Source organism: Erwinia sp. AnSW2-5 (assembly GCF_045107195.1).
Lineage (GTDB): Bacteria > Pseudomonadota > Gammaproteobacteria > Enterobacterales > Enterobacteriaceae > Erwinia.
The window spans coordinates 115,344-171,871 of record NZ_JBJGXA010000018.1 but is presented as its reverse complement, the minus strand read 5'-3'; the positions used below and the strand labels follow the sequence as shown (position 1 = coordinate 171,871).

At 53.2% G+C, this 56,528-nt stretch carries 56 protein-coding genes (2 of these 56 cut by a window edge); 37 read left to right on the top strand and 19 right to left on the bottom strand.

Features of this window, described 5'->3' with window-relative positions; all coding sequences use genetic code 11:
- The 5 genes from ACFL9S_RS15045 to ACFL9S_RS15025 form a co-directional block, all read left to right on the top strand.
- On the top strand, positions 1–135 hold the 3' portion of the coding sequence (locus ACFL9S_RS15045; RefSeq protein WP_405262696.1) for a hypothetical protein. Its footprint begins 120 nt before the window's first position; 135 of the gene's 255 nt are visible here — the last part of the coding sequence; its start codon lies off the left edge, out of view; its stop codon occupies positions 133–135.
- An 851-nt stretch (positions 136–986) separates the two neighbouring features.
- Positions 987–2,132 (top strand): serine-type D-Ala-D-Ala carboxypeptidase DacD, encoded by a 1,146-nt coding sequence (gene dacD, locus ACFL9S_RS15040; RefSeq protein ID WP_405262733.1) that lies wholly within the window; start codon positions 987–989, stop codon positions 2,130–2,132.
- A 157-nt stretch (positions 2,133–2,289) separates the two neighbouring features.
- On the top strand, positions 2,290–2,760 hold the full coding sequence (gene sbmC, locus ACFL9S_RS15035; protein WP_405262695.1) for a DNA gyrase inhibitor SbmC: 471 nt from the start codon (positions 2,290–2,292) through the stop codon (positions 2,758–2,760).
- A gap of 214 nt (positions 2,761–2,974) precedes the next feature.
- Positions 2,975–4,033 carry an FUSC family protein gene (locus tag ACFL9S_RS15030; protein ID WP_405262694.1) on the top strand — a complete coding sequence of 353 codons (1,059 nt, stop codon included), beginning with the start codon at positions 2,975–2,977 and terminating at the stop codon, positions 4,031–4,033.
- A 161-nt stretch (positions 4,034–4,194) separates the two neighbouring features.
- The gene (locus tag ACFL9S_RS15025) at positions 4,195–4,512 is read left to right on the top strand and encodes a DUF496 family protein (RefSeq protein ID WP_405262693.1); all 318 of its coding nucleotides are present in this window, start codon (positions 4,195–4,197) and stop codon (positions 4,510–4,512) included.
- A gap of 57 nt (positions 4,513–4,569) precedes the next feature.
- Here ACFL9S_RS15025 and ACFL9S_RS15020 read toward each other — a convergent pair whose 3' ends face one another.
- Positions 4,570–5,643, bottom strand: coding sequence for a LacI family DNA-binding transcriptional regulator (locus ACFL9S_RS15020; protein ID WP_405262692.1), 1,074 nt, complete (start codon positions 5,641–5,643; stop codon positions 4,570–4,572).
- A gap of 175 nt (positions 5,644–5,818) precedes the next feature.
- On the opposite strand from ACFL9S_RS15020, the gene ACFL9S_RS15015 reads away from it, so the two are divergent.
- From ACFL9S_RS15015 to ACFL9S_RS15000, 4 genes are all read left to right on the top strand, one after another.
- Complete coding sequence (locus ACFL9S_RS15015) at positions 5,819–6,715, top strand: Kdo hydroxylase family protein (RefSeq protein WP_405262691.1); 897 nt, start codon at positions 5,819–5,821, stop codon at positions 6,713–6,715.
- A 136-nt stretch (positions 6,716–6,851) separates the two neighbouring features.
- Complete coding sequence (locus tag ACFL9S_RS15010) at positions 6,852–8,282, top strand: EmmdR/YeeO family multidrug/toxin efflux MATE transporter (RefSeq protein WP_405262690.1); 1,431 nt, start codon at positions 6,852–6,854, stop codon at positions 8,280–8,282.
- 128 nt (positions 8,283–8,410) lie between these two features.
- Complete coding sequence (locus tag ACFL9S_RS15005; RefSeq protein ID WP_405262689.1) at positions 8,411–9,199, top strand: siderophore-interacting protein; 789 nt, start codon at positions 8,411–8,413, stop codon at positions 9,197–9,199.
- A gap of 7 nt (positions 9,200–9,206) precedes the next feature.
- Positions 9,207–9,728, top strand: a complete 522-nt coding sequence (locus ACFL9S_RS15000; RefSeq protein ID WP_405262688.1) for a PadR family transcriptional regulator — start codon at positions 9,207–9,209, stop codon at positions 9,726–9,728.
- 96 nt (positions 9,729–9,824) lie between these two features.
- Here the strand turns inward: ACFL9S_RS15000 and ACFL9S_RS14995 are convergent, their stop codons facing one another.
- Positions 9,825–10,925, bottom strand: a complete 1,101-nt coding sequence (locus ACFL9S_RS14995; RefSeq protein ID WP_405262687.1) for an NADH:flavin oxidoreductase/NADH oxidase — start codon at positions 10,923–10,925, stop codon at positions 9,825–9,827.
- An 87-nt stretch (positions 10,926–11,012) separates the two neighbouring features.
- A complete protein-coding gene (locus ACFL9S_RS14990; protein WP_405262686.1) occupies positions 11,013–11,912 on the bottom strand; it encodes a LysR family transcriptional regulator in 900 nt (299 codons plus the stop codon).
- Between the two features lie 125 nt (positions 11,913–12,037).
- Between ACFL9S_RS14990 and ACFL9S_RS14985 the strand changes: the two genes are divergently transcribed.
- Positions 12,038–12,550, top strand: coding sequence for an SRPBCC domain-containing protein (locus tag ACFL9S_RS14985; protein ID WP_405262732.1), 513 nt, complete (start codon positions 12,038–12,040; stop codon positions 12,548–12,550).
- A 112-nt stretch (positions 12,551–12,662) separates the two neighbouring features.
- On the top strand, positions 12,663–13,601 hold the full coding sequence (locus ACFL9S_RS14980; RefSeq protein WP_405262685.1) for a 2-hydroxyacid dehydrogenase: 939 nt from the start codon (positions 12,663–12,665) through the stop codon (positions 13,599–13,601).
- Positions 13,602–13,872: 271 nt separating this feature from the next.
- On the opposite strand, the gene ACFL9S_RS14975 is transcribed toward ACFL9S_RS14980, so the two are convergent.
- The 4 genes from ACFL9S_RS14975 to ACFL9S_RS14960 all read right to left on the bottom strand — a co-directional run bounded on the left by ACFL9S_RS14975 (position 13,873) and on the right by ACFL9S_RS14960 (position 16,763).
- Positions 13,873–14,052, bottom strand: a complete 180-nt coding sequence (locus ACFL9S_RS14975; RefSeq protein WP_405262684.1) for a hypothetical protein — start codon at positions 14,050–14,052, stop codon at positions 13,873–13,875.
- Positions 14,053–14,078: 26 nt separating this feature from the next.
- On the bottom strand, positions 14,079–14,561 hold the full coding sequence (locus ACFL9S_RS14970) for an Hcp family type VI secretion system effector (RefSeq protein WP_405262683.1): 483 nt from the start codon (positions 14,559–14,561) through the stop codon (positions 14,079–14,081).
- A gap of 288 nt (positions 14,562–14,849) precedes the next feature.
- Positions 14,850–15,542 carry an RraA family protein gene (locus tag ACFL9S_RS14965; protein ID WP_405262682.1) on the bottom strand — a complete coding sequence of 231 codons (693 nt, stop codon included), beginning with the start codon at positions 15,540–15,542 and terminating at the stop codon, positions 14,850–14,852.
- A gap of 12 nt (positions 15,543–15,554) precedes the next feature.
- Complete coding sequence (locus tag ACFL9S_RS14960) at positions 15,555–16,763, bottom strand: aspartate transaminase (protein ID WP_405262681.1); 1,209 nt, start codon at positions 16,761–16,763, stop codon at positions 15,555–15,557.
- Positions 16,764–17,084: 321 nt separating this feature from the next.
- Between ACFL9S_RS14960 and nac the strand changes: the two genes are divergently transcribed.
- From nac to licT, 13 genes are all read left to right on the top strand, one after another.
- A complete protein-coding gene (gene nac, locus ACFL9S_RS14955; protein ID WP_405262680.1) occupies positions 17,085–18,008 on the top strand; it encodes a nitrogen assimilation transcriptional regulator NAC in 924 nt (307 codons plus the stop codon).
- Between the two features lie 300 nt (positions 18,009–18,308).
- Positions 18,309–18,980: a 5-oxoprolinase subunit PxpB gene (gene pxpB / locus ACFL9S_RS14950; RefSeq protein ID WP_405262679.1), complete on the top strand. Its 672-nt coding sequence runs from the start codon at positions 18,309–18,311 to the stop codon at positions 18,978–18,980.
- Positions 18,977–19,945, top strand: coding sequence for a biotin-dependent carboxyltransferase family protein (locus ACFL9S_RS14945; protein WP_405262678.1), 969 nt, complete (start codon positions 18,977–18,979; stop codon positions 19,943–19,945). The genes pxpB and ACFL9S_RS14945 overlap by 4 nt, the downstream gene beginning before the upstream one ends.
- A 19-nt stretch (positions 19,946–19,964) precedes the next feature.
- On the top strand, positions 19,965–20,423 hold the full coding sequence (locus ACFL9S_RS14940; protein WP_405262677.1) for an acetyl-CoA carboxylase biotin carboxyl carrier protein: 459 nt from the start codon (positions 19,965–19,967) through the stop codon (positions 20,421–20,423).
- Positions 20,404–21,177, top strand: coding sequence for a LamB/YcsF family protein (locus ACFL9S_RS14935; RefSeq protein ID WP_405262676.1), 774 nt, complete (start codon positions 20,404–20,406; stop codon positions 21,175–21,177). Before ACFL9S_RS14940 ends, ACFL9S_RS14935 begins: the two co-directional genes overlap by 20 nt.
- A gap of 105 nt (positions 21,178–21,282) precedes the next feature.
- Positions 21,283–22,035, top strand: a complete 753-nt coding sequence (locus tag ACFL9S_RS14930; RefSeq protein ID WP_405262675.1) for an SDR family oxidoreductase — start codon at positions 21,283–21,285, stop codon at positions 22,033–22,035.
- A gap of 31 nt (positions 22,036–22,066) precedes the next feature.
- Positions 22,067–22,768, top strand: coding sequence for an amino acid ABC transporter permease (locus ACFL9S_RS14925; RefSeq protein ID WP_405262674.1), 702 nt, complete (start codon positions 22,067–22,069; stop codon positions 22,766–22,768).
- Positions 22,769–22,774: 6 nt separating this feature from the next.
- Positions 22,775–23,533, top strand: a complete 759-nt coding sequence (locus tag ACFL9S_RS14920; protein WP_405262673.1) for an amino acid ABC transporter permease — start codon at positions 22,775–22,777, stop codon at positions 23,531–23,533.
- A 3-nt stretch (positions 23,534–23,536) separates the two neighbouring features.
- On the top strand, positions 23,537–24,274 hold the full coding sequence (locus tag ACFL9S_RS14915) for an amino acid ABC transporter ATP-binding protein (protein ID WP_405262672.1): 738 nt from the start codon (positions 23,537–23,539) through the stop codon (positions 24,272–24,274).
- Between the two features lie 32 nt (positions 24,275–24,306).
- The gene (locus tag ACFL9S_RS14910) at positions 24,307–25,149 is read left to right on the top strand and encodes an ABC transporter substrate-binding protein (RefSeq protein WP_405262731.1); all 843 of its coding nucleotides are present in this window, start codon (positions 24,307–24,309) and stop codon (positions 25,147–25,149) included.
- Between the two features lie 419 nt (positions 25,150–25,568).
- Positions 25,569–27,455 (top strand): beta-glucoside-specific PTS transporter subunit IIABC, encoded by a 1,887-nt coding sequence (locus ACFL9S_RS14905; protein WP_405262671.1) that lies wholly within the window; start codon positions 25,569–25,571, stop codon positions 27,453–27,455.
- Positions 27,455–28,867 (top strand): glycoside hydrolase family 1 protein, encoded by a 1,413-nt coding sequence (locus ACFL9S_RS14900; protein WP_405262670.1) that lies wholly within the window; start codon positions 27,455–27,457, stop codon positions 28,865–28,867. Before ACFL9S_RS14905 ends, ACFL9S_RS14900 begins: the two co-directional genes overlap by 1 nt.
- Before the next feature lie 55 nt (positions 28,868–28,922).
- The gene (gene licT / locus ACFL9S_RS14895; protein WP_405262730.1) at positions 28,923–29,780 is read left to right on the top strand and encodes a BglG family transcription antiterminator LicT; all 858 of its coding nucleotides are present in this window, start codon (positions 28,923–28,925) and stop codon (positions 29,778–29,780) included.
- A 180-nt stretch (positions 29,781–29,960) separates the two neighbouring features.
- Here the strand turns inward: licT and ACFL9S_RS14890 are convergent, their stop codons facing one another.
- Entirely contained in the window at positions 29,961–30,569 is a 609-nt protein-coding gene (locus ACFL9S_RS14890; RefSeq protein WP_405262669.1) for a glutathione S-transferase, read from the bottom strand.
- Between the two features lie 20 nt (positions 30,570–30,589).
- On the bottom strand, positions 30,590–32,095 hold the full coding sequence (locus ACFL9S_RS14885) for a hypothetical protein (RefSeq protein WP_405262668.1): 1,506 nt from the start codon (positions 32,093–32,095) through the stop codon (positions 30,590–30,592).
- 279 nt (positions 32,096–32,374) lie between these two features.
- On the opposite strand from ACFL9S_RS14885, the gene ACFL9S_RS14880 reads away from it, so the two are divergent.
- The gene (locus ACFL9S_RS14880; RefSeq protein ID WP_405262667.1) at positions 32,375–32,809 is read left to right on the top strand and encodes a putative T6SS immunity periplasmic lipoprotein; all 435 of its coding nucleotides are present in this window, start codon (positions 32,375–32,377) and stop codon (positions 32,807–32,809) included.
- Positions 32,810–33,288: 479 nt separating this feature from the next.
- Here ACFL9S_RS14880 and ACFL9S_RS14875 read toward each other — a convergent pair whose 3' ends face one another.
- Positions 33,289–34,122, bottom strand: coding sequence for a hypothetical protein (locus ACFL9S_RS14875; RefSeq protein WP_405262666.1), 834 nt, complete (start codon positions 34,120–34,122; stop codon positions 33,289–33,291).
- An 82-nt stretch (positions 34,123–34,204) separates the two neighbouring features.
- Positions 34,205–35,071 carry a LysR family transcriptional regulator gene (locus ACFL9S_RS14870; RefSeq protein ID WP_405262665.1) on the bottom strand — a complete coding sequence of 289 codons (867 nt, stop codon included), beginning with the start codon at positions 35,069–35,071 and terminating at the stop codon, positions 34,205–34,207.
- A 108-nt stretch (positions 35,072–35,179) separates the two neighbouring features.
- Between ACFL9S_RS14870 and ACFL9S_RS14865 the strand changes: the two genes are divergently transcribed.
- Complete coding sequence (locus ACFL9S_RS14865; protein WP_405262664.1) at positions 35,180–36,154, top strand: quinone oxidoreductase family protein; 975 nt, start codon at positions 35,180–35,182, stop codon at positions 36,152–36,154.
- A 114-nt stretch (positions 36,155–36,268) separates the two neighbouring features.
- Here the strand turns inward: ACFL9S_RS14865 and ACFL9S_RS14860 are convergent, their stop codons facing one another.
- A complete protein-coding gene (locus tag ACFL9S_RS14860; RefSeq protein ID WP_405262663.1) occupies positions 36,269–37,504 on the bottom strand; it encodes an MFS transporter in 1,236 nt (411 codons plus the stop codon).
- 108 nt (positions 37,505–37,612) lie between these two features.
- Between ACFL9S_RS14860 and ACFL9S_RS14855 the strand changes: the two genes are divergently transcribed.
- Positions 37,613–38,584: an AraC family transcriptional regulator gene (locus ACFL9S_RS14855; RefSeq protein WP_405262662.1), complete on the top strand. Its 972-nt coding sequence runs from the start codon at positions 37,613–37,615 to the stop codon at positions 38,582–38,584.
- 11 nt (positions 38,585–38,595) lie between these two features.
- Here the strand turns inward: ACFL9S_RS14855 and yajD are convergent, their stop codons facing one another.
- The 3 genes from yajD to ACFL9S_RS14840 form a co-directional block, all read right to left on the bottom strand.
- Complete coding sequence (gene yajD / locus ACFL9S_RS14850; RefSeq protein ID WP_405262661.1) at positions 38,596–38,943, bottom strand: HNH nuclease YajD; 348 nt, start codon at positions 38,941–38,943, stop codon at positions 38,596–38,598.
- A gap of 178 nt (positions 38,944–39,121) precedes the next feature.
- Positions 39,122–40,153: a methionine synthase gene (locus tag ACFL9S_RS14845; RefSeq protein WP_133841623.1), complete on the bottom strand. Its 1,032-nt coding sequence runs from the start codon at positions 40,151–40,153 to the stop codon at positions 39,122–39,124.
- Positions 40,154–40,177: 24 nt separating this feature from the next.
- Complete coding sequence (locus ACFL9S_RS14840; RefSeq protein WP_405262660.1) at positions 40,178–41,161, bottom strand: DUF1852 domain-containing protein; 984 nt, start codon at positions 41,159–41,161, stop codon at positions 40,178–40,180.
- A 422-nt stretch (positions 41,162–41,583) separates the two neighbouring features.
- Between ACFL9S_RS14840 and ACFL9S_RS14835 the strand changes: the two genes are divergently transcribed.
- Positions 41,584–42,066: a cold-shock protein gene (locus ACFL9S_RS14835; protein WP_405262659.1), complete on the top strand. Its 483-nt coding sequence runs from the start codon at positions 41,584–41,586 to the stop codon at positions 42,064–42,066.
- 16 nt (positions 42,067–42,082) lie between these two features.
- On the opposite strand, the gene ACFL9S_RS14830 is transcribed toward ACFL9S_RS14835, so the two are convergent.
- Together ACFL9S_RS14830 and ACFL9S_RS14825 are read right to left on the bottom strand one after the other, a co-directional pair.
- Complete coding sequence (locus ACFL9S_RS14830) at positions 42,083–42,988, bottom strand: alpha/beta fold hydrolase (protein ID WP_405262658.1); 906 nt, start codon at positions 42,986–42,988, stop codon at positions 42,083–42,085.
- Between the two features lie 50 nt (positions 42,989–43,038).
- Positions 43,039–43,647: a TetR/AcrR family transcriptional regulator gene (locus ACFL9S_RS14825; RefSeq protein WP_405262657.1), complete on the bottom strand. Its 609-nt coding sequence runs from the start codon at positions 43,645–43,647 to the stop codon at positions 43,039–43,041.
- Between the two features lie 330 nt (positions 43,648–43,977).
- Here ACFL9S_RS14825 and ACFL9S_RS14820 point away from each other — a divergent pair, with 330 nt between their 5' ends.
- Together ACFL9S_RS14820 and ACFL9S_RS14815 are read left to right on the top strand one after the other, a co-directional pair.
- Positions 43,978–44,454, top strand: a complete 477-nt coding sequence (locus tag ACFL9S_RS14820) for a hypothetical protein (protein ID WP_405262656.1) — start codon at positions 43,978–43,980, stop codon at positions 44,452–44,454.
- Positions 44,455–44,558: 104 nt separating this feature from the next.
- Positions 44,559–45,041 (top strand): glutathione peroxidase, encoded by a 483-nt coding sequence (locus ACFL9S_RS14815; RefSeq protein ID WP_405262655.1) that lies wholly within the window; start codon positions 44,559–44,561, stop codon positions 45,039–45,041.
- 51 nt (positions 45,042–45,092) lie between these two features.
- Here the strand turns inward: ACFL9S_RS14815 and ACFL9S_RS14810 are convergent, their stop codons facing one another.
- A complete protein-coding gene (locus ACFL9S_RS14810; protein WP_405262654.1) occupies positions 45,093–45,641 on the bottom strand; it encodes a TetR/AcrR family transcriptional regulator in 549 nt (182 codons plus the stop codon).
- A 133-nt stretch (positions 45,642–45,774) separates the two neighbouring features.
- On the opposite strand from ACFL9S_RS14810, the gene ACFL9S_RS14805 reads away from it, so the two are divergent.
- The 3 genes from ACFL9S_RS14805 to ACFL9S_RS14795 all read left to right on the top strand — a co-directional run bounded on the left by ACFL9S_RS14805 (position 45,775) and on the right by ACFL9S_RS14795 (position 48,796).
- Positions 45,775–46,866, top strand: a complete 1,092-nt coding sequence (locus ACFL9S_RS14805) for an alkene reductase (protein WP_405262653.1) — start codon at positions 45,775–45,777, stop codon at positions 46,864–46,866.
- Between the two features lie 72 nt (positions 46,867–46,938).
- On the top strand, positions 46,939–47,721 hold the full coding sequence (locus tag ACFL9S_RS14800; RefSeq protein ID WP_405262652.1) for an SDR family NAD(P)-dependent oxidoreductase: 783 nt from the start codon (positions 46,939–46,941) through the stop codon (positions 47,719–47,721).
- A 457-nt stretch (positions 47,722–48,178) separates the two neighbouring features.
- Positions 48,179–48,796, top strand: a complete 618-nt coding sequence (locus ACFL9S_RS14795; RefSeq protein WP_405262651.1) for a dTMP kinase — start codon at positions 48,179–48,181, stop codon at positions 48,794–48,796.
- A gap of 22 nt (positions 48,797–48,818) precedes the next feature.
- On the opposite strand, the gene ACFL9S_RS14790 is transcribed toward ACFL9S_RS14795, so the two are convergent.
- Entirely contained in the window at positions 48,819–49,010 is a 192-nt protein-coding gene (locus tag ACFL9S_RS14790) for a hypothetical protein (RefSeq protein ID WP_405262729.1), read from the bottom strand.
- A gap of 223 nt (positions 49,011–49,233) precedes the next feature.
- Here ACFL9S_RS14790 and ACFL9S_RS14785 point away from each other — a divergent pair, with 223 nt between their 5' ends.
- From ACFL9S_RS14785 to ACFL9S_RS14770, 4 genes are all read left to right on the top strand, one after another.
- A complete protein-coding gene (locus ACFL9S_RS14785) occupies positions 49,234–50,319 on the top strand; it encodes a DNA cytosine methyltransferase (RefSeq protein WP_405262650.1) in 1,086 nt (361 codons plus the stop codon).
- Between the two features lie 4 nt (positions 50,320–50,323).
- Positions 50,324–53,107: a hypothetical protein gene (locus tag ACFL9S_RS14780; RefSeq protein WP_405262649.1), complete on the top strand. Its 2,784-nt coding sequence runs from the start codon at positions 50,324–50,326 to the stop codon at positions 53,105–53,107.
- A 79-nt stretch (positions 53,108–53,186) separates the two neighbouring features.
- Positions 53,187–55,994: a kinetochore protein gene (locus ACFL9S_RS14775; RefSeq protein ID WP_405262648.1), complete on the top strand. Its 2,808-nt coding sequence runs from the start codon at positions 53,187–53,189 to the stop codon at positions 55,992–55,994.
- Positions 55,995–56,008: 14 nt separating this feature from the next.
- On the top strand, positions 56,009–56,528 hold the start of the coding sequence (locus tag ACFL9S_RS14770; protein ID WP_405262647.1) for a DEAD/DEAH box helicase. Its footprint extends 5,441 nt past the window's final position; the window shows 520 of its 5,961 coding nt (coding positions 1–520); its start codon is at positions 56,009–56,011; its stop codon lies beyond the right edge, outside the window.

The following is a 56,528-nucleotide window of genomic DNA, read 5'->3' as shown; positions in this document are numbered from 1 at the left end:
GGCCGCACGTATGACGATTGCTTCTGGCTTGAGCTTGAGCGCCCGACGTCGCTACGGGCTGGTTTGCTGTATCTGATGTCGCTGGAGAGCTTGCAGAGTGATCGGTTTGATGATGAATTCATGCTGGAGGGGTGAGGTGCGTACATAATTGCGTACATAAAACGATGTTATCAGTTTAGAATTCAGTAATGACGGGTTTCTCAGGGCGGTGTTTCGTAATCGTGAAAAAGGAAGGTGGGTTGGTTGGCTTTGTCTTTCACTGTTTCGCTGTCCACTTCTGTTTGTTAACTTTCTGAAAACGCAGTGCCTGATTCCTTATGTGAACCTTTCCGCATTGGCTTGTGCTCATAGTAAACCCTATCCCGATTCACGTGAAGTGGGCAGCACCCCAGCGAGGGCAGAGAAGGGGCTAAACAGCCCTGATATGCGGATTAGAAGTATATGGGCGCACCGACACGAATGTTTTCCGAGCCAAAGTCGGGGTTTTCACCCTGACGTACACGGATTTTTTCATCTCTGGTGGGTTTATGCGTCGCGGAGTGGATGGGCAGTTTTCCTGGCCGGGTCTCACAGCCAAATCCCCGGCAGATAGAGGGGGTAATTCCCTGCTCTGTCGTTGGATAAGAGTCTGCGCATCCAGCGAGTATCAATGTCAAAACAGCGAGCGTCCATAACTTCATATAACGTCCTTATTGAGCCAATTTGAAGCTCCAACCTAACGCTGAAATTTTGAACAACAAGTCAACAGCCGGTTAAAAAAAGCGCTTTATTGCCCTCCTTTGTCACCAAAAATTGAATACTTTATTCATCACTGCCACCACAAAGGGGATGTTGAAGGGGGTAATCCTCTGATTTATTAATATTTTCTTGCAATTTAGTCACGCAAAGTCATCAAGGATCCCGTACAACATGCGCAGTTTTTTTATTGTGTATATGTTGAGGATTGAGCGTTGAAAAAGCATCAGCTTGCAAGTTTCTGTGTGGTTATGGCCCTGAGTACTGCCGCCTGTGCCGAAGGCCAGCCAGCCGGGGATGCACTGGCATTCCCGATGACCGCTCCGGCGATTGATGCCGCTTCCTGGGTGCTGATGGATGCCACCACCGGACAAATCCTCACGTCGGGTAACCCGGACGAACGCCGCAACCCGGCCAGCCTGACCAAACTGATGACGGGCTATGTGGTGGACCGCGCCATCGATCAAAAACGTATCACCCGTGACGATATGGTGACCGTGGGCAACGATGCCTGGGGAGCCGGTAACCCGGTATTTAAAGGGTCGTCACTGATGTTCATCAAACCCGGAGAGAAAATCTCAGTACGTGACCTCAGCCGTGGTGTGATTATCGATTCCGGTAACGATGCCTGCGTTGCACTGGCTGACTATGTTGCCGGAAGCCAGGCGAATTTTGTCACCATGATGAACCAGTATGTGGAGAAACTGGGGCTGAGTAATACCCATTTCGAAACCGTGCATGGGCTGGATGCACCCGGGCAGTTCACCACATCACGCGATCTGGCCATTCTGTCGCGCGCCATTATTAGCGGCGAGCAGGACTTCTACCAGATGTACAGTGAGAAGTCGCTCACCTGGAATGGCATCACTCAACAGAATCGCAATGGCCTGCTGTGGGATAAAACACTGCATGTTGATGGGTTGAAAACCGGTCATACCGAAAGCGCGGGCTTCAACATTATCGCCTCCAGCGTTGACGGGCAGCGCCGTCTGATTGCCGTGATCATGGGCGGAAAAAGCCCCAAAGGGCGTGAAGAGCAGGCACGCAAACTGCTGACCTGGGGCCAGAGCCAGTTCGATACCATACAGCTGTTCCATGCCGGGAAAGAGATTGGTCACGAAAACGTCTGGTATGGCAATCCACACCGCGTCTCACTGGGTAGCGAGAAAGATGTATTCCTGGCGCTGCCACGTGATGAGGTGCAAAAAGTCAAAGCCAAGTATGTGATTGACCGGAAGGACCTGGAAGCGCCGATTAAGCTGCACGAAAAGGTGGGCACTATCCAGCTGGTAGAAGGCGATAAGATACTGGCCAGTTACCCGCTGGTGGCGTTGCAGCCGGTGGAACAGGCCGGTCTCATTACCCGCATCAGCGATTACATTAAGCAGAAGCTATAGTCACACTCTGTGCTGGCCGGGCATGAAAAACATGGCCCGGCCACGAACCCAACATGTGCACTTCCTCACAGATCATTTCTCTGAGATTGAAAACCTCTGGTAAAAAACCCGTTAAGGTGGTTATTTATACAGTAGTTAATTCATCGAGGAGAAAACCATGCAGGTCGAAATTCAGCGTTTTGAACCAAGAAATGTGGCGGCTTTTCATCTGGTCGGTCCGTGGCACGAAACTGCGCCGCAAGGCTTCGCCCGTTTGAGAGAATGGGTGGAACGTCATCACCTGGCAGGAGACTGGCTGGCGATCTATTACGATAACCCCGAGGTCGTCCCCCCTGAAAAGTTGCGGATCGATACCGGCATCAGCGTGCCTGACGGTTTCGTTTTACCGCTGGACAGTGAGGGTGTGGAACTGCGTTCTATTCCCGGTGGCACCTATGGCGTGGCGAAGGTGACTGTCAGCGACGGCGATTTTTCAACACCCTGGCTGGCATTTTACGACGAATGGTTGCCAAACAGCGGCTATCAGCGCGCAGAAGGACCCTGTTTTGATCACTACCTGAACGACGGTTCGCAAAGCGGAATATGGGAGTTCCTGATCTGCGTTCCGCTGGTTAAACGCAGCCTTTAGCACCCCCCTGTTTTGTTATCGGAATGTGAACGACATCCGCCAGAAGAAAATAGTCGATTAACGTTTTGTATCAGTGCGGTAAGCTCAGTGTTTTCTGCTGCTTACCGCAGTGAAATGAGCGAGAAAACGGCGGGAAACCTCCATCGTTCGCCTGTCTCCCGAGCGTGCTTCAGGTATGATGTCCCGCTTATTCTCTCTTCTTTCGGAGCCACATTTGCGACCGGACAAGCCGCTGTCGGCCTTTGAGTTCAGCCTGTATCGAAATTACCGCATCGTCCACGGTGTGCGTATCGCTCTGGCGTTTATCCTGACGTTCCTGCTGGTGCGCCTGATGGAGATCCCGGAAGGCAGCTGGCCGCTGATCACGCTGGTGGTAGTGATGGGTCCTATCTCCTCGTGGGGCAACGTATTTCCGCGTGCGGTGCAGCGTATTGGTGGCACCATCTTTGGTTCGATCTCCGGGCTGATTGCCCTCAAACTGGAACTCATCTCCCTGCCGGTAATGCTGGTGTGGTGCGCTGCGGTGATGTTTATCAGCGGTTTTCTCACTCTCGGTAAACACCCGTATATGGCGTTGCTGATCGGCATCACCCTGGCGGTGATCTGTGGCGGGATCCCGGGGGATATGACCACCGCACTGTGGCGCGGGGGCGATGTGATCCTCGGCTCTTTGCTGGCCCTGCTGTTTACCAGTATCTATCCGCAGAAAGCCTATACTCACTGGCGCATCCAGCTTTCGGATTTGCTGCTGGAGACCGCGCGGGTGTATCACGCCGGGTTTTCTCCTAACCTTGTTGAGAAGCCGCGTCTGTCACGCCCGTTACAACGTTTGCTCAGTAACGTGGTTAAAATGCGTGCGTTGATTGAGCCATCCAGTAAAGAAACACGCACGCCACGATCGGTGTTTGAGGGGATTCAGACGCTGAACCGCAATCTGGTTTGTACGCTGGAACTTCAGCTTAATGCCTGGTGGGCTTCCCGTCAGAGTCATCTGATTATGCTCAATGCCCCGGCACTGCGGCGAACCCAGCAAATGACCGAAAATACGCTGCGGGCGCTGTCAAAAGTGATTGTTGAAGGGGATACCGGGAAAATTGCCGCCAACAGCGAAGAACTGGCAGAAATCACCCGTGAACTGCGGCAGCTGATTGCCGAGTCAGACAGCGATGAACTGGTAGAAACGCCCATTCACGGTTATGTCTGGCTCAGCCTGGAAATGGCCAGTCAGCTGGAAAGATTGACGGAACTGATCCGCCTCGCGTTGCGAAAATAGAATGATTCAGCAACAACTTACTGCGAGCTGACTCGGTTCAGGGTAAGATGGGGACAACGCAGTTCTGTAAGTTTAAAATTGCCATCGGCAGCGGCCCGCCGCTAAGCTGGTAGCCACGACAATGATGCCTGTTTGCACAGGCCCAAATGAAAGGTGTCTTCATGGAAAATGCAAAACAATCATTTCAGGACGTACTGGAGTTCGTGCGTATGTTCCGTCGTAAGAACAAGCTGCAACGTGAAATTATCGACAACGAAAAGAAAATCCGTGATAACCAGAAGCGTGTGCTGTTGCTCGATAACCTCGGTGAGTACATCAAACCAGGGATGAGCGTAGAAGCCATTCAGGAAATTATCACCAGCATGCGTAGCGATTACGAAGATCGCGTTGATGACTACATCATCAAAAATGCTGACCTGTCGAAAGAACGTCGCGATTTGTCGAAAAAACTGAAATCACTGGGCGAACCGAAAGCATAATCGCGAGCGGTAACGTCAGTGAATCAAATCAAGCCGGGCAGAGATGCCCGGCTTTTTTTATGACGCGTCATCATCCAGTTGTTGTGCCAGACGGCGTAATTCCGCCGCCACCGGATGAGGTGCTCGCTGTTCGCTGCGTGGCGCAGCGGTACTGGCGCGCATGACGAGGGACGTCGCAAACGGCGGTAATCCGGCCTCACTGCCGGGCTGCTCTAACTGACGGGTCAGCCACTGCACGCTGTGCTCGCCCAGCTGACGCATATCCTGGCGCACGGTGGTCAACGGCGGCTGATACCAGGCACTGTCTGCCGTATCGTCATAACCGACCACCGACATCTCTGCTGGCACGGCTACGCCCATCTGATGCAGTGCCTGCATTGCCCCCAGCGCCATCTGATCGTTAGCCACCAGCAGCGCAGAGGGCATTTCCTGCCCAACCAGCTGCATCACAGCCTGATATCCCGATTGAGCACTCCAGTCGCCATCCAACTGATGACAGGGGGCCAGCTGATGTTCCTGCAATACCTCAATCCAGACCGCGCGGCGTGCGCGTGCCGCGACCGAATCCGCCGGGCCGTTGAGCAGCGCAATATTTTGGTGCCCCAGCTGCAGCAGGTGTTCCGCACCCTGGCGTGCGCCGGTATGGGCGCTGAAGGTGCAGGCGGCAACCTCAGCATCTTCAGCGACATCGAGAAACAGGCAGGGCAGCGAGGCGGCCATGCGATTAATCTGTTGCGCGGCCTCTGCATCAAGCGGCACATTGATCAGCAGTGCATCGACCCGCTGGGATAACAGGTCGCTAACTGCCTGCTGTGCGCCGCCGCTACCCGCCATCGCGATCACCAGATGGTAGCCCAGCTGGCTGGTACGCTGCTGGATTGCCGACGCGATCTGTGCCGGAGCCAGTAACGCGAGATCGCTGGTAGCGAGGCCGAGTGTGCGGGTATTTTTCCCCGCCAGCTGCTGCGCCACGCGATTAGGCACATAATTCAGCGCCTGCATCGCCGCTTCCACCCGCACACGGGTCTGCTCTGCTACCTGGTTCGAATGGTTCAGCACCCGGGAGACGGTCTGATAGGACACACCGGCAGCACTGGCGACATCTTCCAGCGTTACGGAACGGGCTCTCATAGTTAACTCCTGTTTTTGAATGCGCAGTGTAGCAATAAAACGCAGCCGCATCTTTCGCTCTGCGCCATCATCTCCCGCTGCCTTATGGTTGAACCCGTGTTTAATTAAAATTGATGGCGCTGAATATAATGGTCGCCGGACTGACGTCATTTTCGACAGGTAATAAGGATATAACATGTCTGAACACGCATTATCCCGGGATCGGGTGATCCGCACACTCCCATTGACCCGCTGGAACGAACCGCAGCACGATAGCGATGCTGTTGAGTCGCTGGAGCAGGGCAGCCTTCTGTTTATGCCTCAGCTGACCTTTGCGCTTCTTCCGGAAGAGCAGGCGCTGCTGACGCCAGCGCTGGTAGACCTCAAACGTAAAAATATCAGCTTCAACCCGCAAAAAAATCAGGTGCGTGGCATCGCGCAGAAGGATAAAACCCCTGAGGTAACCGCCTTACTGTCGCGCTATTATCAGCATTGTCTGCAGCTGCTCGACGCGCTGCTACCGGAGTACCGCCACGCGGTGCACTCTCCCTCAAATAGTCTGCGCCTGCATCCGGTCACTGCCTGGCGTGATGCCAGCTCATGGCGAAAAGATGACAGCCGCCTGCACGTGGATGCTTTCCCTTCACGGCCGATTCAAGGCGAGCGTATTTTGCGCATCTTCACCAATATTAACCCGCATGGTGAAAGCCGGGAGTGGCGCGTGGGCGAACCTTTTCCGGTGCTGGCACAGCGTTTTATGTCACATCTGAAAGGGTATTCACCCTTGGGAAGCTGGCTGCAGCATCGTCTGGGCATGACTAAATCCCGACGCACAGGATACGACCATATGATGCTCAGGCTGCATGATGCGATGAAAGCAGACAAACATTATCAGGAGGAGGGACCGCAAGTGGCGCTGACGCTGCCGCCGGGCAGCAGTTGGATCTGTTTTGCTGACCAGACTCCCCACGCGGCAATGAGTGGTCAGTTTATGCTGGAGCAGACCTTTTTACTGCCGCTCGCCGGGATGAAAAATCCGCAAAATGCGCCGCTGACGGTGCTGGAAAATCTGTTGCAGCAACCGCTGCTGTGATCTGAGTGGGATGTCTCAGGCAGGCATCCCTTTGTTACTGCACTTTGAAACATAAAAAGACTTTGCATAAAGTCATGTCTTTTACCATCATCTGATTAGCGTATATTTTTTTCCCTGGTGAAAAACTGGAACTATCTTGCAAAACCTTCGTGTTTCCTTGCGGCAAGCGATACAACGTACTGACTGGTATCCGAAAAGACGTTCCTTCCGCGTGCTCTTCTGGCGTGAAATCACCCCGTTAGCGGTGCCGATCTTTTTTGAGAATTTATGCGTCCTGCTGATGGGGGTGCTGAGCACTTTCCTGGTCAGCTGGCTGGGCAAAGAAGCGATGGCCGGGGTCGGGCTGGCCGACAGTTTTAATATTGTGGTGATCTCCTTTTTTGCCGCTATCGACCTCGGGACAACGGTGGTGGTGGCTTTCAGCCTTGGTAAGCTGAACCGGGAGCGCGCGGTGGCTGCTGCGCGTCAGTCGCTGATCATCATGACCCTTTTTGCCGTTTTGCTGGCGCTGGCGATCGAATTTGTTGGCCCGCAGATCATCGATCTGATTGCGGGTAAAGCGGAGCCGGAAGTGAAAGCGCTGGCGCTCTCCTACCTGCAAGTCACCGCCTGGAGTTATCCGGCTGCCGCCATCGCTCTGATTGGCTGCGGAGCGTTACGTGGTGCCGGAAACACCAAAATCCCGATGCTGATCAACGGCGGGATGAACATCCTCAACATCATCATCAGTAGCGTACTGATCTACGGCTGTTTCTCCTGGCATGGGCTGGGTTTTGTCGGCGCCGGACTTGGGCTGACCATCTCGCGCTATATCGGTGCGGCCGCCGTGATTTACGTGCTGGTGATAGGCTTTGTTCCGGCGCTGAAAATCTCGCTAAAAAGCTATTTCACCCGTCTGAATATGAATATCCTGCGCGAAGTGCTTGGCATTGGTGTCCCGGCCAGTATTGAATCGGTGCTGTTTAACGGCGGTAAGCTGTTAACCCAGATTTTTGTCGCCGGAATGGGTACGGACGTCATTGCCGGTAACTTTATCGCCTTCTCCATTGTGTCACTGATTAACCTGCCGGGTAATGCACTCGGATCGGCGTCGACTATCATCGTCGGCTCGCGTCTGGGGCGCGGGCAACTGGGTCAGCCGGAGCGTCTGCTACGCTTTATTTTCGGGCTGTCGAGTATTGGCTTATGCCTGCTGGCGTTGCTGACCGTCCCCTTTGCCGGGCTGCTGGCGCAGTTTTACACCCAGGACCCGGAAGTTATCCATGTAGTGAAAATGCTGGTCTGGCTCAACGCGGCCTTTATGCCGTTCTGGGCGGCGTCATGGGTGCTGCCCGCCGGGCTGAAAGGGGCACGCGATGCGCGTTACACCATGTGGGTCTCTCTGTTAAGCATGTGGGGTGGGCGTATCGTGGCCGGGTATCTGCTGGGGATTGTGCTGGGCTTTGGCGTGGTGGGGATCTGGCTGGGAATGGTGCTGGACTGGATGATCCGTGGCGGCTTCTTCTGGCATCGCATGAACAGCGGCCGCTGGTTGTGGAAGTATCGCCCGCAGCCTGAGCAGCCGTAGCGCACAGATTGACACTTTTTTTACGCTTTGCGAGGTCAGTCGCAGCTTGCGCTTAAGATATATCATAGATATATTTTACTTCGAATGAGAATGATTCCTGATTTCATATCCCAACGAGGACAAGCACGTTGACTGACTCTCTCAAAGCAAGCCGTGCGCCACAGCGCGTACGTAATGAACTGCGCTTCCGCCAGCTGACGGTTACCGCGAAAACCAAAGTAGCCGACAGCTTCTGGCGTATCGAATTTGGTGGTGAAGATCTCGCCGGTTTCATCTCTCCGGGCTTCGATGACCATATCAAAGTGTTTTTCCCCGATGCCAGCAGCGGCACGCTAAACCTGCCTGAAGTGACGGAAGAGGGCGTGGTGTGGAAAGAGGGCGCGCGTCCGGTCTCCCGTGACTACACGCCGCTGTTCTTTGACGGGGTGGCGCAAACCCTGACCCTGGATTTCTATATTCATGACGGCGGCGTCGCCAGTGACTGGGCAACCCAGGCGCAGCCTGGTGACGCCTTAGCGATTGGCGGCCCACGCGGTTCGCTGGTGGTGCCGGAAGATTACGCTTTCCAGCTGTATGTCTGCGATGAAAGCGGGCTGCCCGCCTTTAAACGTCGTAAGGAAACCCTCAGCGGCCAGCAGCTCAGTCTGTTCGCCTATGTGGATGAAGCCAACGGACAGGATTATCTGGAAGGACTGAACGGCGTGGATGCCACCTGGGTTGGCAGTGGTGCGATGCAGACAGAGAATCTTGCGGCGCTGATTGCGACACTCAACGGCATTCAGCTTCCGCCGGAGGATTACTTTATCTGGCTGACGGGCGAGGCGGAGTTTGTGAAAAAGCTGAGCGATTACTTTATCGAACAGCGTGGCTGTGACGCGACCTTCGTGCGCGCTGTTGCCTACTGGCATCAGAAATAGCGTGAAAATGGAGCCGCCAGTCTGGCAACCCGATAGCGCGGCGCGTGCCGGCCACCGCAGAAAACGCCGGGAAAAAATACTCGATGCCAGCGATATCCGCCTGCTGCTGCTGCATTTCCTCAGTCACAACGCCGCGCACGGTTACGAGTTAATCAAAGCCGTCGAGGAGCTGTCGAAAGGGGAGTACAGCCCCAGCCCGGGGATTATTTACCCCAATCTCCAGCTGCTGGAAGAGATGGAGTGCATCGCGGTGGTGGACGCTCAGGCCACACGTAAAGCCTATCGTCTGGAAGAGAAAGGGCTGGAACAGTTGCAGCTCCACGCTGCTGCGCTGCTCAGCATCATTCAGCGGCTTTCCACGCTGGCAGTACTGGTGAATAACCGCAGCCTGCCAGATGTGGAGCGTGCTATCCACAATATGAAGTCGGCGCTCAATGTTCGCCTGTCACAGGAAGGGATCTCGCAGCCGTCGTTGTTCGCCATCATCGATGCTCTGGACGAGGCCGCGAAAAAAATTGAGCGCAGTTAGCGTCATTATGAGTGTGAATGTTGATTTCTGAGCACGTGATTAACGCATAAAAAAACGGCGCAGCCCGATCAGGCTGCGCCGTTTTATATTGAACGATTACTCCCCTAAACGGTAGCGATCCAGCCAGTGTGCATATGGCGCAGGCAGTGTCCAGGAAGGGCGTTCAACGTTGAGTTTCTTCGCCAGATAGTACGGATAGTGTGGGTTAGCGAGGTGCGCACGCCCAATCATTACCAGATCCATCTGCTGATCGGCAATGACACGCTCGGCCACGTCCGGCGCTTCGACGCCCCAGGACGAGGCCACCGGTAAACCGGCTTCACGGCGCACGCGTTCAGCAACCGGCGCCAGGAAGGCCGATCCCCAGGGGATCTCGGTTTCCGCAATCGAGAAGCCCACGCTGACATTCAGCAGATCCAGCCCCCCTTCACGCATCAGTCGCGTCAGTTCAATGGATTCCGCCAGCGTCTGCTCATCGCGTCCGTCATATTCGATCACGCCAAAACGTGCCGTAAGCGGCAGATGTTCTGGCCACACTTCACGCACCGCAGCCAGGGTTTCCAGCAGGAAGCGGCTGCGCCCGGCGAAGTCACCGCCGTACGGGTCGTTACGCTGGTTGGCATGGACCGAGAAGAAGCTCTGGGCCAGGTAGCCGTGCGCGAAGTGCAGTTCCAGCCATTCAAAACCGGCGTCCCGTGCGCGGCGTGCGGCCGCGACAAAATCACTTTTCACCCGGGCAATATCGTCCAGCGTCATGGCTTTTGGCACCTGAGGGAGATGATGCCCAAAGGCGATCGCAGACGGCGCGAGGGTTGCCCAGCCACGGCTGTCCCCGGCGGCGATATGGTCATCACCTTCCCACGGGCGGTTGGCGCTGGCTTTACGTCCGGCATGACCAATCTGAATACCCGGCACCGCCCCGGCGGCTTTAATGGATGCGGCGATTTTTGCCAGACCTTCAGCCTGCTGATCGTTCCACAATCCGGTACATCCCGGCGTGATGCGGCCTTCCGGCGACACCGCCGTGGCTTCCACAATCACCAGTCCGGCACCGCCACGCGCCAGCGCCGGATAATGCACCTGGTGCCACTCATTGGTCAGGCCGTCTTCGGCGCTGTACTGGCACATTGGTGGAATGGCAATGCGGTTGCGTAGCGTGACATCTTTCAGGGTAAAGGGCGTAAACAGTGCAGACATAATCAACCTGTGGAGTGAGAAAGAACGGGAAACAGTCGGCCACACTAAGGCACCCGACACGGCGGATGATAAGCCGTGTGTGCTGTGTCAGTGGGTCAGCGTGTTGAACAACAGTTCGCGCAGCCAGCGGTGGCCGGGATCGCGGTGGCTGCGTTCATGCCAGGTCAGGGTCTTACTGAATCCAGTAATCGTCAGCGGTGGCGTGAGCGGGATCAGACCGTGCGTATGCTGTGCCAGGCGCTGCGGCACAACGGCAATCAGATCGCTACTGCGCAGGATCTCCGGCAGCACCAGAAAACTGTTCACCGCCAGCGTGACCCGACGCTGGCGACCCAATGCGGCCAGCGCATCGTCGGTCACCCCGCGAAACTGGGTTCCGCTGTGTGACACCAAAGCATGGTCGAGCGTACAGAAGCGGTCAAGTGAGAGCACCCCCGATGCGGCATCGGGATGCCCGGCGCGCAACAGGCAGACGTATTGTTCCTCAAACAGGTGATGAGCATGCAGGTCCGGCGGCGTTGTCTCTGGCGTGACCAGTGCCATATCCACCTCACCCTGCGCCATTTGTGCGGCCAGCTGTTCGTTGATCACCGGCTGCACGCTGACCCGTATCCCCGGTGCCTGTTGGCGCAGCGCACTGATAAACGGCACCACGACGGCACTGAGCGCGTAATCGGTGGCGGCAATCCGCAGCGACATCTGTGTACGGGCGGCATCGAAGACCTTCGGTTGCAGTAACTGGCTGACTTCCGCGAGGATCTGCTTCACTGGCGCGGCCAGCTCCAGCGCACGCAGGGTGGGCGTGATGCCGTGACGGTTACGCACAAACAGCGGGTCATCAAAGCAATCGCGTAGCCGGGTCAGCATCCCACTGACGGCGGGCTGCGTCAGGGCCAGACGCCGGGCAGCACGCGTTACACTGCGCTCATCCAGCAGGGCATCCAGGGTTTTCAGCAGGTTAAGGTCAAGAGTGCGCAAATCGGCCATCGCGGGTGGGTTCTCTGGTTTAGATATCAGTTTGTATAATATCTTAAATAAAAAATGGCGATTGGTTTTATGTCTCAGGCTGGCGCAGCATGGCGGTGAACTCAACCTTTATGAAGGCACTAACGATGAACAGCATTGACTGGCCACAAGGCTATATCCCAGGTTTTAGCGATAACTTCGCTTCGAATGAAATGATCATCACCGGGGTCAGCGTCACCGCCCTGTGGGACAAACTGACCGATACGGCGGCATGGCCGGGCTACTACAGCAACGCCAGTGATATAGGTTTCCACGATGGCAGCGGCCCGCGTTTGACGGACGGCGCACGCTTCCGCTTTACCACCTTTGGTTTCCCGGTCGAAGCCGAAGTGAATGAGTTTGAGCCACCGCTGGCGGGTAGCGCAGGGCGCATCGCCTGGCATGGCTGGTGCGGTGACGACAGCGAAAGTCGCCTGGATGTGCATCATGCCTGGCTGATTGAAGCGCTGCCGGGTGGTCGGGTACGTCTGCTGACGCAGGAAACGCAGAACGGTAAGCCTGCCCGCGATCTGGCCTCTGCACGCCCTAATCCGATGATCAACGGTCATCAGGCGTGGCTGGACGGGATGATTGCCGCCGCCCGCGCTGCGCAGCAATAAGCTCACCTTATTGTGTAATAAGTAGAATGTTGCTGGACGGACAGTGAAACTCTGCCAGGTTATTAACGTATTTTTCCTCTTATCCTGACGTTAATAATAAAGGTAGCCCGCAATGAAACAGGACATTCTGATTATTCAGCCACTGATGCCGGAACTGAGCGAGGTTCTGCACCAGCACTATCACTGCCATCGTCTGTATGAACAGACGGACGTGGCCGCCTTCCTTCAGGCACATGCCGGCAAGATCAAAGCGGTTGCCACCCGGGGTGATGTCGGGCTGGCGGCCGATCTGATGGCCGCGCTGCCTGCGCTGGAGCTGATCGCTGTGTTTGGTGTTGGCACTGACGGCATCGATCTGTCAGCTGCCCGCGATCGCGGTATCACGGTGACCATCACCTCCGGGATTCTGACGGATGATGTGGCCGACCTGGCGCTGGCGCTGATGCTTGGCGTGTCACGCCAGATCGTGGCGCAGGATGCGTTCCTGCGCAGCGGCGCCTGGCAGGAACGCCCGCCGCAGCTCGGTTATAAGCTGTGTGGTAAACGCGTGGGGATTATGGGACTGGGCAAGATTGGTGCTGCCATTGCCCGGCGCTGTGCGGGCTTTGATATGCAGATTGGTTACTGCAACAGTCGCCAGAGTGAAGAACCCGCATGGCAGCGTTTTGGCGATCTGCATCAGCTGGCGCAGTTCAGTGACTTTCTGGTGCTGGCGGTACCGGGGGATGCGCGTAATCGCAAGATGGTGGATGCGGAGATCCTCAGCGCGCTGGGGGAAGAGGGCATTCTGATTAACGTTGCTCGCGGGGCGGTGGTGAATGAGGATGACCTGATTGAAGCGCTGCAAAATCAGGTCATTCGCGGTGCCGGTCTGGATGTGTTTGAGAATGAGCCAGCGATTGATGCGCGTTTTGCGGGGCTGACCAACACGGTACTGATGCCACATATTGCCAGTGCAACGGTCGAGACGCGTCAGGCGATGGCGCAGAACGTGGCGGATAATCTGGCAGGATGGTTTGCAGGGAAGGGGGCGATTACGCCAGTGGAGTAGAAATATACCCCCTTCAGGGGGGATATTTTGCTTTAAGTATGATTAACACTCTGGATTGTCCCCTGAACCATAGTTACAAGCGTAAGGGTCTTTCCATTTATTTCCTCTGTAGAAGAAAGTAGAGGTTTCTCCATCATTAAAAAAAACAGTAGCAAGTCCACTGGACCGTAACTTCCAGTCACCCGACGTCCCATCTTTAAATGAAACTTTACCTGATGCTAAACAAGGTGAGTCATATTCATGAAAAGCCGTACCATACTCCCTCGCCTCTTTAGCTACTTTGAAAAAAAGAATGAGTTGATTTGTTGAACGTACTGCTGGCTGTTGAGGCTGATGTTTGATGTACGACAATCCCATTTACTTTGTTCATCTCTCCGCGTTCGATTGCGCTAAATATTTTTACAATAATGTGTTCTGCATCGGTTATGCCATTTTTATCGATAAATAACATAGCTACATTTCCTTGTAATATTAACTTTAGATTGGCGTGTTAGCTTTGATGTCATATCCCATTGACACTGTTCCAGCGCAATTTCCTTGTGGATTTTGTAAGGTGTAATCAGTTCTAACTCGGGAGAAACTTAATGCGACATACTCTCTCGGTGCACGCATGTTGCCATTACCTACCGAGTAGACCTGAGTAATGATGATTTCATAAAGTGTGATTTTTAAATATTCAAGAGGTGAACCTCCAGCTTTTCGCATAGTCAGCACAGCCTCAGGGATATGTTTGCCCGTTAGACAGAACTGGAGCAGGTTAGGGCTGGATTTATCAATATAATGTTCGAAACTAAGATCTTCTACAGTACATTTTCCTGCGCCACCACCACTACCCAGATGCAGATCAGATGTCTGGCTGACAGACCAACCCCAGTTAATAAGCTCTATCTCTCCTTTATGTGTTGAATCCAGAGATTCACCTTCTATACCATCAATTTTTATAAAAATATCATTAGCCATAACGGTTACTATTCCTTGTAAAAGTAATTGCTGCGTTACCACTCATTAATACTGCTTTTCCGGAATTCTACCTGTTCGCTTATCGACCTGCCAGCGTGGAAGTACAAAATAGCCATTTGTCCGGATGATATGCAGCACAAGATATTAGGGAGGAGTCTTTTATCTTCAGGGGAATACAGGCGGGAAATATGAATAAGATAAATAATGAGCTTAACAGATGGAGTTTTGCTTAAATCAGCACGGTTCGACCGGAAAAAAAGGTCGAACCCTACTAGAGATCACAAAAGCTTAATACTGCCCGTCTATCACTTCCACGCCTTTACCGGCCAGCCACGGATCGATCCACTCGCGTTCCAGCTCGCCGCGCTTCGCCAGTTCAAAATTGCGCTCATCAACAATCAGATAGGCCTGCGCGGCGTCGAGAATCTGCGCGGCATCCGCTTTGGGGATCACAATCACGCCGTCGTGATCGCCGAGAATAATATCGCCCGGTGACACAGGGATATTCCCGCAGGCAATCGGCACATTGATCTCACCGGGACCATCCTTAAACGGCCCGCCGGGAGTGACGCCAGCCGCATACAGGTGATAATCCATTTTGCTGATGCCTTCGATATCGCGGATCGCGCCGTCGAGCACCAGCCCTTCAATATTGCGCTGGCGTGCCCAGGTGGTCATCACTTCCCCCATCAGCGCCTGGCTGCGGTCACCCTCGTTTGACACCACGATGACATCGCCCGCGCCCGCCATATCCATCGCTTTATGCAGCATCAGATTACAGCCCGAACGGGCCTTCACCGTGACGGCCAGTCCGCACATGGTGGAATGGGACGGGTTGCTCATCAGACGGATATCGCAGGCCAGCGCAGGCAGACGGCTCATGCAGTCAGCGACCACGGCAGCGGGCAGGGTGCGGAACGCCTCAACATAAGGCGCGGCCTGTAAATCACGTTGTAAGAAAATACGGTTACCAACAGTCATAACTATCCTCGTTTATTTCAGGCTGGCCACGGCGGCGGCAATCAGATCCGCGCCCTGTTGCAAGGCAGGTAAATCGGTGGCGATCGACAGGCGGAAGTAGGGCGACAGCCCGTAAGCCGCTCCGGCCACCACGGCAACGCCAGCGGTGTCCAGCAGCCACAGCACCACTTCGTTATCCGTGGTCAGGCGTTGCCCTTCCGCCGTGGTTTTCCCCAGCAGGCCCCCGCAGTTAACGTAAAGATAAAAGGCGCCTTCCGGCAGAAGGCAGCTCAATCCGGGAATGGCATTCAGGCGGGCAGCCATATCGTCGCGGCGCTGGCGGTAAACTTCCAGGCTGCGGGTGATAAATTCGGTGCCGCTGTTCAGTGCGGCCAGTGCTGCTGCCTGGCTGACGGAGCTGGCATTGCTGGTGGACTGCGATTGCAGCGTGCCCATCGCGGCGATCAGCGCTTTCGGTCCGGTGGCATAACCGATACGCCAGCCGGTCATGGCGTAGGTTTTCGACACGCCGTTGACGATCAGGGTGCGGTCCGCCAGGCGTGGCTCCACTTCCAGCAGATGCACGTTGGGCGCATTGTCATAGCGGATATGCTCGTAGATATCGTCGGTCATGATCGCCAGATGCGGATAATCCAGCAGCACATCCGCCAGCGCGCGCAGCTCGGCACGCGTATAGCTGGCACCGCTGGGGTTGGAAGGGGAGTTAATCAGCAACCAGCGGCAGCGGCTGGTAATCGATGCGCGCAGGCTTTCCGGCGTCAGTTTAAAACCGTCCTGCTCGCTGCACGTGACAATCACCGGGCGGCCGTCGCAGGCCAGCACCATATCGGGATAGGAAACCCAGAAAGGCGCGGGGATCAGCACTTCATCGCCGGTTTCCAGCGTGGCGGAGAAGGCGTTAAAAATGGCGCTCTTGGCTCCGTTGGTGACAATCACATCGTCGGCGTTCACCGTCAGACGGTTCTCACGCAGGAACTTCTCGGCAATCGCCGCACGCAGTGCCGGGGTGCCATTGTTCTGCGTATAGCGCGTTTCACCCCGTTCAATGGCCGCGCTGGCGGCCTGGCGGATCGCCGCCGGTGTGTCGAAGTCCGGCTCGCCCACCACCAGATTCACAATCGATTTTCCGGCACGTTTCAGCGCGTTGGCGCGGTCGGAAGCGGTACTGCTCGGCGAGGGTTTAATGCGGGTAACGCGATTGGCAATATGGATGGCACTCATAGCAACACTCCGGTCGGTGGCGTAATAGCCTTAAGTTACGAACATCCGGGGCGGTTCGGCTAAGAGGAGTTTGTTCTGATTCAAGAGCAAAAGCTTATGGATGGGGCAGAGCCATAAGCAAAAGCCATTTAATGGTGCAGCGCCGCATCACAAAATGGAGAGAAAATATGTTAAAAAACGGTTAAAATCGCGATCTATCTCACTGTTTTACATATTAACTTTCCTGATGTGTCGGCGCTCACCCTCAGAGTGGTCTGGATCTTGCTATATTCCTGTTCACCCAATTGTTACCGCAGCGCAGTGCAGAAGAGGAAGGTCCAGATGAATCTCAGGCGGCTCAAATACTTTATCAAAATTGTCGATGTCGGCAGTTTGACTCAGGCAGCTGATATTCTGCACATCGCGCAGCCTGCCCTTAGCCAGCAGCTGGCGTCGCTGGAAAGCGAAGTGAAACAGCAACTGCTGATCCGCACCAAACGCGGCGTCACGCCCACCGAAGCGGGCAATATTCTTTATGCACACGCTCAGGCCATTTTGCGCCAGTGCGAGCAGGCCCAAAGCGCCATTGATGGTGCCGGACAGGCGCTGAGCGGGCAGGTATCCGTCGGGCTGGCCCCCGGCACGGCGGCCTCGCTGCTGGCCCTGCCGCTGATGGAAGAAGTGCGCAAACAGCATCCGGGCATTCTGCTTTATTTCAATGAAAGCTTCGGCACCACCCTCAGTGAACTGATCATGAGCGGGCGGATGGATATGGCGGTGCTGTATGGCAACCGTCAGGTACACGGGCTGGCGTTTATCCCGCTGATGAAAGAGGATCTGTATCTGGTGACGCCGCAGGCCACGGCCAGTTTCGGCAAAACCGTGACCCTGCAAGAGATTGCACATCTGGAACTGTTCCTGCCGCGCCCGTACAACATTATGCGCAAGCTGGTCGACGAAGCTTTCGTGCAGAAAAACCTCTCTTACAGCGTGAAGTGTGAAATTGAGTCGGCTTCCACCCTGGCGCTGGCGCTGGATAAGAACCTCGGTGCCACCATTCTGCCTGAGTCCATTGCGCGCAACATGGTGGCGCAGGCGCACGCACGCATGTCGAAGATTGTCGACCCGGGCATTCAGGCACCGCTCTCGTTCTGTACCTCCGATCACCTGCCGCTCTCCCAGCCTGCGGAAGCCGTGAAGAAGATCCTGCTGGCGCTGATGGCCGAACGCACCCAGGACAATCGCCCGCTGACGCTGGTGGGGTAAGGACATCTTCTGAAGGAGATGGCGATGTCCTGTAGGGGTCGATCATTTTTCCGATCGACCCGTGCTGATGGTTTGCACCCGCTGTCAGGTCCGCGTTACTGGCCGACCGGAACAAAAGGTCGGCCACTACGAATGGTGAAACCTCAGAGCCCATCTCTGTCATGCACGGCGAATGATGAAGAGTAATAAGTCTGTCTTATCCCCCTAAAGCGAAACCCTCTTACAGACTGGCAGAACGACCGGGCTACAGTGAGCCTATGTCGGGCTTTCCGTTGACGGATATGATGTTGAGGATGAGGAATGGATCCAGCAGGTCAGTTAAAGGCACCACAAATCAGCTGGCTGGGTACCCACGCGCTGCTGTTTGAAGCGCCGGGCACACTCTCACTGGCGAACCAGCAGCGCATCTGGGCGCTGGCAGACTACAGCGCCAGACTGAACAGCATTCGCGGCGTGGTTCCGGGGATGAACAATCTGATGCTGGTGTTCGCCCCCCAGTGGTGCGGAACCGAATCGCTACCGGAGCAGCTGCTGCGCCAGTGGCAGAAGGGGGAAAGCAAAACCTTCTCCGGGCGCGTTATCGAACTGAACGTCACCTACGGTGGCGAACCGGGGCCGCATATCTGTGATGTCGCGGAACACACCGGCATGACCATTCAGGAAATCGTCCAGCGCCACAGCGAACCCCTCTATCCGGTTTATGCCCTCGGCAGCCATCCAGGCTACTGCTACCTCGGCAATATGGACCCGCAGATCGCCACGCCACGCCGCAGTACCCCGGTGCAGAGCATTCCCGGCGGTTCCGTGTCGATTGGCGGTGTGCAGACGGGGGTTTCCGCCTCCGCCGGGCCGAGCGGCTGGAACACCATCGGCCGCACGGATTTTATCTTCTTTGATGCCCATGCTGAGCCGCCGGTGCGTTTACAGCCCGGTGACAGCATTCGTTTTCGCGTGGAAAAGGTGCTGGCATGATCGAAATTGAACGCACCACACCGCTCACCAGCGTGCAGGATAACGGCCGCTTCGGCGCGCTGCACTTTGGCGTCGGTACGGCGGGGGTGATGGACCCGCTGGCGCTGCGCCTTGGCAATGCGCTGCTGGGTAATCACCCGGACGATGCCGCGATTGAAGTGCCGCTGTTTCCTTTCCGTGTCCGTTTTCATCGCGATGGCATTTTTGCCATCAGCGGCGGCGACAGCCAGGCCTCCCTCGACGGCAGGCCCGTTCCCGCCTGGTGGGTGGCCCGCGCCCGGTCAGGTGAGGTGCTGACGCTCAATGCTTCGCGCTTTTCCGCCCGCAGCTATCTGCACCTGCCGGGCGGGGTGGATGTGCCCCGGGTGCTCGGCTCGCGCAGCACGCAGTTACGCGGTGAATTTGGCGGCTGGCAGGGACGTGGCCTCAGCGCAGGCGACCGGCTGAATGCCCGCACGCCGGATTATCGCGGTGCATCCGACTTCGGTATCGCCTCGCCACGACTGGCGTTGCAGGCAGGCTCATTGCAGGTGCCGGAAATCCGCGTGCTGCCTGCCGCCGAATACACCCGTTTCACGGCGGGATCCGTCCAGCGTTTCTGGCAGCAGTCGTGGCGCATCACGCCGCAAAGCAACCGTTACGGCTACCGGCTGGAAGGCGAAGGGCTGGTGGCGACAGTGCCGCTGGAGATGCGTTCCCACGGCATCATCCCCGGCGTCATTCAGGTCACTCACAGCGGCCAGCCGATTATTCAGATGCGCGATGCCCAGCCCAGCGGCGGCTATCCGAAGCTGGGGACGGTGATCGACGCCGATATGTGGCTGCTGGGGCAGGTGCCGGTGGGCAGCCAGGTGCGTTTTGTTGAAGTGGATCTGGCCCAGGCGCAGCAGGCCCAGCAGGTGCAGGATCGCTGGCTGGAGAACCTGTGTCATCAGATCGATCGTTACCGCCGCAGCGCGGGCTGACCCGATAAAAGGAGCGCGAATGATAGCATTTCGAGAGTTACAGAGCCTGGTCAATCAGATGCAGCGCAGCGGCCTGACCCGCTTACAGATAAACAGCGCGGACTATGCCATTCGCATGATCTGCCAGCCGGGCAGTCAGTTGCCCGCCGCCCCCGCACCAGAACCTGCTGCTGTCGCAGAGGTGCCCGTCACGCCGGTTGCGGTCACGGCACCGATGCCGGGCCGCCTGTGGTTACAGGACCCGCTAAGCGGTAAAAACGTTGGCCCTGTTTCCGGGCCTGTCGAAGCGGGCTGTCTGCTGGCGCTGGTGCAGGCCGGGCCACTCTGCCTGCCGGTGCGTGCGCCGCAGGACGGCATACTGACCAGCATTGATGCCACGCAGGGCCAGGCGGTGGAGTATGCCCAGCCGCTGATGCATTTGCTGCCAGCGGGACAACAACAGACAAAGGAGCATGACCATGCGCAGCATCGATCTTAACGCCGATCTCGGCGAAGGGTTTGGCGACTACACCCTCGGCGATGATGCCGGGTTGATGGCGCTGATCAGCTCGGCGAACGTGGCCTGCGGCTTTCATGCGGGTGACGCCACGATTATGGCGCGCAGCGTTGCGCTGGCGAAACAGCACGGCGTTGACCTTGGTGCTCACGTTGGCTTCCCGGATCTACAGGGATTTGGCCGCCGCCGGATGCAGATTGACCCGGCCCAGCTGGCACACGATGTGACCTATCAGCTGGGGGCGCTGGCGGGCTTTGCCCGAGCCGCCGACTATCCGCTGACGCTCATGAGTTTTCACGGCGCGCTGGGCAATATGGCGGCAGAAGACGACGCGCTGGCGCGACCGTTGCTACTGGCGGTGCGGGCCTTCGATCCCACGCTGATTATCAGCACCACGCCGGGCAATGCCGTCGAACGCTGCGCACGGGAGCTGGGGCTGCATGTTGCCTGCACCTTCCTGGCCGACCGGGCTTTTCAGGCCAATGGTCTGCTGGTACCGCGCGGTTCTCCGGGGGCGGTGATTCATGATGAGGAAGAGGTGAGCCGCCGGGTGATCGACCTGCTGACCACTGGCGCCATCACGACCATCGACGGCACGCGGCTGCCGATGAATGTTTCTTCCATTTTGCTGCACGGTGACACGCCGGGGGCGCTGGCACTGATTGTGCGTCTGCGCCGGGATATCCAGGCAAATGGCGGAGAAATCAGATCGCTGTCACAACAAAAAGCCCGTTAAGCCCGGTTATAAGAGTGGCTTATTGCCACAAAGGCTTAACCTCTTACCCCCTGGCAAGCCGGGGGGGATAGAGTCAAAACACCAGAAGAATAACAGGAGTGCATTATGCCTTTTTCAGATTACAAAACGGCCCTGGTCACCGGCGCATCTGCCGGGATGGGAGAAGCCATTGTCGAACGCCTGTGCAAAGAGGGCATTGTGGTGCATGCGCTGGCACGCCGCAGTGATGAGCTGGAGCGCCTGGCCGCCCGCACCGGTTGCATTCCCCACGTGGTGGATGTGTCGGATGTTAACGCACTGACCGAGGTCTGCCGCGACCTGCCGATCGACATTCTGGTGAATAACGCCGGGGTTTCGCATCCGGGATCGATTCTCAGTGCCGAAGAGCAGCATGTTGACATCCAGGTGGATGTGAACCTGCGCGCCGTGCTGCACCTCTGCCGCCTGCTGGTGCCGGGCATGATGGCGCGCGACTGCGGCCACGTGATCAACATCACCTCGATTGCGGCGATCTACAACTTCGGCGGCAACTCGATTTACCACGCTACCAAAGCGGGCGTGCATGCGCTCTCCCGCCAGCTGCGCGTCGACTGTTATGGCAAACGTGTGCGTATCACCGAAATCTGCCCCGGCCGCGTGGCGACGGATATCTTCGGTAACGTCTCTGGTGATAAAGAGGGCGCACGCCGCCAGTTTATCGACGGCTTCGAACTGCCGCAGGCAAAAGATATCGCCGATACCGTGGCCTTTGCGCTGGCCGCCCCGGTGGCGGTGAATATCGGTCATATCGAGATCACGCCGACACTCCAGGTGCCGGGTGGGCTGTCGACCATGCGTCCTGGTGATGCCACCCGCTGACAGTCAGCTGAACAACTGAGGGCAAGCGACAATGAACGGTTCACTTGATTTTAGCGTCATTCTGCATGGCCAGTACGGGCAGATGATCATCGACGGCATGCTGCTGACGCTGCAACTGGCGCTCGGCTCCTGGCTGCTGGCGATGGTACTGGCGATGCTGCTGGTGGTGATCCGCCTCAGTAACCTGCGCATATTGCAGTGGCTGGTGGCCGTTTATGTCTCTTATCACCGCAATGTGCCCACGCTGATCCAGCTGATGATGTGGTACTTCGCCATTCCCACGCTGCTGCCGGAGTCGGTGCAGATGTGGCTGAATGACTTCAACGCCGAATTTGTCTTCTCGCTGGTGGCGCTGGGGTTATGCCAGGCGGCCTATTTTTCCGAGGACATCCGCAGCGGCCTGCGTGCCACGCCTGAAGGGCAGACGGAAGCCGCGCGGGCGCTGGGCATGGGATATATGCAGTCGATGCATCTGATCATCTTGCCGCAGGGCATTCGTAATGCGCTACCTGCGCTGATTAACCACACGGTGCTGCTGTTTAAAAACACCAGTCTGGCGATGGTGATTGGCGTGGCAGACCTGACCTATGTGACGCGGGAAATCGAAAACTACACCTTCCGTACCTTTGAAGCTTACCTGGTGTCGACGCTCTGTTACCTGTTCTTCTCTCTGTTGTTGATGGGCGCGGGTGCGCTGCTGGCGCAACGTTTCCAACGTGTCTATGCGAGGTAACGTCTGATGACGGAAATGCTGACGATTTTACAGCAGAACGGCATGTTGTTCCTGATGGGACAGTATCCGAACGGCCCGCTGGGCGGGGTGCTCTGTACCTTACTGGTATCGGTACTGGCGATTCTGTTTGCCCTGCCGCTCGGCGTCCTTCTGGGCGTGGCGCGTGTTTCACCTTACCGCTGGCTGCGCTGGCCTGCGACCGCCTGGGTTTACGTGCTGCGCGGCATTCCGTTGCTGATGGTGGTGTTCTGGACGTACTTCTGTCTGCCGCTGTTACTGGGGCACACCCTGAGCGGCTTCGGCACCATGCTGATCACCCTGGTGATCTATGAAAGTGCCTATATCGCGGAGATTGTCCGTGCCGGTATTCAGGCGTTGCCGCCAGGTCAGTACGAGGCATCACGGGCGCTGGGCATGAGCTACACCCGCGCCTTCCGTCTGGTGATCCTGCCGCAGGCGCTCTACAACATGTTGCCGAGCCTGGTCAGCCAGCTGGTATCGATTATTAAAGACAGCACGCTGGGCTATGTAATCAACGTGCCTGAGCTGACCTTCGCGGCCAACCAGGTCAACAACCAGCTGCTGACCAAACCTTTCCAGGTGTTTGCCATTGTGGCACTGAGCTATTACGTCATCTGTTTCAGCCTGACGTGGCTGGCCAACTTTCTGGAGCGGCGCATTGCGGAGAAACGCAACCGTAGCCACCCGGTCAGTTCGCCCAAGTCCGGCACCTTGCTGGTGACCAAACCCGTTATTGAGGAGTAAGGCATGCATCCGATTATCCGGTTTAATCAGGTTAATAAGTGGTATGGCGCGTATCACGCTCTGGCCGACCTCAGCGCGGAAGTGAACAGCGGTGAAGTGGTGGTGGTGTGTGGTCCGTCCGGTTCCGGCAAATCGACCCTGATCCGCACCGTCAACCGTCTGGAGCCGATCCAGGATGGGCAGATTGTGTTCGATGGTCATGATATTCACGGCAGCGGCATCCAGCAGAACAAGCTGCGTGCGCGCATTGGTTTTGTGTTCCAGAGCTTTAACCTGTTCCCGCACCTGTCGGTAGTCGACAACGTGATGCTTTCTCCGGTGAAAGTGCTGGGTATGAAACGCAGCGAGGCGAAGCAGCAGGCGCTGGCCTTACTGGACCGCGTGGGTCTGGCACACAAGGCCAATGCCTGGCCCGCCCAGCTCTCCGGTGGGCAACAGCAGCGTGTGGCGATTGCCCGGGCGCTGGCAATGAACCCCCCGGTGATGCTGTTTGATGAACCGACATCGGCGCTTGACCCGGAAATGGTCGGGGAAGTGCTGAACGTGATGCGCGGTCTGGCCCGGGATGGCATGACCATGATGTGCGTAACCCACGAAATGAATTTTGCCCGAGAAGTAGCGGATACCGTCTGGTTTATGGATGAAGGCAAGATCCTCGAAAAAGCCCCACCTGAAGCGTTTTTTACCCGGCCCGTGCATGAGCGCGCCCAACGTTTTCTGACCGATCTGCGTCAGCACTGATCTCACCTGAACATTAACGGAGTCTGTCGATGATGAGTAAAAAACTTCCGCTGTCGTGGGCGATCTGCCTGCCTTTACTGCTGAGCGCAACGCTGCCTGCGCAGGCCGATACGCTGTCTGATATTGCCAGCCGTGGTCAGCTTAACTGTGGCGTTTACGCCGATGTTCCGCCTTTCTCCTCACCGGACCCGAAAACCCGTCAGCTGGTGGGTATGGATGTTGACCTGTGCCAGGCGCTGGCTAAGCAGCTGGGGGTAAAGGTCAATCTGATGCCGGTTTCCGTTGAAGCGCGTATCGCCGTACTGACCACCGGACGTGTGGATGTGCTGATTGCCAACCTTGCTTACACCAAAAGCCGTGCTGCGCAGATCCAGTTCAGCGATCCGTACTACATTGCGAAAGAGGTGCTGGTGGTGAAAAGCCCCAATGCTGATAAAACCCCGGCAGACTTTAAAGGCAAGCGCCTGAGTTCGACCAAAGGCTCCACCTCAGAGCAGTCAATCCGCATGGCGCAGGCCAAACCGGTAACGTTCCAGGATACCGCCTCGGCCTATTTAGCGCTGCAACAGAATAAATCTGTTGGTTTTGTCACCAACGGCATGACCGCCACCCAGCTGGTGAACCGTGCTGCGGCGGATAACATCAAGCTGGCGATGATCAAAGAGCCGATGGCGCTGGAACCGGTCGCCATTGGGATGAAAAAAGGCGATGAGGCGCTGCTGACCAAAGTGAACGCCGGGCTGATGGCAATGGAGCAGGGCGGCGAGATCGACAGCATCTGGAACCGCTGGCTGGGACCGGACACCGAATACAAAATGGTGCGTGAAGAGAAAGTGCAGCCGCTGAGCGAGCTGAAGTTCGTGCCGCTGGAGTAACATCAGTCTCTGCGATTTCCCGTAGGGGTCGATCATTTTTTCCGATCGACCCGTGCTAATGGTCTGCACCACGGGTTGGCTTTGCTGGCTGACCGGAAAAAAAGGTCAGCCACTACGGGTGAATGCCTGCATCAATCCTGTAGGGGTCGATCATCTTTTCCGATCGACCCTTGTTGACCGCGGCCACTGCGTTTATTCGCTAAAACATGAGAGCCAGATCCCATTCTGTTATGGGAGCCATTGCCAGCTAACGCCAAAAATGATCATAATCGCGGCGCAACGGCTTTACAGGTTGCGCCCTTTTTTATTGCGGCATGTCACTGGTAAAGCAGGCAAGACCAAAATAAAAATGCATGTCCTCTTTTTTGAGGCGCATTTTTATTTTGGTCTTTTTTTTTGGTTTTTTTTGAGGGAATACCGTGGACTATAAACAACTCGGCCATGAGATTTTAGCACTCAGCGGCGGTAAAAATAACATCAGCAGGCTCACTCATTGCGCCACACGTCTGCGCCTTGAATTCAGCGATCGTCGCCTGGTACAGGAAGCGGCAATTGAAAAACTCCCGGGCGTGATTGGGGTGGTGGAAAGCGGCGGCCAGTTCCAGATCGTCGTGGGTAACCAGGTGCAGCAAACTTACCGGGTTATGCTGGATGCGATTGGCAGCGCAGCACCAACAGGTAAACCTGCGGCGGCAAAAGGCGGAATTTTCAGCCAGATTATCAGCGTTATTTCCACGACCTTCACGCCGGTTATTCCGGCGATCACCGGGGCGGGGATGATCAAAGCCCTGCTGGCAATCCTGAAACTGAGCGGGTTAATCAGTGCGAGCAGCACCACCTACCTGCTGCTGGATACGATTGCCGATGCGGCCTTCTTCTTCCTGCCTGTGCTGCTTGCCTATGGTGCCGCGATTAAATTCTCCTGTAACCCGATCCTGGCCATGACGATTGCCGGGGCGATGCTGCATCCCAACCTGGCGCAGATGCTGGCGAAGGGGGGAGAGATCACCTTTATCGGCATCGACGTGCGTCTGGCCGACTACGCGGGATCGGTGCTGCCGATAATCTTTACCGTTTGGGTTATGTCGTGGGTGGAACGCTTTGCTGAGCGCGTGTCGCCATCGATGATCACCTTCTTTACCAAGCCAATGATTGTACTGCTGGTGACTGCACCGCTGGCGCTGGTGGCGATAGGACCGTTCGGCATTCTGCTCAATGACCTGGTGGCAAGCGGCGCAGCAGCCATTAACGGTAAGGCCAGCTGGCTGATCCCGATGCTGATGGGTGGCCTGCAACCGTTCCTGGTGATCACCGGCACCGCCTGGGCAATGACGCCAATTGCGACCATGCAGTTAACCCGCCAGGGATTTGAAACGATCAATGGTCCCGGCATGCTGGCCTCCAATATTGCCCAGGGTGCGGCTACGCTCTGCGTTGCGCTGAAAACCAAAAATAAAGACCTGAAACAGCTGGCATCATCTGCGGGTTTCACCGCGCTGCTGGGCATTACCGAACCGTCACTGTACGGCGTTACACTGAAATTAAAACGCCCGCTGATTGCTGCCATGCTCGGCGGTGGCTGCGCGGGCGTCTATGCCGGATTGAGCGGCGTGGTACGCTACGCTTTCGTCTCGCCGGGTCTGGCGGCACTGCCTGCCTTTATCGGTGAAAATCCGATGAATATCGTGCATGCGCTGGTCACCTGCCTGATTGCCATTGTTGTCACCTTTGCGCTGACCTGGGTGCTTGGCTTTGACGATCCTAAGCAGGAAGGTGACGAACCTTCGCAAAGCGTGGCCCCGCAGGTCGCCGCATCGTCGCCGTTATCGCCGATGGCTGAAACGCTGAACAGCCCTTTGAGCGGAAACGTGCTGCCGCTCTCTGCCGTGCCGGACGACGTTTTCTCTAAAGGCCTGCTGGGCCAGGGCGTGGCGATTATGCCGGATCGTGGTGAGCTGCTGTCGCCGGTCAATGGCGTGGTGGTCACCTTCCTGCCATCGAAACATGCGGTGGGAATATTGTCAGACAACGGTGCAGAAGTGCTGATCCACGTCGGGATTGATACCGTTAATCTTAACGGGGAGTTTTTCGACTCTGCATTACAGGTGGGGGACCGGGTGCAGGCAGGGGATGTGCTGGTGACCTTTGACTGTGCGGCGATTACCGCTGCGGGGTATGAACTGATTACCCCGGTACTGGTGGTGAACAGCGAGGATTACCAATCCGTGCAAACCCTTGCCGGAGAGCAGGTCAATACCGGTGCTGCGCTGCTGGCGTTAACCCCTAAACTAAAAGCGAGCGTGTGATGATTTACCAAAAACAGCAGCCTTTTCCCGACGGTTTTTTATGGGGGGCATCGACCTCGGCTTATCAGGTCGAAGGGGCATGGAATGAAGATGGAAAAAGTCCGTCGATCATCGATATGTGTCAACACCCGCAGGAAACAGCTGATTTCACCGTTGCCAGCGACCATTATCACCGCTGTATTGAGGACGTGCAGCTTTTCGCCGAACTTGGAATGAAAGCCTACCGTTTCTCCATCGCCTGGACGCGCATCATTCCGGGTGGAGTCGGTGAGGTCAATCCGGCTGGCCTGGCCTTCTATGAACGGCTGATTGATGAACTGAACCGTCACGGTATTGAGCCAATAGTCACCCTCTATCACTTTGACTTGCCCTGGTGTCTGGAGCAACAGGGTGGGTGGGAGAACCGCGCAACCATCGCGGCATTTGTTGAGTATGCGCGCACGCTTTTCGGCCATTTCGGTGGCAAAGTTACACACTGGCTGACCATCAACGAACAGAACACCATGATCCTGCATCCCGGAGCCATCGGCCTGCCGCCGGGGGGAAAACTGCCCTCGACAGCATCGCTCTGGCAGCAGAATCACCATATGATGCTGGCCCAGGCGCAGGTGATGGCGCTGTGCCATCAGATGCTACCCGACAGCAAGATTGGTCCGGCGATCAATACCACCTCAATGTATCAGGCGACCTGTCGCCCGGAAGATGCCATCGCGGCACATAATTGGGAAACCCTGCGCTGCTGGAGTTTTCTGGATGTCGCGGTTCACGGGCGTTATAACTCGCTGGCCTGGCGCTATTTGCAGGATCGCGGCATCGCCCCTCAGGTTGCAGAGGGAGATGCGGAGATTTTGCTGCGGGGTAAACCGGATTTTGTCGCCATTAATTACTACTCGACAGCCACTATCGCCGCCAGCCGGGGGGATGCTTCGGATATCAGTGCCCGTGCAGGGGATCAGCAAATCATGCTGGGTGAGCCGGGCGTGTATCGGGCGGCAGAAAACCCGTGGGTGGAAAAAACGCCTTACGGCTGGGTGGTTGACCCGGTGGGGCTGCGTCTGACGTTGCGTAAAACCTGGGAACGCTATCATTTACCGATTCTGATCACAGAAAATGGTATGGGTGCGCCAGATGTGCTGGAGGAAGGCGATATCATTGCCGATGATTACCGCATTGATTTTTTGCGTCAGCATATTGAGCAGATGCAGCTGGCGATAGCCGATGGCGTGGCGCTGATGGGCTATTGTCCGTGGTCCGCCATTGATGTGGTCAGCACGCATCAGGGTTATGGAAAACGTTACGGTTTTATTTATGTGGATCGCGGTGAGCAGGACGTCAAAGATCTCCGGCGCATCCGCAAAGCCAGCTTCAGCTGGTATCAGCGGGTGATTGCCAGCAACGGTGCCACCCGATAAAACCGTGCGCACAACGAGTAGCAAGAGGGCCGTGGATGGCAGAACAATGGATAAAATGACGGTAGCGAAGGTGCTGAATAACAGCCTGGTGCTCTCCAGCACCGCTGACCATGACGAAGTGATCGTGATGGGAAAAGGTATCGGTTTTAACAGCAAGGTGGGTGATACGCTGGATGCGGCACAGATTGAGAAAATCTTTATCGTGCAGGGCAGCCAGACCCGCCGTGACTACCTGCGGGTGATTGAAAACTCGCCGGAGTATCTGCTGCCGCTGGTGCAGGATCTCATTGAACGTGCCAGCGTTCAGCTAAACAGTCGGCTCAGTGAGCAGCTGTTTTTTACGCTGGTGGACCATATCAGCTTTGCCGTTGAGCGTTTTGCTAAAGGAATTGCCATCCAGAACCGCCTGCTGTTTGAGGTAAAACGTTTTTATCCGCGAGAATTTGCCGTGGCGCAGCAGGCGGTACGGCAACTTAATCAGCAGTTGAATATTGACCTGCCGGAGGAGGAAGCGGGGAATATTGCTTTCCATCTGGTTAACGGGCAAACCGATGTGCAAAACATGGAAACCACGTTGCTGTCGGTGAAGATGTTGAAAGATATTTTCAATATCATCAAATATCACTTTCGTGTGGAGATCAACCGGGATTCCCTGAACTACCAGCGCTTCCTGACCCATCTGCAATTTTTTATTCAACGGATGGTGGAAGGCCGGCAGATCGCTAATAAAGACGATTTTATTTTCGCCCAGGTCAGGGCGGAATATCCCGATCACTATCGCGCCAGTCAATTGATTGGCGAGTACGTACACAATCTGCTTCAGGTGACATTAACCAACGATGAGCTGCTGTATCTGATTATTCATCTGGTGCGCATTGTGACGCCGGATGAGGATCACCTGGGTGCAGAGTAAGTGAGCGTTTTTTCTTTATAAGCAACAGACACGGGCTGATATGAACCGTTGGGGATGACCTTCTTTTCCGGTCGAACCGTAATGAAGTCAGCAGGCTGACCGAAACAGAAGGTCAGCCTCTACATGGCCTGGTATCTCTCCTTGTAGGGTTCGACCTTCTGTTTCGGTCGAACCGAACTTTCAGCGCTGTGGGTAATGTCTGAACTCCGTCTGTGTTTCCATCCTCTTTGTCTGCGCGGCAATGACATCAAACTCATCCGCCTTTACTACCTCGGGTATCATCAGCTGAATAAAGCTCCACACCACCGCGCTGGTGATCGCCACCTGGTCCGGTTTTTCCTGCGTCACGGGGCGGGTTTCGAGCGCGGTTTGCCACGCATGACAAGCCGCCAGTAACTGCCCGGTCACGCGATCGGTCCACGGCTGATGTTGCTTCTCCGCCGGGCGCAGATTGTGCTCATAGACGTGCTGCACGGCTTTTTCACTGGCGGCCAGAATCACACCCAGCAGCGCTAAATCGGTCGCCAGCGCGGCCGGTGCTGTGGGGAGTAACTGATGCTGTGCGTCAGCCTGCGACTCGAAATAGCTGAGGATCAGCGACGAGTCCATCAGCTGTGTGCCGTCGTCCAGAATCAACGTTGGTGCTTTCACCACCGGATTAAGCTGTGCAAACGCGTCAAAAGTGCTGAAAACCGACAGCTGCTGGTTTTCAAATGCCACGCCGTAATACGCCAGTGAAACCGCTACACGCCGCACATACGGCGAATCCAGCATACCGATCAGCTTCATTTCAACTCCTCATCGTCAGGTTAAAAATCGCGTAACTCATCAAACAGAGTCATCAGCCGGTTTTTATCGAACGGCGCTGATGCACCTGCGGTTTGTTGTTCAATCCGGCATAACAGACCATAAAGCACCTCACCGATCTCTTCACGCTCTATCGTTTCAATGATATTGCTGCGGCGATCGATGGCATTAAACGCCTCGGTGTAACTGCGCACCATCGCTTCGGCGCTGGTGGCAACGCTGGCCGCTTCGCTGGAGGCATCAATATCGCGCAGCGAGGCCAGCATTTTTTTATACAGTGTGGCGGCTTTTTTCGCGTTGGCGGCACTGATATGTTCACGTCCATCCCAGTCCCGGAACGGGTTATTCAGGTTTTCTGCCAGCCATTCCGGTTTACGCGCTTGCTTGATCGCCAGATCCACACCCGACAACGCGGCTTTCTTCCAGGCTTTTTTAATGGCACTCGCTGCGTCAGCAGGCAGGCTGTTCATCCACAGCAGTGACAGATGCGGTAACTGCGGCGGCGCGGGAAAATCCTCCGGGCCGAAGCCAAACAGGTCGACGGTGGTGAACATCTGCAAATCCGCGAGGCGTGACAGGCTGGCCATATTGCTCACCATGCCCGGCTTACCCCACAGACGCAGGGTGGTTAACGTCGGGTAATCATCGGCAATCGTGGCGATATCGACGTCTGCCACCTCGGTTAAATGTAAGCCGCCCAGCGTATCCAGCCCCTGCAGTTCAGGCAGCGTTTGCCTGTGCTGAACGGTCAGATCACGGCCAAGATAGCGGCTATTAATCTGCAACTCTGCTGTCGGGGGGCGGGTAAACGAGAGCAGCTTCAGGCCATCGTTGAGCGACAGGGCGGTCAGCCCCGTAGGATCAAGGATCAGGCGTTGCAGCTGGCTGCCGCTGAGATCGAGCGACGTGACGCCGGATGACGCCCACTGGAGTTCATAGATAAAGGCGTGCTGATTAACGTACTCCGCCAGCCCGGCACTGCCCTGAGTGGTGTCGAGCGAGGTGAGGCAAGGAAGCAGGTCCAGTTCAGTATAATCCGTGATGCCCTGTAAAAAGGTATCGCCAATTTTACTGGTATTCTCCGGCAGCACGCCAGCGGGCAGGGTGACCTGACGCTCGCGGGACGCGGCTTTAAAGCGAGCGCGCTTTTCCGGGGCAATCCGGTCCCAGCTGCGCTGCTGATACAGGCTGCTACCGACATTCCAGCCGCCGCCGTAGCTGTTTACCTCTTCATTCACCAGCGGCGGAATATTTCCGACCAGGGTGTAATGGGACGGAACGCTATCGGGCAGGAAGGTGTGATCGTGGCGGCCACGCCAGAAGAAGAAATCACAGATCAGCGGCTGCATCGCAGCCAGTTCGGCCTGATCGGGTAAGGCATTACCCGACCAGTTGAGATCCAGCACCGCCACCAGATTCCCCTCTTTCAATGCGGTGATCTGGCAGGCAACGTACTGCTGAAGTTTGGGATAAAAAACACAATAGATATCGCCTGGCGTGGGTTTCATTCCCTGTCTTTCCCTGAGGTTAGGTGGTTGTTGCCGCTGAGTGTCACGATTTCAGTATGCCGGGGCGTGAGGGGACAGACAATGGGAAAGTACTGGAATGGCGTGCTGAATAGAATGTTAAAAGGGGGGGGGAAGTGGCTCTGATGTGGATGATTGCTGATTTGGCAAGCTCTGCGATGGAAGACAATTCAAATGAATGTGTTTTCCCACTACTATCCGGCGAGGACCAACCATACCAGCGGTCAGGATAATTAGGGACGTTATTCACAGGGAGTTTTCATGATAAACAGAAAAATGCAGCTTTTGACTTTGTTCAGCTCACTTCTCACCGGTTGCGGATTGATGGGCGACTATATCCCCCCAGATGAAATGGCACAGGTCTCCAGGACGGAGGGTGGATTTTGTTTCCCGATTAAAAAACCTGGTGATTATTACGCTTATTACCTGTCGATAAGAGATCGTAATGCGCCTGAGAGGTCTGGATACAACAAGTTGCACCCTGCGATAAAGATTGATCACAGCCAGTTCTGTATCCCTGATACTTACTATTCATTCCCGGACTCCGGTGATATACGCGTTGATATTGCTTTACGTTCACCAACGAAAAAGATGAAACGCCGCGATATTGTGTCTGAATTCAGAATGGTGAAGGGTATGCCGCATCCCTTCACTGCGGATGAGTATTCAGTACCTGGTTATGATTTTGAGGATTAGCGATCGCGGTAAGAGGGTGGTTGACGTTGATGCTGAAACCACTCCGGTTTCTTCACGGCAGCCACCTTTTTGGTGCCAGATTGGAAATCATCCAGCAGAGGGGCTTCGTTGTGAGGAGAGGCTTTGCTTCTGGTTGTTGGGGGGATCAGCTTAGGTGGTTTGGTTTGTGCCAGGGGCGGACCTAACGTGGTTTTAAAAGATCCCCCCATGAAGTGGCCAACTTTATCGACCACTTCACCGTTCCAGAGCCTTGCGTCTCTACCGAGATACGCTGCACGTTCGGATGTTCTGAAGTTATGGGCACAGACTGAGCTGCGGACGCCGGGACTAAGGCAGACATCAATAAAAGAGTCCCTCCGATCATTGAACGGATACTTACGGTATGCATCATATCTCCCTGTTTATGCTAAGCGGTTTGAGATTAGCCTGATCCGCGAGCGATCGCGAGTCGCAGAGCAATTTAACCGTCAGAGCCTGAATCAGCGAGACAACCATTCACCAAAGTAGAGGCGAACAGCTTCCCTGTTATATTTGTCTTCCCCACGCCATGCTGCGGCCGCGGCCGACCAGTCGCTCTTGCCGTGAACCGGGCGATCAAATGATGCTGGCCTGAGCACGTCCAGGTGGGCAAGGATGTCGATGATGGTGCGTCGCTCGTCCTTCGACGATTTAACGGCGGCAGCCAGTCGCTTTTCTAACGCACCAGCATGGTCGGTCGGTTCGCTTGATTCGATGGTTGAGAGGATACTCCGAAGGATCACGATGTCCTCATCCGTCGGGTCTGGAATGTCGGTGCGTTCCAACTCTTGCAGATCAAACCACGTATAGATCAGTTGACCGTGACGCACGCCGCCCCACTTAATTCGTTCGAAATTGAGGACGTTGAGGTCCTCATTTTCATACTGTTCAGCGCCAATCGTCAGCCCGGGAACCACATCCCGGCAAATGCTGCAGGTATGGCTCGTGCTCAATATTGAACCGTCCGGTCGGTAGCTTTGCCCGCTGACAACCGGCGCGTATTGATGAGGAACCATTTGACGCGCGAGAGTGTATGAGGCGATGCCTGAGCGCCAGTCGAGTCTTTTTGCCGACAGGCTGGCGAGAAAAGCGTGCGCCGCTTTGGTTGGCGACATCTGCTTCGCCATTGCCAGCACCTTCTCCAGACATTCGTCGTGGGTCAGGTTGACCGGATCGAACATCACCCCCTGGGATTTTGCATAGGCGAAATCTGCGGGGTCGGTCTTTTGTTCAGTGAGCCAGCCGCTGCTGCTCCAATATGTTTTGAAAAGTATCTTCTTTGCTTTTTTGTCCATGATGGCTTCCGAAAAGTCTGTCGTTGGGCCTGCGCCAGTTGCTCAATGATGTCATCCAAAAAAAAGTAACCCACATTACGACTCAGGGGGTTTTGTCAGGCGGACATGCCTTTCCAATAACGTCGGCCAGAAATTCCATGACCATAACAGCGGAGGGATCGCGTCTGTACTCTGGATAGGCAACCAACCATATGCTCCTGACCGGGGGAGGTGAACTGACCGGCAGTTTTATCAGCGAGCTGTCATCGTCCCCCATAAAGCAGGGTAACGTCACCACGCCCAGCCCACCCCTGGCAGCCTGCTGCTGTGCCATCAGGTCGCTGGCCCTGAATATAATCTGCCTGCCGTTCAGCAGGGATCCCAGCCATTGTTGCTGCGTCACATGATCCAGCGCGTTCTCATAGGCAATGAATAGCCAACTGTCGGGCGGCTTATCCAGCCAGCAAGGTGAAGCATACAGGCCAAAACGCATTGTTCCGATCCGCCGTGTCAGCAAATCGGGATCATCCGGTCTTGTCAGACGGACCGCGATATCAGCCTCGCCTTTGTTCAGTTGAACATGATGGGATACGCCTGATAATGAGAGTGAGATAGTCGGGTGACGCTGCGTAAAATCAGCCACGGCCGGTGCAATCAGCTGTGCCGCTACCGCCGGGCTTGCGCTGATCCTGACAGCCGTCGTTGGCGCAGCAGACAGCGACTTAGCCTGTATACCCACCCGGTCGGCAATCCTGTTCATTTCATCAGCCAAAGAGGCGATCACTTTGCCCTGTTCAGTCAGGGCGGTACGCCTGGGCAAACGTTCAGTAAGACGAAGGCCGAGTGACGTTTCAAGGGCGGCGATACGGCGGCTTACGGTGGCATGGTCAACGCGAAGCTCTTTTGCCGCAGCGGACATGGAACCGCAGCGGGCCAGAGCAAGAAAGTAATGTAAATCCTGCCAGTCCATTGACGCTCTCCTTGTGCATTTTTACCCATACATGGCTCTTTTATACCTGTATTTTCCCTGACATAAACGACTTTATAATTCTTCTCACTTAAACAGTGAGGTCAGCATATGTCAGTAGCCATCGTTATCAGCCAGCCGGGCGGTCCCGACGTCCTTAAAGCCATTGAAATCACGCTGGATGAACCGGACGCCGATGAAGTTCAGATTCAGCATGAGGTGATCGGCGTTAACTTTGTGGATATTTACTTCCGTTCAGGGCTTTACCCTTTGTCATCGTCCCCGATTGTGCCCGGGTTTGAAGGGGGCGGGGTGGTAACGGCAGTGGGGCATAACGTACGCGGTTTTACCCCTGGCGATCGCGTTGCCTATACCGGGAACCCGATGGGGGCTTATACAGAGTTCAGGAATATCCCTGCCAGTCGGCTGATTAAAATACCCGATGGGGTGAGTATTCGGACCGCCGGAAGCGCTATGCTGAGGGGGCTTACCGCACATATGTTGCTTCACAAAGTACGGAAGGTGAAAGCGGGTGACTGGCTGCTGGTGCATTCTGCTGCGGGCGGTCTGGGGCAGATTGTCACGCGTTGGGCAACCATGAAAGGTGCCAGGGTGATTGGTACCACGGGGTCCGCTGCTAAAGTGAACATTGTGCAGGCTGCCGGTGCCGCTGAAGTGCTGCTTCACACTGATGCGGCATGGGCGGAACAAGTGCGCGAAATTACGCAGGGTCGCGGAGTGCATCTTGCCATTGATGGAATTGGAGGAAACATGCTTGCTGCTACGCTCGGCGTGGTGCGCCCTTTTGGCATCGTCGCAAGCCTGGGGCAACCAGCCGGGCCTATTCCACCGGTGCGTGTCGAGGATCTTGGCTTCGCCCGTTCAATCGCACTGATGCGGCCAAGTTCCATAGCCTATGCTGACGACGCCGATCTCTACAGACAGGGGGCCAGCGACCTTATGGCGGCTCTGCAGAATGGACTGGAAAATCACGTTGGAGCGGAGTATCCCCTGACGCAGGCAGCGCAAGCACACGCGGACCTCGAAGCCGGGCGCACAACAGGAAGTGTAATACTGACCGTGTAGATTCCGTTGTCGCAAGGGTAAAAGCAGAACCCGCCTCTTCTGATTTTACCCATCACCTTAAATGATGGCCGGGATTTCCCCGATCGATGGAGATGTCCCGGCGTGGTTAACCTGTCAGTGAAACGTCCTGCTTTGCGTTTCTGTCGGTGATGAAGAAACTCTGACCCGGAATGCAATAATCAGCGCGGCACTGAGCATGATGCATGCCGCCGTGATAAAGACCCCCGTCACGCCGTTGAGGCCATATATCAGGCCACCGATAGCGGCACCGGCAGCAATTGAGGATTGAACGGCGGCGACCACCATCCCGCCCGCACTCTCTGCTTCATCTGGAAGTGTCCGTGCCACCCAGCTTGACCACGCCACCGGTACGCCGCCAAATGCCAGGCCCCACAGCATCACCAGCATCGTCAGCCCCACTATTGATAATGGCATGATGATCATGCCCAGTGCGGCGGCACCCACCAGAGCGGGCATCATGATGAGCGTAAAACGCAGGCTGCGTTCCATCAGCCATCCCGCCGCCAGTGTTCCGCAAAAGTTAGCCAGTCCAAATCCGAGCAACAGTAACGCAAGCCCTTCGGCATCCACCTGTGCCAGACCTTCCAGCGCAGGCCGTATGTAGGTAAAAAGCGCGTACTGGCCGGTGTGTGCCAGCACGCACCCCAACATACCCACGCTAACACCCGGCCGACGCAGCAGGGAAAAGACCGATGCCGTTTTACTGCGCATGAGCGGTGGCATCCCGGGCAGCGTGAAATACTGGAAAATCAACGTGGCGACACCCACTGCGGCTGCGGCAATAAAGGCACTACGCCAGCCTGAAATCCCCCCCAGATAACTGCCCAGCGGCACGGCAACAACCGTACCTACCGCGATACCACTAAAAATAATCGACAGGGCGCGCGGTACCAGCCTCTCTGGCACCAGACGCATCGCTACCGCCGCGGCCATGCTCCAGAATCCACCCAGTGCGATACCCAGCAAGACGCGCATTGCCAGCAGCATGACAATACCCGAAGAGAGCGCAACGAGCAGGTTTGAAAAGACCATCAGCGCAGTGAAGCTCAACAATACGGCGCGCTTGTCAAACGCACGGGTTAATCGCGGGACCAGTAATCCGGCAAATAACGCAATGACCGCCGTCGCCGTGACGGCCTGTCCTGCAACAGACTCTGACACACCAAAATCCTGCGCCATGGGCGTTAATAAACTGGCAGGCAGATATTCTGCGGTGAGTAAGCCAAAAACGCCCAGGGTTAACGAAAACACCGCCCGCCAGGCAGGCCGGATTTGCTCATCGGTGTTTGATACTGCGTTGTGCTGCCTGATAGAGGCTTCATTGGTCATGACTGAGATTCCCGATAAAAGGTTTTAAAGGACGAAGTCTATTCAGGTGTGGCTGGATGAGCTATGCTCTAAAACCCTCCTTTATTACCCGAAAACCCGAATATGGTCATGACTTCACCTTTTGCCCTCTCATCTGAACTTATCAGTGAACTGCTTTCTGGCCTGCGACTTAACGGTGTGCGGTATCAGCGTATTCAAACGGGCAATACCTTTGGTTTGAATTTCGCCAGCCGCCCCGGTCATGCTTACCTGCACTATGTCGCGGTGGGGGATGTGGTGCTTCAGACTGCCAACGGCGATTGTTTCTCGCTTTCGGCCGGGGAAGCCCTGTTTATTCCCCACGGCGGAGAGCACCAGCTTTTGTCGGCAACGGCCGCTGATGTGCTGGACCTCGATGATTTTGAAGCGGTACTCCTGGATGAAAACGTGAGTGGGATTGATACCTGTCCCAGCACCCAGGAAACGCCCGGTGCCGTGCTGTTCTTTGGCTGCATGGACATTGATTTGGGGAGCATGCAACGGCTGGCGGGCGTGATGCCTGAGGTTATGCGTGCGGATGCGAAGGGGGCTAACTGGCCGGGGCTGATGCATATCCTGGATGCGATGAAGCGTGAGATATGCTCCGGGCGCGTGGGCTATGCCGGGATCCTCGCCAGGCTGGCCGATGTAGTTGCGGCGATGTTTATCAGAGGATGGGTGGAGGGCGGTTGCGGCACCAGCCAGGGACTTGCTGCAGCACTGCGCGATCCGCGCCTGGCCCGTGCTATCCTAGCGATTCACCGCGAGCCGGGCCGGGACTGGAGCGTGGCAGAACTCGCCGCCGAATCGCATATATCCCGATCCGCCTTCGCCGAAAGGTTTCAGACCACCATCGGTATCCCGCCGCTGCGCTATGCAACGGAAGTGCGGATGCACCTCGCCGTCCGCTGGTTATCGTCAGAAAAAATAACCGTCGATCGGGTATCGCAGCAGCTGGGTTACTCGTCACAGGCCGCTTTTAGCCGGGCTTTTAAGCGTGTAACAGGCAAGTCTCCCGGCGCAATGCGTGTTGCTGGCAGCCCCCAGGGTTTCAGAAGCTAACCGGTCTGAGGTTATTTCTTCTTCTTCAGCATCGACTGCAAATCAGCAAAAGGATTATAGGTGGCGGCACCCACATCATTTTGCGCATCTTCACCCGCCACAACGCGGGTGCCGTACTGGTCAGCTTCCGTGTATTTCGAGTGTTCGTGGTCATGGCAATACAGGCACAACAACTCCCAGTTACTGCCATCTTCCGGGTTATTGGTGTGATCGTGATCCATATGGTGAACCGTTAATTCACGCAGGTTGGAATAGACGAACTCGCGCGCGCAGCGCCCGCATACCCACGGATAGATTTTGAGTGCTTTTTCACGGTAGCCGCTTTCCAGCCGCGCGTAGTTTTTGGGGATCAGAGCCATGAGCGATGTCACCTGTTAATAAGACGAAAATTGACGATATTGCGGCAAATTATATCCCATCTGGCACGGAAGGAGTATTGAAAGAGGCGGGGGAGCGGGGAGCGGTATTACTCAGCCCGGATTGATGGTATCGCTCAATCCGGGCTGAGTGACTTCAAAGATCGACTGGCGGGCGAGGTTATTTCGCCAGCAGTTCTTTACGCACGATTTCTGCGCCTGCACTTAATGCATCCAGCTTGCCTCGTGCGACGCCACGCGGTAACGGGATCATGCCGCAGTTGGTGCAAGGATAGAGCTTGTCGGCATCAACATACTGCAGGGCTTTACGCAGCGTCGCGGCGACTTCTTCCGGTGTCTCAATGTTATTGGTTGCTACATCAATGGCACCCACCATCACTTTCTTACCGCGAATGAGTTCCATCAGCTCCATAGGAACATGAGAATTCATACATTCGAGTGAGATAATATCGATATTCGATTTTTGCAGTTTCGGGAAAATCTGTTCGTATTGTCGCCACTCGGTGCCCAGCGTCTTTTTCCAGTCAGTATTGGCTTTAATGCCGTAGCCGTAGCAAATATGGACAGCGGTTTCGCATTTCAGTCCTTCGATAGCGCGTTCCAGGGTAGCGATCCCCCAGTCATTCACTTCATCGAAGAACACATTAAATGCCGGCTCATCAAACTGGATAATATCAACGCCGACAGCCTCTAACTCTTTGGCTTCTTCGTTAAGAATTTTGGCAAATTCCCAGGCGAGTTTTTCACGGCTTTTATAGTGGTTATCATACAGCGTATCGATCATCGTCATTGGACCCGGTAAGGCCCATTTAATCGGCTTGTCGGTTTGCTGGCGTAAAAACTTAGCATCTTCAACAAACACCGACTTCTTGCGGCTGACAGGGCCAACAACGGTGGGCACACTCGCATCATAGCGATCGCGAATTTTAACGATCTCACGTTTCTCAAAATCAACACCCTCAAGGTGCTCAATAAACGTGGTAACAAAATGCTGACGCGTTTGCTCACCGTCGCTGACGATATCAATACCCGCCTGCTGTTGATCGTCCAGGCACAAACGCAGCGCATCTTTTTTGCCGTCGGCTAATTCCTGATCCTGCAATTTCCACGGGGACCAGAGTTGCTCAGGTTGTGCAATCCATGAAGGCTTAGGTAAGCTGCCAGCCGTGGACGTGGGCAATAACTTTTTCATAATAGAAACCTTGTATTTGTTTAATCAAAGAACGGGAGCAGCAGACCATTGTTCAAGAAGAGTTTGATAGGGTTTGATGAATTTCTCTTCTGTAAACTTTCCTTGTTCAACAGCCAGCTGGCTACGTTCTTCGCGATCATAAGTAATGAGAGTTAATGAATGGTCCAGCTGCGTCAGGTTGGGTTGATAATGCTTTCCTGCCGCAGAATTCGCATTGTAAATCTCTGGTCGGTAGATCTTCTGGAAGGTCTCCATCGTACTGATGGTGGCGATAAGCTCCAGGTCGGTGTAATCATTCACCAGATCACCCACGAAATAAAAAGCTAACGGCGCAACGCTGTTTGCAGGCATGAAATAGCGCGCCTGTAAGCCCATTTTATTGAAATAGTGATCAGTCAGGGACAGTTCATTCTGCTGGTATTCAATCCCCAGTGCAGGATGCTGATAACCCGTCTGATGATAGGTGTTTTTACTGGATACGCTCAGGCAGATAACGGGCGACTTAGTAAAGTTTTCTTTGTAGATATCTGAATCAACAAAGCGTTTAAAGATATTGCCATGCAGGTCGCCAAAATTAGCGGGGATGCTAAAGTTGGATTGGTTTTTATTATGCTCTGGCAATACCACACTAAAATCATAATCGCGCACGTAAGAGGAGAAGTTATTCCCCACGATGCCTTCAATACGTTCGTCTGTTTGTTTATCAATGATATTGGTTTTTAAAATTTCAATTACCGGGAAGCTGTCGCTGTTGCCTGCAACCGCAATATTCATCTCAACGGAGATAATTTCCAGTTCGACAGCGTAACGATCCCCTTTGGGATTGTTATCATGCGCCAGGGAATTAAAGCGATTGTTCATCATCACTAAGGCGTTACGCAGGTTCTGCTGGCGTTTCGTTCCGCGAGCCAGATTAGCAAAGTTGGTTGTAATACGCGTATTTTCGGATGGATTATAATTCTCATCGAAACAGATGCTTTTTATGGTAAACGCAAAGTTATTATTCATCGTAATCTGGTATCCTAATTTCCGCTACAAACCTGAACCTATTTCCTGCACTTATCATAAAGCTGCACTGTTCTTTTCAGGTTCCAACATTCGGTCGTCTGCACACATTCTATAGTGCATATTTTATGCCAGAGTCCCCGTGTGAGGGGAAGTGATTTAATTTCACAGCAACATGAGCGATTTTCATGATCAGGGGGAGGGAGGAGCGGGATTGTGGCGAAAGTTCATCATACTCTCCAATCGCTCAGGGTTCACTCACATTTCATCTGCCACTTTGCCTGTTATGCGCCTTCCCCTGACCGCCGCTCCTCGCGTACCGGCAATTTATCGTCCAGACTTACCGCAAAGGCATAGTCTGCGCAGGCATTGTGTTTTACACTGCGCGCTGAAAATTGAGTAGATTAACGATTAAGTAGGCGACAATGGCGATGAACGGCACGATCACAACCTGGTTTAAAGAAAAAGGCTTTGGATTTATCAAAGATGAAAACGGCGATAACCGTTATGTTCATGTGATTAAAATCGCCAATCCTGAGCTGATTAAGAAAGATGCGGCGGTGACGTTCGAGCCGACCACCAACAGCAAAGGTCTGTCCGCTTATGATGTGAAAGTGATCCCGGAAAGCGCCTACATCTATATCGCGGGCGAGCGCCTGAAGCTCACCTCGATCAAGTCTTTCCTGGTGTACAGCGAAGACGTCCCGGCTGAGACGCGTATTGATAAAGAAAATACGGTGCTGTCTGTCGGCATACTGATGAACAGCATCAGGCCGAAATCAGCCACGCAGCCGGGTGAGATGCGTACGGTGAAAAAACTGGCGATCACCACCTTCCAGGGAACGACGTTAATCTTCTCGGAAGATGAGATCGACATCGACAGCACGGTGAAACTGCTTAAGGTATAAATCGCCCGCCGGGTGCTTAGCGGAAAAAGCTCGCCAGGGCTTCAGCCAGCGCCTGCGGTTGTTCATCCGGAATAAAGTGGCCGCTGTGCTCAATGGTGATGCCGGTAACGTTATCGGCAAACTGACGCAGTGGCACAGCCATATCGGCAATGGACCCCTGATCTGCGCTGATGGCAAGTAACGGAAGCGTCAACTTACCTTCCTCGCGCAGCGCCCGGTTTTGCGCAGCTGATGTGGCCACCTCGCGGTAGGGGGCCAGCCCGGCACGCAGTGCGCCATTCTGTGTTAACAGGCGCAGATACTCCGACATATCGGCGTCGCTAATTGCCTCAGGGCTGGCGGTTTTGCGCCGCAGAAACCACTCCAGATAGATCTCTTCCCGCCCGGCGATCAGCGCTTCCGGCAGATCGGGCAATAAATGAAAAGCGAAGTGCCAGGTTTTCCATGCTGTATCCGGCGTGACGGGCAGGGCATCCGGCAGGGTAATACCTGGAATACCGGCATCGAGCAGGGCCAGCCGGACCACCTGCTGGCCGTAGCGCATGGCGTACGGCCAGGCCACCCAGGCTCCCACATCATGGGCGGCAAGGTAATAGCGCGCCATCCCCAGTTTTTGCATCAGTCCCTGCACTTTCCCGGCCAGCGCCAGGGTATCGTAGCCGAACTGCGGCTTGTCGGAGTCACCCTGGCCTGGCAGGTCCGGCGCGATAATCAGATAACGGTCGGCCAGCCGTGCCATGACCTGACGCCATGCATACCAGCTCTGCGGGAAACCCGCCAGCAGCAGCAGGACCTCACCCTGCGGATTACCGCCCTTAACGTAGTGCAGGCGAACGCCCTCTACCGTTGCGTAATAATGGGCAAAGCCGGGCATATCGGTAACGGGGTGTGACCAGGGCTGTGCGAGCGAAGTGTCAGACATATAAACCTCCAGATATTAGGAAATGATCGTTCTCTTAATGGGTAAAATTTTTAATCGAGCAGCGTCAGTGCGGTTGCGATCAGCCTGTCACGAGCGGGGAGTTCGTCAATTTTTCCTGCCACGCGCATCCCCAGCACCAGGCACAGCAATACGCCGCTTAGCGCTTCAGCATCATGTTGTGGATTAACCGAACGGTCCTGCTGACCCTGTTCAACCAGCTGCTGAAGGGATCGCTGATTACCCTGAAGCGCGCTGGTGACCAGCCCGGCAAGTTCGCTATCGAGCTGCTGTAATTCCACGGCGCTGCCGACCACCAGGCAACCGCGTCGCCCTTCAATATCGCTGGCAGACTCAAGGTAGAAGCGCAGCAGTTCTGCAATCCTGCTTCTGCCATCGGGCTGCTGCGCCAGCCGCTGGCGTAGTGCTTTATTACGCAGCGAGGTATAGCGCACAAACACCTGTAGAAACAGACCGCGTTTGTCGTGAAAGGCTTTATAGATGCTTCCGGCGGTAAGCTGCATTGCCTCGCTCAGATCGCTGATCGAGGCGCTGTGGTAACCTTTTTCACGGAATACCACCATGGCGAGATCCAGCGCGGTATCGGGATCAAATTGCCGGGGGCGCCCACGCTCACGTACTCTCTGCGGCTGTTGAGACATTTTTCTACCATTTAGGAAATGATCAATTCCTAAATGTTGCCATAGATGCGGGTGAATGAAAAGAGGGGGAGTCATACAATGAAGCCGAACGGATAGTTTTAAGTCGGGTCGGTATTTGGTTAATGCCATGCCACCAGAGTGACCACTAACAGTTACGGGTGCTTAAAGCAGGTCGCTTTAGGTCGTGATCGTTCTGCGATCTTCTCTGCAAGGGAAGGGCAGCCAGAATGAGCGCTGAAAAGTCGGTGCGAAATGAGATTATTTCAAAAGGGCTTTGGGGGCTGCTTTGTGCCAGGAGCGGACATGGCTAACATCATGATGTACTAATCAATGGGAAGCAGGTCAGAGGAACAGCAGCAAAGACGACAATTCTTTATTGGACGTGGTGGCTTACGCACGTATCCCCTTGTAGCGGTAAATACAAACGTTTTAATTACATGGTGCCACGCCAGAAATGATCCCAGTGTTTGGCCTGCTATTACTGATGGTGTAACTCTTTGGTCAAAGAATGAAGAACAGAATAGAATAGCTTTGCACGAAGCAGCTATAAAACTGTTAGAGGCCTCACCTGAGCCACTAGCTGTACTGGAGTCTTTTGCTGAACGTATCACTCCGTCATCATGGACTGGTAGCCTGGCGAACATAATACAAGCTAGAGCAGGGGCCATCAGTATGCTAACCAAACACGGGCGTACAGATATCTCTGAGGCTGCCAAAGTAGTTAGTGAAAAAATGATTCAGTGTATCGAACGCCAAAAAGAACGCGAACAACGGGAAGATAGTGAAAGAGAACAGCGGTTTGAATGAAGTTAGCCCCTTATTGTTCTTTGCGCTCGACTTTCCACACCCCGGCAACAACGCGCCATGTGCTAATATCGACGTCGAACTGCTTCTACTTTGAGGATCCCGCTATGACCCCCTTTTATCAACTCACCGCGACCAGCCTTAGCGGCCAGCCTGTCTCTCTGGCCGACTACGCGGGTAAGGTGGTTCTGGTAGTGAATACCGCCAGCCAGTGTGGCTTCACTCCACAGTACGGCGGGCTTGAAGCGCTCTACAAAAAATACGCCGCCCAGGGTTTGGTGGTGCTGGGTTTCCCCTGCAACCAGTTCGGTAAACAGGAACCTGGCGGCGCCGACGACATCGCGCAGACCTGCCACATTAACTACGGTGTGAGCTTCCCGATGTTCGGGAAAGTCGAGGTCAACGGCACCGCAGCACACCCGCTGTTCCGTTACCTGAAAAACGAACTGCCCGGCGTGCTGAGTGGGCGGATCAAGTGGAACTTCACTAAGTTCCTGATCGGTCGCGACGGTAAACCGCTCAAGCGTTTTGCACCGTTCACCACCCCGGAGAAGATGGAGGCCGCAATCCTTGCTGCACTTGAAAACTAAGTCTTTATTGCTCTGTACTGCTCAGAAAACCATTTCTGTTGTCCGGCAAATTCAATCCTGACGTGCGTCCTGGGTGAGAAGACGCGTGCGGCACACATCCAGAATTTCATCAGCAAGATCGGAATTATCCGGGCAGGCACGGGACAGCACCAGGGCGCCGACAAGATGCGCAATGGTATCTATCAGCTCGGCGCGCGCTCCCTCTTCATTTCCTAAAACGGCCAGCTGACGTTCGATCCCGGCGGCAAATGTCGCCTTGATTGACTCAGACTGACGCGCTGTATCCGCGCCCAGTGCCGACATCACGCAACCCTTTCCCATATTATCGCGGTGCTGGCGGGAAAGGTAATATTCAACAAATTTCTCCCGTTCCACACCTGCCGTGCTCTCTGCGGACCGCATAAAACCACAGCTCATCGCCTCCGCCATCAGATCCGCCTTGGACCCAAAGTGCTTGTAGAACCCGCCGTGGGTTAAACCAGCCGCTGACATCAGTTCCGCAATTCCCACGCCATCGTAACCACGCTCACGAAAAAGTTCTGAAGCCGTTTCAACAATGCGCATTCGGTTTTCCCGAACCTGCTCTTTTGACACTTTCATGCTTTCCTGCCCCTCTGAAATATAGGGTTGAGTATACATTGATGATGATCATAATCAAACCAGTTGACATTATAGATTACGATCATCATCATTATACCAACACCTTGAACCCTCACTGAGCAGGCGATTAAACATGACAAACCAGACTTTATTTCAACCCTACGAGCTGGGAACAATAACCCTTGCCAACCATATCGTGATGGCACCACTGACGCGTAACCGGGCAGGAGCAGGTCTGGTTCCCAGCGAACTGGCAGCAACCTATTACGCCCAGCGAGCCACCGCAGGATTGCTGATCACCGAAGCCACGCAGATCTCAGCACAGGCGCAGGGCTATCAGGATACGCCGGGGATCTACACGCAGGCCCAGATTGATGGCTGGCGCAAAGTGACTGACGCGGTTCATGCCAAAGGTGGCCGCATCTTTGTACAGCTATGGCACGTAGGACGGATCTCACATGTCGATTTACAGCCAGGTGGCGCTGCGCCGGTCGCACCGTCTGCCATCCGTGCCGAGACTAAAACCTTTGTGAACAACGGATTTGCTGACGTTTCTGAGCCACGCGCGCTCGAATTGCATGAAATTCAGGGGATTATCGACGATTTCAGACAAGCCTCGGCCAATGCCATTGCCGCCGGGTTTGATGGTGTCGAGATCCACGGCGCGAATGGTTATCTGCTGGAACAGTTCCTTAAAGACGGTGCCAATCAGCGTACCGATGAGTACGGTGGCTCTGTCGAGAACCGCGCGCGCTTGCTGTTAGACGTCACTGCGGCCGTTAAAGAGGAAATTGGTGCTGACCGCACCGGGGTGCGCATTTCACCGGTTTCTCCTGCGAATGCGATTTCATGCAGCGATCCGCAGCCGCAATATGACTATGTTGCCGATGAACTTAATGCTTTAGGCATCGTATACCTTCACGTGGTTGAAGGCGCTACGGGCGGGCCGCGCGATGTCGCGCCGTTCGATTACGGCTCCCTGCGCCGTCGCTTCAAAAATACCTGGATTGGCAACAACGGTTATGACCTGGCGCTGGCGTCCACTCAACTGGCAGAAGGCAAAGCCGATCTGTTCGCCTTCGGTCGTCCGTTTATCTCCAACCCGGATTTGGTTGAAAGGCTGAAGACAGGCGCGCCTCTCGCTTCACTCAACCCTGAAACGCTTTATGGCGGTGGCGCAGCGGGATATACCGATTACCCGTCGCTTGCTGAAACCAGCAAGTAAAGCAGCTGTCACGGTTCTCACTGGGTCGCATAGTGCGAATTCTGTTTATATATCAATTAAGAAGATCAACTTATGACTAAAGCTTCAGTTCTTATTACCGGCGCATCCACGGGTATTGGTGCGGTATACGCTGAACGGTTCGCCCGCCGTGGACACGACCTTGTTCTGGTGGCACGCGACAAAGCAAGATTAGAGGTACTTGCCGCTCGTCTGCGACAGGAAAATGGCATTGCTGTCGATGTTCTGCCTGCCGATCTTACCCAATCGGCGGATCTGGAAACGGTCGAAGCCCGCCTGCGTGAAGACACGCAGATTGGCATTCTTATCAATAACGCGGGTATCGCGCAGTCCGGCAGTTTTACAGAGCAGACGCCTGAATCGATAGAACGCCTTATCGCACTGAACGTCACCGCCCTGACCAGACTGGCCAGTGCCGTGACACCACGGCTTGTGCAGGCAGGTGAGGGATCAATCGTCAACATCAGTTCCATCGTGGGCCTGGCCCCGGAATTTGCGATGTCGGTTTACGGTGCAACCAAAGCCTTTGTTCTTTTCCTGTCTCAGGGAATGAACGTAGAGCTGTCATCTAAGGGCATTTATGTCCAGGCGGTGCTCCCTGCCGGTACTTACACCGAAATTTGGGACCGCGCGGGTATCGACATCACTCATTCGGCAAAATTCATGGAAGTGGGCGCGTTAGTGGATGCCGCACTGGTCGGTTTTGATCGCCGTGAACAGGTCACCATTCCCCCGTTACATAACGCGGCACGCTGGGACACCCTCGATGCGTCGCGTCAGGCTTTGCTTTCAGACATCAAACAGGATGAAGTTGCTGAGCGATATAAAGCACTTTAATGAGTGAGGTGCATCTGCAGAACGGTCTTATGGCTGTTCTGCAGAGCGGTAAATCCGACTCAATCCCTCACGGCGTATCGTCTCATCAGCGATGAAACACTCCAAACACATCATAAAGGCTTGTTCAGCATGACAAAAAAACGTGTAGCACTGGTGACAGGCGCTTCCTCAGGTATTGGCGAAGCGTCTGCTCATAAAAAGTCTTCAGCTTGATGCTAAAGACTAAAAAATGAAATTTTCGCAACCATAACGGTATCAATGTTGCTGCGGTGCGCGCATTTGCAGACTGGATAGCCGACATCATCTGATATTGCCGTTATGATGTTGTTAATGTCCGCTCCTTGCTCACCGTCCCCCGACGAATGAACAGCGAGGGAAGCTATTTATACGAAGGAAGTCAGATGCTGTTGCCAGATTCAAGTTTTATCAAAACCCTGTATCAACCGACATCAGAACAATGAGCCGTCAGCTGTTTGTTTCTCTGGATGGGCCGAAGGGCGCCGGTAAAACCACACTGCTGGAAGCCATCACCAAAATGCTCAGGGCAGACAATAAAAAGGTGATCCGGCTTTGCGAGAGAAAAAGCGATCCTTACAGGGCAGGAACCATGGCCCTTGTTAACCAGCTCGCCAGACATCCCAGCCAGGATTTGGAATGGGCGATCTGTCAGCGCTTTGCTGCCAGCCGTGCATGGATTTCACAGCACGTACTGACTAAACAGCCAGCGGACAGCATTATCCTGGTGGATCGCTGGTATCCCTCGGATGCCGCGTTTCGTCGGATGGTGCCATTTGCCGGGATTTTACAGCTTAATATTGAGCGAGGCGTGCGAACGCCAGATCTGCATGTCGGGGTGGTGACTGCCCCTGATATTTCATGGGCGAGGGCTGCAGCCCGGTCGCGTGGGCTGGGCAGTACGGTGATGCGCAGGCTGGAAGAGCATATTGCCTGTACCGAGGCGTTCGAGCGAGAAACGGCACATCACGGCTGGTTTTTATGCCGCAATGAAGGCGCGATTGAAGACGCCACGAGGCAGGTGATTGCTGAGATCTACAAAGTACCTGGATGCCCATAACCATCGGTGTTTGGGCAGAGATTCAATCATTCCAAACAACAAAAAGCCCGCTCAGGTTTCCCTGAGCGGGCTTCTTAAATTTGGCTCCTCTGACTGGGATCGCCTTTGCCAGCAACTGGCTAATAAGTAAGCTAAACCTGAACTCTCTTTCTGTTAAGACCACCAGTATGACCACCTTTTTAGGTTCAATCTCGAAGTCTGAAGTGTGAAATATGAGGCTGAAGAGTATTCTACACGCTCTGTTTTGGATCATTACCTAACTGATACTTGCCCTAGCAGCCCAAAAAACATAAACAATGTTAATGCCATAATCCATCATCCCAAGCTATAATGTTTGTCCATGATTTTAGAGATAATTTACTGTCTTTATGGACAGGTGATCATGACCTTAAGGCTGATAGTGATTAAGATAGGATGGCAATGCCGAGTATAATTATATGAACAGTATTTTTGAAAGAGATAATGACAACATCCAAGTTCTTTCACTGTTTTCTGGCGGTGGTGGTATGGATTTTGGTATTGAATCAGCCGGAGGTCAGGTTGTTTTTGCAAATGATATTGTTGAGAACGCTTGTAAGACTCTAGAGAAGTATTTTCCTGAATCAGAAGTTAGGCTTGGCGATATATCAAATATCCAAAATTTTCCACATGTCGATGTTGTTGTTGGCGGCTATCCTTGCCAATCGTTTTCGATGGCGGGTAACAGGAAACCGGATCTCGATGCTCGAACGAATCTTTATAAGCAATTTTTGCGCGTATTGAATATTGTTCGCCCAAAATATTTTGTTGCAGAGAATGTGTCTGGGTTGCAGCACCTTGGCGCGGGTAGTTTTTTAGAACAACAGCTAATAGCATATCAACAAGCTGGATATCAAGTGAGTTATCATCTTGTTAACGCCAAGGAATATGGTGTTCCTCAATCACGTAAGCGCTTATTTATTATCGGTGTTAGAAACGATTTAGGACAATGTTTTGAATTCCCTCTTGCAACACATGGTAAACCGAGCCAAAAGAATCCGCACCTAAAACCTTATGCATCACATGGTGATGCTATTTGCGATTTGCCTTTATGGCCCGAAGGTGAGTTCTATGAACGCCCGCATGACCCTGAAGGTCATTTTTCATGGTACTTCATGTCGAGGAATCGTAAGGCAAAGTGGGATAGCCCAGCTTATACAGTGGTAGCTAACTGGCGGCATGTTACATTACACCCAGCAAGTCCTGTCATGAAACTAACATGGTCAAATCTTGATGATGGTTGGAAACAGCGCTGGGACTTTTCCGATGAATATGAACACTTGGCCGTGGATGAAACTCGCCCGAAATTGGAGCAGGCCAGACGTTTGTCGTGGAGAGAATGTGCCCGGATACAGACCTTTTGCCACGATTATGAGCCAGTAGGAGATATCGATGCCAAATTTACCCAAATAGGTAATGCGGTACCTCCTATGTTAGCTGAGGTTCTTTTTAGCCATCTTTTTTCAGGCGAAGGCTTGAAAAATCTTTCGATAAAAAGCAGGTGATGCGATGGGCGAGTCATTTCCGGTTACTTTAGATGAGTGGAACACAGCCCTAGTTAATGCCATTTTTTTTGATCCTGCTAGTGCAGGAACAACATTGAGTCGTATTGATGCGACCGGACGCATATTTGATAAATTAAAAGGTCCACGTAGCAAAAAGGAAGCTAAAAATAGTTTTTTGAAAGCATTTGGCAATAATGCTGATGAGATACAAAATCATTTTAGAGATGAACTAAGAATTGATATATTAGCAGGAATAAACGGTGTCCCCCCTAATTTTGCTATCTTATATTTAACGTTACTTGCAGCTAGTGCTGACGATGATACCCATGAAGAAGGTGATTTTCGTGTCAGATTTTCCCTTCTATTAGGTTTTTATAAAGAAAAAAAATTTATATTTAGTGAACTTCCTAAAATGTGGGAGCGCTTAGAAAGATGGAGCCATAATAAAAAAGAATGCGCACGTCTTCTTTTGCCTGATCCTCAACGAGAAAGATTAATAGGTTATTCTAAACGACTTTCCTTCCCTTCTTACAAAGATGATTTGTTGCTAAGGCGTATAATGTCCAGTAAAGAACTGGATAGTCATTCAACATTTGAAGAAGTTAGCCAAGCTATTCATCAAAGGATAAATTACTTTAGTAAAATATTCATTATTGAATTTAGTCAGTTTAGAGAGCAGTTATTGAAAGCTTCATCGGCGCATGCCTTCAATAGCCCATTTTGGGGAGCTGTTCGAGATATCACAAGACATGATGAAAGCCAAAAAATAGCAAAGAATGGTAGGTTTTGTATACAATTAGATTCTGCTGACGTTTGGAATCCAGAAATCTATCTATTGATGGATCAGAAAGGTTCTGATGTATTTACTGCACAAGAGGTCTATACACTATCACAACAAACAAGTATCTATACTAAGGGCTATTATCAATCTAATGTTAATACTATGTTGGTACACCTTTCGTCATTATCACAAAAACAAAATAAAGGACTTTATCATTCGAAAATAGGAATGGCATTGCGGGCGGGATGTCTACCATTGTTTCACGATGAATTAGGCTATATTAGCTCTGATGGTCATTATTTTGATGATGGTCCGCTTTGTTTGGTGATAGATAGTAGTTATGTGAAAAACATTAGCGTGGCGAGTAAGAATATTAATTTGATATATAGTTCTTTGGCGTTAAATTCAGAATGTGATAAATGGAGTATTCTTGTTTTTGACGCAATAAGTCGGCAGGCACTAACTACCTTAGCGAATGCACTTCCTCAAAGTACCCAACGTTTTTTGATTCAAAGTTGGATGCCAGCAAGGCCTCGTCTTATTGGTGGGGCGAGATTCGGTCAGGCGGTATTACTTAACCCCGCGAGTACTCCGTTTATTCACTTCGAAGGAGCTAACAGTGGAAACTTCGTAATTAATGATTCTATGGGTAATGAACTTGCTACTGGTGAACTATCGGTCAATGACGAAGGGTTATATATTTCGCCGGAGAAAGTGGTTTCCATTCACGGACAAACACTATGTCGCTATCTATTAACTGTAGATCAACAAATTACGCCTCTGACTTATGAGGTTCATGTATTAGACCATGCTCCTGATGCGATTTATCGACGGTTAAAAGAACCTAGCAATTGGTTGGTTAATGGTCCTTTGGGCGTTTTAGTACCATTTGATGATGTTGCTCATAACGAATCTAATGCTGAATATGTAAATAAACAGAAGTTAAGTCCTATGGGGGGAGAGTGGTCATTATGGCAACAATATGAATTACCTCCTGCAGAACGTGAATCTACTGGTTTGCATAATATTCCCGTAGCGCTCGATTGGCTAGCTGAAGCATTGTCACTACGTTTCCAAAGGCGCAGCACGTTGTCTTTTAATGAACTAAATAAACATCTCATACCCGCTTCCAATGCAATAGGTATTCCTGCTTGGCGGCTACGCCGAATGCTATTTGCGTCTGGTTGGCTTTCTGTGATTGAAAGTCGGTATTCACCTTATCCATCAGTAATACAGACACCCCGCACAATCTCTATATTTGATGATAAAGCAGGTACAGTAGCTCGTATTTGTGGAATGATGACGAAAAGTGAACGTAATAAACTGAAAAATGCATTATCAGATAATGAGAAACTCGAAAGATGGTCAAGACGAGGTCATGATTTTGCAGTAGGTTGTATTACGCTAAATTTGTCAAGCGTTGAGCGTGTAGAGTTGCTGGTTAAACAGTTTGGTTTGCAAATTATTACCAAAGAAGATTTTCCTGTCAGTCCCTTAGGTGGTGTGATTTTACCAATAACTCAGATGGAAAATATTCCATCGTTACCAGTAAATATAAATGTGTCGACTTGGTTAGAAGGAAAAAATGATTGGTCTGATGAGTCAGCATTAACTGACCACAGTAGCAATGCTTTCATACGTTGTCGGGAGAAACAGCGCAATAGTTATTATATTGCTGGCCAAAATGGTTACTGGAAGACTGACAGTTTTGCTTGGGGATTGATGGCTCATACTATTTTTTCAAGGAAAACATTGGGTGCTAAAAATAACAATGGCGATCTCTTCTGGTCAAAAAACCTGATAGCATTACCACTTTCTATTACACAATGGTGGTTACATTTCGCCGGCGGTTTTCTTTCCATTGACGATGACGGCCAGGTTTTATTTTCTGGCGGCGGTGCTTCTATTTGGGGCGATATAGATCGTTCAGAAACTACTACGCAAGAGTATGACAACCGCGCTATTGTTCGCCGCTCGCGGGCGTTAAAATTACGTCGGGGGTGGTAGAACCTACATGACATATAGATTTTGCTTGTTTGATTTAAAAAGAATTTATTGAACTGGCACCTAGAGGAGTTTAATCAGGATGGTTAAAAAACAGCAAGTTATAAAAGAACGTCTGAGCCAGATGTATTTTTTTGGTACTGAGCCTCATGAATTAATCAACTGCCTGAAAGAATGTAAGCAAAAGCTTATTATGGCAGGTGCTAAAGCAGATAATTTGCCTAGAACATTACCTCAGAAATTACATTTTCTAAGTATGCTACAGCCAAAAGCCCGACTAGTTATTCATACATGGTTCCGTACTAATGTACTATTTCCTGAAACGGATGAGCCTGAAAAAATTCTTGATCAGCTTCTGTTAACAAAGCGTAACGATAACAACAAAATAGAAGTGACAAGACCACTATGGCGAGCCATTTTGGGATTTTATGTATCTCAATCCTGTCCTGAAATCATTGAGCGATTCCTCAATGATGAGCCAGTATTGTCACCTCATGATGATATTGAAGAAGACTCCGAGAGTTTCTTGGAAGATCAATCTTTCAATGTAACGGAAGGTGATCTAGAACAATGCTTACTAATCAGCCAAGGGCTCGATGTTCCATCTGATCGTATATTGCCGATGTTTATGGCTGGTCTCGTTGATACGCTTAATGGTGAGCAAGAAGCTGCCAACGTATGGAAGAAAAAACTATCCACACATGCCTTCACTATGGTGAAAAAATTCGAAAGTATTATCACAGAATTTGAATTTGTTCATCACAAGAAAGAAGCTAATGACGTTGAAGTTCTATCAGCTGAGTTTATTGCAATAGAAAATATGGATGACTATGTCATCGATAGCATAGCTTTTGTCGGTGTCGTTACCAAATTGCTTCCTAATGATGCTTTCTTTGTTTCACCTGTCGCTTTATTTGTTAAAGATAAACTTTGGTCACTTTCAGAAGAACAAGCTAAGATCTTATATCCTCATCGTGGTGAAGTCGTTGGGTTTATAAACAATTACACCAAAAGTTTCACGCAGGGAGAGTTGGGGGTTTGGCAGGCTGAACATCGACCGTCCGACAAACCAGCTCAATATGTACTGGCTGACTACAAGTCGCGTGTATACCCCGTTATCAGACTTCCCCATTTATCCAGTGACCCCGACTCTGTCAGAGAGTGGTTATTAACTCAGTATAAACCACAGGATGAATCACCAACTATTTTTTTGCTGGACGATGGGGTGGCATTAAGACTTCCCGGCGATATATCCGATCCTAAAAAATATGACTTCGATGTGCCACTCGATAGCTACAAAAAATTGGCCTGTATTGAATTACATTCACAGAAAACCATCATTGTGACTCAGCTTCCTGTGGCCAGCGAAAAATACGATTGTGCTCCTGCTGTTACATGGATAAAACGTCTGGTGAAGCTAAATTATTCATCAATTAACTTTCCTGTTTTCAACAAAACACATTTAAAAAATTTAACTAATTTTATTACTGAGCATGTGCCAGAGAGTAATGCTTATCTCCGTGCATTGGATCACCTCGAGCAGATTGCTGACTCAAGAGAACTGTTGGACGATATGGTTCAGCGACTGCTGAAATTGCCAGTAATAGAGTCTCAGATTAATATAGAGAAGAAAGCGATTCTGGCTGATTATGAAAGTGAACAGGATCATTTAAGACAGGCAATTGCTTCTTTGGCAGACAAGAAAGCACAGCTTGAATCGGAAATCGATAAACAAAAAAAACACTTCAAAACTGAAACAGAGAAATCGAAAAAAGCGCTTCGCCAGCAAGAAGTTGAACTAGATTCACGTATCAGAAAAACCTTCGAAAATGCGTCACAAGCTGGTGTCGAAACACTAGCACAAGCGGCCTTGTTACGTGCATTGGTCGCTGATGTATCGATGCCAGTTTCTCAATCAGATCTTACGGTTAAACAGGGTCCTGCTATGGCTATTCCGCATTCTGAACCGTATCTATTGCCAATGGCGACTGAGATAACAAGCCAAAGACAGCTATTGACAGTGATGGAAAAACAGGCCGCTGCAACAGGGCTAAGTGAAACCTTTTTATCAGGTATTGTCGCTGCTGCGAATGTAACACCTATTGTTGGGTTATTGGGAAAACACACTAAAAAAGCGCTTTCTGCTATAGCTAATGTTTTTTCGGGCGGAGTTCGAGGGGAAGTTTCTATCCACGGTGATCTGTTTAGCATCAGTGATTTAATGAAATCTCCGGTATTAATCAGAAGTACGGAAAACACATGCTCCATGACTCTGGGGGATTTTTTGCTCCACCAGCAAGATAATAGATTGGCTACGGTGGTGGAGTTACGTGGATTTAACCGTATGCCACCAGAGACATTGTTACCTGAATTGAGTGACTGCCTGCTCAGTGGCGAACAAGCATCCGGGTTTTGCTGGGTGGATCAACATCAGACGCTGCGCCATCTTTCAATCAGCCAGCCGTTACTGTTTGTGTTGACGTTCGCTGTTGGTAAAAGTACGTTTCCATTACAGGGACCTGCTGCTCACAGATTGCCGATGTTCTTGGCCGAATGCATCTGGGGTGATGAGCTGCCTGCTAATAGTTCAAATGACATCACACCAACCTATGTAACATCAGCATTATGGCAATCGATTTATACAAGTATCCGTCAGTCTAAAACTCAGAATTATAATGAACAGCAAATCCTACAAACGACACTGAAATATTTCCATTATTCTGATGAAAAATCAGAAGCGATTACCAAGCTAGCGTTTGAATCTGGGCGTAGTACATCGGAGAAGATCGTTTCAGATATTGAGCCACTAGCGCCAACACTAATGAATTATGCTCGGGGAATTACGCAAGGTGAGGCTGCTGCTGTTCTCAATTGCCTGTTTCAGTCATAAGGAAGGAACATATTATGAAAAACCCATTAGAAACGTTTGAATCAATAAGGGATTTTTACATCGCTTATCTTGAGACGGCCTTCCGTATTGGTTCGCCAGCCATTCAGGCGTATCGCAGAGAATTACTTGAACAACAAGGGACGTTGTGTGCGGATCTGTTTCTGGAACCAATGCCCAAATATAAAGATTATAATTTAACCATTAGTGATCTACGGGATGCCTCGAAGGGGAATACATGGCTGCCGGGATTTACCGTTCAGCAAAGGACTGCATTTATCGATCTGTGCCTGGGTGGACTTTTACCTCGCGACCCCAGAGATACGACCAAAGGGCGTTTCAAACTCTATACCCATCAATTAGAAATGTTACAACGAGGCGTGCAACCCGGCATGCCCGGCATTGTTACTTCAGGAACGGGTTCTGGTAAAACAGAATCCTTCTTACTGCCTGTTCTGGCGCAAATTGCCAAAGAGGCAAGTCAATGGTCGCAAAGTCCCTCGCTGAAAAGTTGGCAACCATGGTGGCGTGAACCAA

Excerpts from the sequence above, each read along its gene's own strand:
- dacD (WP_405262733.1), top strand. The coding sequence starts at position 987 with ATGGCCCTGAGTACTGCCGCCTGTGCCGAAGGCCAGCCAGCCGGGGAT.
- sbmC (WP_405262695.1), top strand. The coding sequence starts at position 2,290 with ATGCAGGTCGAAATTCAGCGTTTTGAACCAAGAAATGTGGCGGCTTTT.
- ACFL9S_RS15025 (WP_405262693.1), top strand. The coding sequence starts at position 4,195 with ATGGAAAATGCAAAACAATCATTTCAGGACGTACTGGAGTTCGTGCGT.
- ACFL9S_RS15020 (WP_405262692.1), bottom strand. The coding sequence starts at position 5,643 with ATGAGAGCCCGTTCCGTAACGCTGGAAGATGTCGCCAGTGCTGCCGGT.
- ACFL9S_RS15015 (WP_405262691.1), top strand. The coding sequence starts at position 5,819 with ATGTCTGAACACGCATTATCCCGGGATCGGGTGATCCGCACACTCCCA.
- ACFL9S_RS15000 (WP_405262688.1), top strand. The coding sequence starts at position 9,207 with ATGGAGCCGCCAGTCTGGCAACCCGATAGCGCGGCGCGTGCCGGCCAC.
- ACFL9S_RS14995 (WP_405262687.1), bottom strand. The coding sequence starts at position 10,925 with ATGTCTGCACTGTTTACGCCCTTTACCCTGAAAGATGTCACGCTACGC.
- ACFL9S_RS14990 (WP_405262686.1), bottom strand. The coding sequence starts at position 11,912 with ATGGCCGATTTGCGCACTCTTGACCTTAACCTGCTGAAAACCCTGGAT.
- ACFL9S_RS14985 (WP_405262732.1), top strand. The coding sequence starts at position 12,038 with ATGAACAGCATTGACTGGCCACAAGGCTATATCCCAGGTTTTAGCGAT.
- ACFL9S_RS14980 (WP_405262685.1), top strand. The coding sequence starts at position 12,663 with ATGAAACAGGACATTCTGATTATTCAGCCACTGATGCCGGAACTGAGC.
- ACFL9S_RS14975 (WP_405262684.1), bottom strand. The coding sequence starts at position 14,052 with ATGTTATTTATCGATAAAAATGGCATAACCGATGCAGAACACATTATT.
- ACFL9S_RS14970 (WP_405262683.1), bottom strand. The coding sequence starts at position 14,561 with ATGGCTAATGATATTTTTATAAAAATTGATGGTATAGAAGGTGAATCT.
- ACFL9S_RS14965 (WP_405262682.1), bottom strand. The coding sequence starts at position 15,542 with ATGACTGTTGGTAACCGTATTTTCTTACAACGTGATTTACAGGCCGCG.
- ACFL9S_RS14960 (WP_405262681.1), bottom strand. The coding sequence starts at position 16,763 with ATGAGTGCCATCCATATTGCCAATCGCGTTACCCGCATTAAACCCTCG.
- nac (WP_405262680.1), top strand. The coding sequence starts at position 17,085 with ATGAATCTCAGGCGGCTCAAATACTTTATCAAAATTGTCGATGTCGGC.
- pxpB (WP_405262679.1), top strand. The coding sequence starts at position 18,309 with ATGGATCCAGCAGGTCAGTTAAAGGCACCACAAATCAGCTGGCTGGGT.
- ACFL9S_RS14945 (WP_405262678.1), top strand. The coding sequence starts at position 18,977 with ATGATCGAAATTGAACGCACCACACCGCTCACCAGCGTGCAGGATAAC.
- ACFL9S_RS14940 (WP_405262677.1), top strand. The coding sequence starts at position 19,965 with ATGATAGCATTTCGAGAGTTACAGAGCCTGGTCAATCAGATGCAGCGC.
- ACFL9S_RS14935 (WP_405262676.1), top strand. The coding sequence starts at position 20,404 with ATGCGCAGCATCGATCTTAACGCCGATCTCGGCGAAGGGTTTGGCGAC.
- ACFL9S_RS14930 (WP_405262675.1), top strand. The coding sequence starts at position 21,283 with ATGCCTTTTTCAGATTACAAAACGGCCCTGGTCACCGGCGCATCTGCC.
- ACFL9S_RS14925 (WP_405262674.1), top strand. The coding sequence starts at position 22,067 with ATGAACGGTTCACTTGATTTTAGCGTCATTCTGCATGGCCAGTACGGG.
- ACFL9S_RS14920 (WP_405262673.1), top strand. The coding sequence starts at position 22,775 with ATGACGGAAATGCTGACGATTTTACAGCAGAACGGCATGTTGTTCCTG.
- ACFL9S_RS14915 (WP_405262672.1), top strand. The coding sequence starts at position 23,537 with ATGCATCCGATTATCCGGTTTAATCAGGTTAATAAGTGGTATGGCGCG.
- ACFL9S_RS14910 (WP_405262731.1), top strand. The coding sequence starts at position 24,307 with ATGAGTAAAAAACTTCCGCTGTCGTGGGCGATCTGCCTGCCTTTACTG.
- ACFL9S_RS14900 (WP_405262670.1), top strand. The coding sequence starts at position 27,455 with ATGATTTACCAAAAACAGCAGCCTTTTCCCGACGGTTTTTTATGGGGG.
- licT (WP_405262730.1), top strand. The coding sequence starts at position 28,923 with ATGACGGTAGCGAAGGTGCTGAATAACAGCCTGGTGCTCTCCAGCACC.
- ACFL9S_RS14890 (WP_405262669.1), bottom strand. The coding sequence starts at position 30,569 with ATGAAGCTGATCGGTATGCTGGATTCGCCGTATGTGCGGCGTGTAGCG.
- ACFL9S_RS14885 (WP_405262668.1), bottom strand. The coding sequence starts at position 32,095 with ATGAAACCCACGCCAGGCGATATCTATTGTGTTTTTTATCCCAAACTT.
- ACFL9S_RS14880 (WP_405262667.1), top strand. The coding sequence starts at position 32,375 with ATGATAAACAGAAAAATGCAGCTTTTGACTTTGTTCAGCTCACTTCTC.
- ACFL9S_RS14875 (WP_405262666.1), bottom strand. The coding sequence starts at position 34,122 with ATGGACAAAAAAGCAAAGAAGATACTTTTCAAAACATATTGGAGCAGC.
- ACFL9S_RS14870 (WP_405262665.1), bottom strand. The coding sequence starts at position 35,071 with ATGGACTGGCAGGATTTACATTACTTTCTTGCTCTGGCCCGCTGCGGT.
- ACFL9S_RS14865 (WP_405262664.1), top strand. The coding sequence starts at position 35,180 with ATGTCAGTAGCCATCGTTATCAGCCAGCCGGGCGGTCCCGACGTCCTT.
- ACFL9S_RS14860 (WP_405262663.1), bottom strand. The coding sequence starts at position 37,504 with ATGACCAATGAAGCCTCTATCAGGCAGCACAACGCAGTATCAAACACC.
- ACFL9S_RS14855 (WP_405262662.1), top strand. The coding sequence starts at position 37,613 with ATGACTTCACCTTTTGCCCTCTCATCTGAACTTATCAGTGAACTGCTT.
- yajD (WP_405262661.1), bottom strand. The coding sequence starts at position 38,943 with ATGGCTCTGATCCCCAAAAACTACGCGCGGCTGGAAAGCGGCTACCGT.
- ACFL9S_RS14845 (WP_133841623.1), bottom strand. The coding sequence starts at position 40,153 with ATGAAAAAGTTATTGCCCACGTCCACGGCTGGCAGCTTACCTAAGCCT.
- ACFL9S_RS14840 (WP_405262660.1), bottom strand. The coding sequence starts at position 41,161 with ATGAATAATAACTTTGCGTTTACCATAAAAAGCATCTGTTTCGATGAG.
- ACFL9S_RS14835 (WP_405262659.1), top strand. The coding sequence starts at position 41,584 with ATGGCGATGAACGGCACGATCACAACCTGGTTTAAAGAAAAAGGCTTT.
- ACFL9S_RS14830 (WP_405262658.1), bottom strand. The coding sequence starts at position 42,988 with ATGTCTGACACTTCGCTCGCACAGCCCTGGTCACACCCCGTTACCGAT.
- ACFL9S_RS14825 (WP_405262657.1), bottom strand. The coding sequence starts at position 43,647 with ATGTCTCAACAGCCGCAGAGAGTACGTGAGCGTGGGCGCCCCCGGCAA.
- ACFL9S_RS14820 (WP_405262656.1), top strand. The coding sequence starts at position 43,978 with ATGGGAAGCAGGTCAGAGGAACAGCAGCAAAGACGACAATTCTTTATT.
- ACFL9S_RS14815 (WP_405262655.1), top strand. The coding sequence starts at position 44,559 with ATGACCCCCTTTTATCAACTCACCGCGACCAGCCTTAGCGGCCAGCCT.
- ACFL9S_RS14810 (WP_405262654.1), bottom strand. The coding sequence starts at position 45,641 with ATGAAAGTGTCAAAAGAGCAGGTTCGGGAAAACCGAATGCGCATTGTT.
- ACFL9S_RS14805 (WP_405262653.1), top strand. The coding sequence starts at position 45,775 with ATGACAAACCAGACTTTATTTCAACCCTACGAGCTGGGAACAATAACC.
- ACFL9S_RS14800 (WP_405262652.1), top strand. The coding sequence starts at position 46,939 with ATGACTAAAGCTTCAGTTCTTATTACCGGCGCATCCACGGGTATTGGT.
- ACFL9S_RS14795 (WP_405262651.1), top strand. The coding sequence starts at position 48,179 with ATGAGCCGTCAGCTGTTTGTTTCTCTGGATGGGCCGAAGGGCGCCGGT.
- ACFL9S_RS14785 (WP_405262650.1), top strand. The coding sequence starts at position 49,234 with ATGAACAGTATTTTTGAAAGAGATAATGACAACATCCAAGTTCTTTCA.
- ACFL9S_RS14780 (WP_405262649.1), top strand. The coding sequence starts at position 50,324 with ATGGGCGAGTCATTTCCGGTTACTTTAGATGAGTGGAACACAGCCCTA.
- ACFL9S_RS14775 (WP_405262648.1), top strand. The coding sequence starts at position 53,187 with ATGGTTAAAAAACAGCAAGTTATAAAAGAACGTCTGAGCCAGATGTAT.